The organism is Solwaraspora sp. WMMA2065, assembly GCF_030345075.1.
Lineage (GTDB): Bacteria > Actinomycetota > Actinomycetes > Mycobacteriales > Micromonosporaceae > Micromonospora_E.
Genome location: NZ_CP128361.1, coordinates 3,908,105 through 3,964,699 on the forward strand (window position 1 = coordinate 3,908,105; position 56,595 = coordinate 3,964,699).

Annotated in this window: 49 protein-coding genes, 1 pseudogene and 1 riboswitch (1 of these 51 running past the window's edge); of the genes and pseudogenes, 20 read left to right on the forward strand and 30 right to left on the reverse strand. The window is 72.2% G+C overall.

What is annotated here, in order from left to right:
• Positions 1 to 1,386, reverse strand: the 5' portion of a protein-coding gene (gene groL / locus O7610_RS17750) for a chaperonin GroEL (RefSeq protein ID WP_281551837.1). The gene continues 258 nt to the left of window position 1, outside the view; the window shows 1,386 of its 1,644 coding nt (coding positions 1-1,386); its start codon is at positions 1,384 to 1,386; its stop codon lies beyond the left edge, outside the window.
• Between the two features lie 116 nt (positions 1,387 to 1,502).
• Positions 1,503 to 1,811 carry a co-chaperone GroES gene (gene groES / locus O7610_RS17755; protein ID WP_502959034.1) on the reverse strand — a complete coding sequence of 103 codons (309 nt, stop codon included), beginning with the start codon at positions 1,809 to 1,811 and terminating at the stop codon, positions 1,503 to 1,505.
• A gap of 216 nt (positions 1,812 to 2,027) precedes the next feature.
• Between groES and O7610_RS17760 the strand changes: the two genes are divergently transcribed.
• From O7610_RS17760 to O7610_RS17785, 6 genes are all read left to right on the forward strand, one after another.
• Entirely contained in the window at positions 2,028 to 3,263 is a 1,236-nt protein-coding gene (locus O7610_RS17760) for a class I SAM-dependent methyltransferase (RefSeq protein WP_281551838.1), read from the forward strand.
• A 45-nt stretch (positions 3,264 to 3,308) separates the two neighbouring features.
• A complete protein-coding gene (gene ybaK / locus O7610_RS17765; RefSeq protein WP_281551839.1) occupies positions 3,309 to 3,788 on the forward strand; it encodes a Cys-tRNA(Pro) deacylase in 480 nt (159 codons plus the stop codon).
• A gap of 278 nt (positions 3,789 to 4,066) precedes the next feature.
• Positions 4,067 to 5,164, forward strand: a complete 1,098-nt coding sequence (locus O7610_RS17770; RefSeq protein ID WP_281551840.1) for a sugar ABC transporter substrate-binding protein — start codon at positions 4,067 to 4,069, stop codon at positions 5,162 to 5,164.
• 122 nt (positions 5,165 to 5,286) lie between these two features.
• Positions 5,287 to 6,093, forward strand: a complete 807-nt coding sequence (locus O7610_RS17775) for an ATP-binding cassette domain-containing protein (RefSeq protein WP_282233573.1) — start codon at positions 5,287 to 5,289, stop codon at positions 6,091 to 6,093.
• Entirely contained in the window at positions 6,090 to 7,346 is a 1,257-nt protein-coding gene (locus O7610_RS17780; protein ID WP_281551842.1) for a sugar ABC transporter permease, read from the forward strand. The genes O7610_RS17775 and O7610_RS17780 overlap by 4 nt, the downstream gene beginning before the upstream one ends.
• 19 nt (positions 7,347 to 7,365) lie before the next feature.
• A complete protein-coding gene (locus O7610_RS17785; protein ID WP_281551843.1) occupies positions 7,366 to 8,556 on the forward strand; it encodes an ROK family transcriptional regulator in 1,191 nt (396 codons plus the stop codon).
• 6 nt (positions 8,557 to 8,562) lie between these two features.
• Here the strand turns inward: O7610_RS17785 and O7610_RS17790 are convergent.
• The 6 genes and pseudogenes from O7610_RS17790 to tsaB form a co-directional block, all read right to left on the reverse strand.
• Positions 8,563 to 10,192, reverse strand: a pseudogene (locus O7610_RS17790) (ABC transporter ATP-binding protein).
• A gap of 9 nt (positions 10,193 to 10,201) precedes the next feature.
• Entirely contained in the window at positions 10,202 to 11,731 is a 1,530-nt protein-coding gene (locus O7610_RS17795; RefSeq protein ID WP_353850268.1) for an ABC transporter transmembrane domain-containing protein, read from the reverse strand.
• A 78-nt stretch (positions 11,732 to 11,809) separates the two neighbouring features.
• Positions 11,810 to 12,064, reverse strand: a complete 255-nt coding sequence (locus O7610_RS17800) for a hypothetical protein (protein WP_281555725.1) — start codon at positions 12,062 to 12,064, stop codon at positions 11,810 to 11,812.
• A gap of 11 nt (positions 12,065 to 12,075) precedes the next feature.
• A complete protein-coding gene (gene tsaD, locus O7610_RS17805; RefSeq protein WP_281551844.1) occupies positions 12,076 to 13,122 on the reverse strand; it encodes a tRNA (adenosine(37)-N6)-threonylcarbamoyltransferase complex transferase subunit TsaD in 1,047 nt (348 codons plus the stop codon).
• Entirely contained in the window at positions 13,115 to 13,567 is a 453-nt protein-coding gene (gene rimI, locus O7610_RS17810; protein ID WP_281555726.1) for a ribosomal protein S18-alanine N-acetyltransferase, read from the reverse strand. The genes tsaD and rimI overlap by 8 nt, the downstream gene beginning before the upstream one ends.
• A gap of 17 nt (positions 13,568 to 13,584) precedes the next feature.
• Entirely contained in the window at positions 13,585 to 14,298 is a 714-nt protein-coding gene (gene tsaB / locus O7610_RS17815; RefSeq protein WP_289211375.1) for a tRNA (adenosine(37)-N6)-threonylcarbamoyltransferase complex dimerization subunit type 1 TsaB, read from the reverse strand.
• A gap of 354 nt (positions 14,299 to 14,652) precedes the next feature.
• Here tsaB and O7610_RS17820 point away from each other — a divergent pair, with 354 nt between their 5' ends.
• Positions 14,653 to 15,375, forward strand: a complete 723-nt coding sequence (locus O7610_RS17820; RefSeq protein ID WP_281551846.1) for a helix-turn-helix domain-containing protein — start codon at positions 14,653 to 14,655, stop codon at positions 15,373 to 15,375.
• A 4-nt stretch (positions 15,376 to 15,379) separates the two neighbouring features.
• Here the strand turns inward: O7610_RS17820 and ung are convergent, their stop codons facing one another.
• Positions 15,380 to 16,084: a uracil-DNA glycosylase gene (gene ung, locus O7610_RS17825; RefSeq protein WP_289211376.1), complete on the reverse strand. Its 705-nt coding sequence runs from the start codon at positions 16,082 to 16,084 to the stop codon at positions 15,380 to 15,382.
• A gap of 258 nt (positions 16,085 to 16,342) precedes the next feature.
• On the opposite strand from ung, the gene O7610_RS17830 reads away from it, so the two are divergent.
• Positions 16,343 to 17,575, forward strand: a complete 1,233-nt coding sequence (locus O7610_RS17830; protein WP_281551456.1) for an IS110 family RNA-guided transposase — start codon at positions 16,343 to 16,345, stop codon at positions 17,573 to 17,575.
• Between the two features lie 104 nt (positions 17,576 to 17,679).
• Here the strand turns inward: O7610_RS17830 and tsaE are convergent, their stop codons facing one another.
• The 4 genes from tsaE to O7610_RS17850 all read right to left on the reverse strand — a co-directional run bounded on the left by tsaE (position 17,680) and on the right by O7610_RS17850 (position 22,036).
• Positions 17,680 to 18,186: a tRNA (adenosine(37)-N6)-threonylcarbamoyltransferase complex ATPase subunit type 1 TsaE gene (gene tsaE / locus O7610_RS17835; RefSeq protein WP_281551848.1), complete on the reverse strand. Its 507-nt coding sequence runs from the start codon at positions 18,184 to 18,186 to the stop codon at positions 17,680 to 17,682.
• A complete protein-coding gene (locus O7610_RS17840) occupies positions 18,183 to 19,271 on the reverse strand; it encodes an alpha/beta fold hydrolase (protein ID WP_281551849.1) in 1,089 nt (362 codons plus the stop codon). The genes tsaE and O7610_RS17840 overlap by 4 nt, the downstream gene beginning before the upstream one ends.
• Positions 19,268 to 20,386, reverse strand: coding sequence for an alanine racemase (alr, locus tag O7610_RS17845; protein WP_289211377.1), 1,119 nt, complete (start codon positions 20,384 to 20,386; stop codon positions 19,268 to 19,270). Before alr ends, O7610_RS17840 begins: the two co-directional genes overlap by 4 nt.
• Positions 20,387 to 20,464: 78 nt before the next feature.
• Positions 20,465 to 22,036: an NAD(P)H-hydrate dehydratase gene (locus tag O7610_RS17850; RefSeq protein WP_289211378.1), complete on the reverse strand. Its 1,572-nt coding sequence runs from the start codon at positions 22,034 to 22,036 to the stop codon at positions 20,465 to 20,467.
• Positions 22,037 to 22,258: 222 nt separating this feature from the next.
• Between O7610_RS17850 and O7610_RS17855 the strand changes: the two genes are divergently transcribed.
• Both O7610_RS17855 and O7610_RS17860 read left to right on the forward strand, forming a co-directional pair.
• Entirely contained in the window at positions 22,259 to 22,579 is a 321-nt protein-coding gene (locus O7610_RS17855) for a hypothetical protein (protein WP_281551852.1), read from the forward strand.
• Positions 22,576 to 24,180, forward strand: coding sequence for an alpha/beta hydrolase (locus O7610_RS17860; protein WP_289211379.1), 1,605 nt, complete (start codon positions 22,576 to 22,578; stop codon positions 24,178 to 24,180). The genes O7610_RS17855 and O7610_RS17860 overlap by 4 nt, the downstream gene beginning before the upstream one ends.
• Here O7610_RS17860 and glmS read toward each other — a convergent pair.
• Positions 24,167 to 26,107 carry a glutamine--fructose-6-phosphate transaminase (isomerizing) gene (gene glmS, locus O7610_RS17865; RefSeq protein WP_289211380.1) on the reverse strand — a complete coding sequence of 647 codons (1,941 nt, stop codon included), beginning with the start codon at positions 26,105 to 26,107 and terminating at the stop codon, positions 24,167 to 24,169. The genes O7610_RS17860 and glmS overlap by 14 nt on opposite strands.
• A gap of 151 nt (positions 26,108 to 26,258) precedes the next feature.
• On the opposite strand from glmS, the gene O7610_RS17870 reads away from it, so the two are divergent.
• The gene (locus O7610_RS17870) at positions 26,259 to 27,467 is read left to right on the forward strand and encodes a pyridoxal phosphate-dependent aminotransferase (protein WP_289211381.1); all 1,209 of its coding nucleotides are present in this window, start codon (positions 26,259 to 26,261) and stop codon (positions 27,465 to 27,467) included.
• A gap of 28 nt (positions 27,468 to 27,495) precedes the next feature.
• On the opposite strand, the gene glmM is transcribed toward O7610_RS17870, so the two are convergent.
• The 3 genes from glmM to rplM all read right to left on the reverse strand — a co-directional run bounded on the left by glmM (position 27,496) and on the right by rplM (position 30,016).
• Positions 27,496 to 28,860 carry a phosphoglucosamine mutase gene (glmM, locus tag O7610_RS17875; protein ID WP_281555727.1) on the reverse strand — a complete coding sequence of 455 codons (1,365 nt, stop codon included), beginning with the start codon at positions 28,858 to 28,860 and terminating at the stop codon, positions 27,496 to 27,498.
• Positions 28,861 to 29,069: 209 nt separating this feature from the next.
• Positions 29,070 to 29,552, reverse strand: coding sequence for a 30S ribosomal protein S9 (rpsI, locus tag O7610_RS17880; protein WP_281551856.1), 483 nt, complete (start codon positions 29,550 to 29,552; stop codon positions 29,070 to 29,072).
• A gap of 20 nt (positions 29,553 to 29,572) precedes the next feature.
• Positions 29,573 to 30,016 carry a 50S ribosomal protein L13 gene (gene rplM / locus O7610_RS17885; protein ID WP_123606095.1) on the reverse strand — a complete coding sequence of 148 codons (444 nt, stop codon included), beginning with the start codon at positions 30,014 to 30,016 and terminating at the stop codon, positions 29,573 to 29,575.
• Between the two features lie 420 nt (positions 30,017 to 30,436).
• On the opposite strand from rplM, the gene O7610_RS17890 reads away from it, so the two are divergent.
• The 5 genes from O7610_RS17890 to O7610_RS17910 are packed head-to-tail and all read left to right on the forward strand — an operon-like array spanning position 30,437 to position 38,073.
• A complete protein-coding gene (locus O7610_RS17890) occupies positions 30,437 to 32,584 on the forward strand; it encodes a molybdopterin oxidoreductase family protein (RefSeq protein ID WP_289211382.1) in 2,148 nt (715 codons plus the stop codon).
• On the forward strand, positions 32,581 to 34,038 hold the full coding sequence (locus tag O7610_RS17895; protein ID WP_289211383.1) for an FAD-dependent oxidoreductase: 1,458 nt from the start codon (positions 32,581 to 32,583) through the stop codon (positions 34,036 to 34,038). The genes O7610_RS17890 and O7610_RS17895 overlap by 4 nt, the downstream gene beginning before the upstream one ends.
• Positions 34,035 to 36,626, forward strand: a complete 2,592-nt coding sequence (gene nirB, locus O7610_RS17900) for a nitrite reductase large subunit NirB (protein WP_281551859.1) — start codon at positions 34,035 to 34,037, stop codon at positions 36,624 to 36,626. Before O7610_RS17895 ends, nirB begins: the two co-directional genes overlap by 4 nt.
• Positions 36,623 to 36,985, forward strand: coding sequence for a nitrite reductase small subunit NirD (gene nirD / locus O7610_RS17905; RefSeq protein WP_475053165.1), 363 nt, complete (start codon positions 36,623 to 36,625; stop codon positions 36,983 to 36,985). Before nirB ends, nirD begins: the two co-directional genes overlap by 4 nt.
• Positions 36,985 to 38,073 carry a uroporphyrinogen-III synthase gene (locus O7610_RS17910; protein WP_281551860.1) on the forward strand — a complete coding sequence of 363 codons (1,089 nt, stop codon included), beginning with the start codon at positions 36,985 to 36,987 and terminating at the stop codon, positions 38,071 to 38,073. The genes nirD and O7610_RS17910 overlap by 1 nt, the downstream gene beginning before the upstream one ends.
• A gap of 91 nt (positions 38,074 to 38,164) precedes the next feature.
• Here the strand turns inward: O7610_RS17910 and O7610_RS17915 are convergent, their stop codons facing one another.
• The 4 genes from O7610_RS17915 to O7610_RS17930 all read right to left on the reverse strand — a co-directional run bounded on the left by O7610_RS17915 (position 38,165) and on the right by O7610_RS17930 (position 42,882).
• Entirely contained in the window at positions 38,165 to 38,788 is a 624-nt protein-coding gene (locus O7610_RS17915) for a GTP-binding protein (protein WP_281551861.1), read from the reverse strand.
• Positions 38,769 to 39,140 (reverse strand): DUF742 domain-containing protein, encoded by a 372-nt coding sequence (locus O7610_RS17920; RefSeq protein WP_123606102.1) that lies wholly within the window; start codon positions 39,138 to 39,140, stop codon positions 38,769 to 38,771. Before O7610_RS17920 ends, O7610_RS17915 begins: the two co-directional genes overlap by 20 nt.
• Positions 39,141 to 39,220: 80 nt before the next feature.
• Positions 39,221 to 39,634, reverse strand: a complete 414-nt coding sequence (locus O7610_RS17925) for a roadblock/LC7 domain-containing protein (RefSeq protein ID WP_123606103.1) — start codon at positions 39,632 to 39,634, stop codon at positions 39,221 to 39,223.
• A complete protein-coding gene (locus O7610_RS17930; protein WP_289211384.1) occupies positions 39,631 to 42,882 on the reverse strand; it encodes a sensor histidine kinase in 3,252 nt (1,083 codons plus the stop codon). Before O7610_RS17930 ends, O7610_RS17925 begins: the two co-directional genes overlap by 4 nt.
• 465 nt (positions 42,883 to 43,347) lie before the next feature.
• Between O7610_RS17930 and O7610_RS17935 the strand changes: the two genes are divergently transcribed.
• Positions 43,348 to 44,547: an ABC transporter substrate-binding protein gene (locus O7610_RS17935; RefSeq protein WP_281551863.1), complete on the forward strand. Its 1,200-nt coding sequence runs from the start codon at positions 43,348 to 43,350 to the stop codon at positions 44,545 to 44,547.
• Positions 44,548 to 44,638: 91 nt separating this feature from the next.
• Here the strand turns inward: O7610_RS17935 and O7610_RS17940 are convergent, their stop codons facing one another.
• Together O7610_RS17940 and O7610_RS17945 are read right to left on the reverse strand one after the other, a co-directional pair.
• The gene (locus tag O7610_RS17940) at positions 44,639 to 45,478 is read right to left on the reverse strand and encodes an ABC transporter permease (RefSeq protein WP_281551864.1); all 840 of its coding nucleotides are present in this window, start codon (positions 45,476 to 45,478) and stop codon (positions 44,639 to 44,641) included.
• A gap of 433 nt (positions 45,479 to 45,911) precedes the next feature.
• On the reverse strand, positions 45,912 to 46,946 hold the full coding sequence (locus tag O7610_RS17945) for an ABC transporter substrate-binding protein (protein WP_281551865.1): 1,035 nt from the start codon (positions 46,944 to 46,946) through the stop codon (positions 45,912 to 45,914).
• Between the two features lie 304 nt (positions 46,947 to 47,250).
• On the opposite strand from O7610_RS17945, the gene O7610_RS17950 reads away from it, so the two are divergent.
• The 3 genes from O7610_RS17950 to O7610_RS17960 all read left to right on the forward strand — a co-directional run bounded on the left by O7610_RS17950 (position 47,251) and on the right by O7610_RS17960 (position 50,575).
• Entirely contained in the window at positions 47,251 to 48,036 is a 786-nt protein-coding gene (locus O7610_RS17950; RefSeq protein WP_281551866.1) for an ABC transporter ATP-binding protein, read from the forward strand.
• Between the two features lie 2 nt (positions 48,037 to 48,038).
• Complete coding sequence (locus O7610_RS17955) at positions 48,039 to 48,980, forward strand: LLM class F420-dependent oxidoreductase (protein WP_281551867.1); 942 nt, start codon at positions 48,039 to 48,041, stop codon at positions 48,978 to 48,980.
• 68 nt (positions 48,981 to 49,048) lie between these two features.
• Positions 49,049 to 50,575, forward strand: a complete 1,527-nt coding sequence (locus O7610_RS17960; protein WP_281551868.1) for a hypothetical protein — start codon at positions 49,049 to 49,051, stop codon at positions 50,573 to 50,575.
• Here the strand turns inward: O7610_RS17960 and thiC are convergent.
• The 7 genes from thiC to O7610_RS17995 form a co-directional block, all read right to left on the reverse strand.
• Positions 50,557 to 52,149: a phosphomethylpyrimidine synthase ThiC gene (thiC, locus tag O7610_RS17965; protein WP_281551869.1), complete on the reverse strand. Its 1,593-nt coding sequence runs from the start codon at positions 52,147 to 52,149 to the stop codon at positions 50,557 to 50,559. The two genes, O7610_RS17960 and thiC, sit on opposite strands and share 19 nt — an antisense overlap.
• Positions 52,149 to 53,066 carry a bifunctional hydroxymethylpyrimidine kinase/phosphomethylpyrimidine kinase gene (gene thiD, locus O7610_RS17970; RefSeq protein ID WP_281551870.1) on the reverse strand — a complete coding sequence of 306 codons (918 nt, stop codon included), beginning with the start codon at positions 53,064 to 53,066 and terminating at the stop codon, positions 52,149 to 52,151. The genes thiC and thiD overlap by 1 nt, the downstream gene beginning before the upstream one ends.
• Positions 53,066 to 53,662 (reverse strand): thiamine phosphate synthase, encoded by a 597-nt coding sequence (locus tag O7610_RS17975; protein WP_289211385.1) that lies wholly within the window; start codon positions 53,660 to 53,662, stop codon positions 53,066 to 53,068. Before O7610_RS17975 ends, thiD begins: the two co-directional genes overlap by 1 nt.
• Complete coding sequence (locus tag O7610_RS17980) at positions 53,659 to 54,429, reverse strand: thiazole synthase (protein WP_281551872.1); 771 nt, start codon at positions 54,427 to 54,429, stop codon at positions 53,659 to 53,661. Before O7610_RS17980 ends, O7610_RS17975 begins: the two co-directional genes overlap by 4 nt.
• A gap of 5 nt (positions 54,430 to 54,434) precedes the next feature.
• Complete coding sequence (gene thiS, locus O7610_RS17985; protein ID WP_278173720.1) at positions 54,435 to 54,635, reverse strand: sulfur carrier protein ThiS; 201 nt, start codon at positions 54,633 to 54,635, stop codon at positions 54,435 to 54,437.
• Positions 54,626 to 55,786 (reverse strand): glycine oxidase ThiO, encoded by a 1,161-nt coding sequence (gene thiO, locus O7610_RS17990; RefSeq protein WP_289211386.1) that lies wholly within the window; start codon positions 55,784 to 55,786, stop codon positions 54,626 to 54,628. The genes thiS and thiO overlap by 10 nt, the downstream gene beginning before the upstream one ends.
• A complete protein-coding gene (locus tag O7610_RS17995) occupies positions 55,783 to 56,454 on the reverse strand; it encodes a thiamine phosphate synthase (protein ID WP_281551874.1) in 672 nt (223 codons plus the stop codon). Before O7610_RS17995 ends, thiO begins: the two co-directional genes overlap by 4 nt.
• Positions 56,449 to 56,560: riboswitch (TPP riboswitch) on the reverse strand. Its footprint overlaps the gene before it by 6 nt.
• Positions 56,561 to 56,595: the final 35 nt, after the last annotated feature.

Below are 56,595 nucleotides of genomic sequence, written 5' to 3' on the forward strand. Positions count from 1 at the left end.
GACGTATCCGTCGTAGCCGGCGTTCTGGGCGATCCACCGCAGTGGCTCGTGCAGCGCCTTGCGGACCACCGACACGCCGACCTTCTCGTCGCCGTCGAAGCCGAGGTCGTCGTCGAGCACGGCGGCGATCTGGCTCAGCGCCGCGCCGCCACCGGGGATGGTGCCCTCCTCGACCGCGGCCTTGGTCGCGGCGATGGCGTCCTCGATGCGGTGCTTGCGCTCCTTCATCTCCACCTCGGTGGCGGCCCCGGCCTTGATCACCGCGATGCCGCCGGAGAGCTTCGCCAGCCGCTCGGCGAGCTTCTCGCGGTCCCAGTCCGAGTCGGACGCGTCGATCTCCTTGCGGATCTGGGTGACCCGGTCGGCGACCTCGGAGTCGTTGCCGGCACCGTCGACCACCGTGGTGGTGTCCTTGTCGACCACGATCCGCCGGGCCCGGCCCAGCGACTCCAGCCCGACCGCGTCGAGCTTGTAGCCCAGCTCCGGGGCGATCAGCTCGGCGCCGGTCAGGATCGCCATGTCCTGCAGCATCGCCTTGCGCCGGTCACCGAAGCCGGGGGCCTTGACCGCGCAGATCTTCACGGTCTTGCGTACGGCGTTGACCACCAGGGTGGACAGCGCCTGCCCGTCGACATCCTCGGCGACGATCAGCAGCGGCTTGCTGTCCTGGACGATCTTCTCCAGCAGCGGCAGCAGCTCCTCGATCGAGGAGATCTTCTGGGTGGTGATCAGGATGTACGCGTCCTCGAGGACCGCCTCCTGCGCTTCGGCGTCGGTGACGAAGTGCGGGGAGATGAAGCCCTTGTCGAACTGCAGGCCCTCGGTGACCTCCAGCTCGGTGGCCAGGGTGGAGCCTTCCTCGACGGTGATGACGCCGTCGCGGCCGACCCGCTCCATCGCCTCGGCGATCAGCTCGCCGATCGTGGCGTCCTGGGCCGAGATCGTCGCGACCTGCGCGATCGAGCCCTTGTCGGCCACCTCCGCTGCCTTGGCCAGCAGCGATTCGGAGACCTTCTGTGCGGCCGCGTCGATGCCGCGCTTGAGGCCGGCCGGGTTGGCCCCGGCGGCGACGTTGCGCAGACCTTCACGGACCATCGCCTGGGCGAGCACGGTGGCGGTGGTGGTCCCGTCGCCGGCGACGTCGTTGGTCTTCGTCGCCACCTCCTTGACCAGCTGCGCACCGAGGTTCTCGTACGGGTTGGTGAGCTCGATCTCCTTGGCGATGGTCACGCCATCGTTGGTGATCGTCGGAGCGCCGAACTTCTTGTCCAGCACGACGTTGCGCCCGCGCGGGCCGAGGGTGACCTTGACCGTGTCCGCGAGCGTGTTGACGCCGTGCTCCAAGAGGTGCCGGGCGTCGTCCGAGAAACTCAGGATCTTCGCCATGACATTCCCTTCACAGGCACTAGCCGTCGGCCGGCCGGCGGCTGCCGGCACCGGCCGACGGGCGACGCCCCGAAGCCCCGGGCTGGGGCTTCGGGGCGTTCAGCACTGGCAGTAGGTCACTTCTCGATGACCGCGAGGACGTCGCGGGCGGAGAGCACCAGGTACTCCTCGCCGGCGTACTTGACCTCGGTGCCGCCGTACTTCGAGTAGATGACCGTGTCGCCGACGTTGACGTCAACCGGGATCCGGTTGCCCTTGTCGTCGACGCGGCCGGGGCCGACAGCGAGGACGGTGCCCTCCTGCGGCTTCTCCTTGGCGGTGTCGGGGATCACGATGCCCGACGCCGTGGTGGTCTCAGCCTCGTTCGCCTGGACCAGGATCCGGTCCTCGAGCGGCTTGATCGCAACCTTGGTCGCGGTAGTCACGGGCATACCCTCCTGGGGTATCTGGTTTTGGTGCCGGCCACGTGGGTAACCGGCGTCAATCTGCCTCATGTCCACCGGGCGGATCCGTCGTCGCGGGTGCCGGACCGCCTGGCGTTTCGCTCACCGGCGGGAGCCGGCGGGCTGGCACCCTCGACCCGAGAGTGCTAACCGCAGATTAGCAGTCGCCTGTGCGGAGTGCTAGCCCGATGGCCGAGCATGGACAATGTCGCGGTGCACCCGGACGAACTGGCCGCCCTGCGCGCCCCGGAAGGCGCGGCCGCGCTGGTCACCGCAGCCGAGGTGCTGGCCGCACCGGGCCGGACGGATCCACTCGCGGCGGCGACCGCGCTGCGTACCGCCGGGGTGCCGGCACCGCTGGCGACCGCCGCGCTCACCCAGGCCGCGCTGCGCGCCCGCGCGGTCGGCAAGTTCGGCCCGGCCGCCGCCCGGATGTTCTTCACCCGCGCCGGCCTGGAGCAGGCCACCCGGTCGGTGGTAACCGACCGGCGCGCCGACCGGTTACGCGCCGCCGGGGTACGCCACCTCGCCGACCTGGGCTGCGGTCTCGGCGCGGACACCCTCGCCGCCGCCCGGGCCGGCATCCGGGTGTACGCGGTGGAGGCCGACCCGGGCACCGCCGCGATCGCCGCCGCCAACGCCGAGGCGACCGGGCTGGCCCACCTGGTCGACGTGGTCTGCGCCGACGCCACCGGAGTCGACCTCACCGGCTACGACGCGGTCTTCTGCGACCCGGCCCGCCGGTCCGGCACCGGTCGGCGCACCTTCGACCCGGACAACTACTCCCCGTCCTGGGACTTCGTCCGGACCCTGGTCGCCCGAGTGCCACGGACCGTACTCAAGGTGGCACCGGGCATCGACCACAGGTTGATCCCGCCAGGAGCCGAGGCCGAGTGGGTCAGCGTCGACCGGGAGGTGGTCGAGGCGGCGTTCTGGTGCGGCCCGCTGGCCGACACCCCACGCCGGGCCACCCTGCTGCGGACCGGCCAGCCGGCCACCGACCTGACCGGCGACGGCGGCGAGCCGGTCACCGTCGGCCCGGTCCGGCGTTACCTGTACGACCCGGACGGGGCGGTGGTCCGCTCGCACCTGGTCGCCGCGTTCGCCGCGACCGTCGACGGCACTCTCGCCGACGAGTCGATCGCCTACGTCTACGCCGACACGCCGACCGACACGCCGTACGGCAGGTGTCTGGAGATCACCGACGTGCTGCCGTTCTCGCTGAAGCGGCTGCGGGCGCTGCTGCGCGAACGCGGTGTCACGCGGCTGGAGATCCTCAAACGCGGATCCCCGCTCGACCCCGCCCAGTTGCGCCGCGACCTGCGGCTGCGTACCGCCTCTGGGGCCGGCGTGGCGGCGAGTCTGGTGCTGACCCGGGTGGCCGGCGCCCCGACGGCGCTGCTCGCCCACCCGGTGCCGGCGCCGGGCCGGTGAGCGCGCCAGCCTGATGAGCGCGCGGGGCCGGTAACGTCGCGCGGCATGGCAGGTACCGCGACTCCGGCGACGACGCTGCTGACCAAGCGGCAGATCACCTTCCAACTGCACCCGTACCGGGTCTCGCCGGACACCCCGGACTACGGCGCGGCGGTCGCGGCCGCCCTCGGCGTCGCCGCCGAGCAGGTGTTCAAGACGCTGGTGGCGCAGGTCGACGGGGCACTCGCCGTCGGCGTCGTGCCGGTCACCGGGGAGCTGGACCTGAAGGCTCTGGCGGTGGCGCTCGGTGGTAAGCGCGCGGTGCTGGCCGAGCGGGTGCTCGCCGAACGGACCACCGGGTACGTCCGGGGCGGGATCAGCCCGATCGGGCAGCGTAAACGCCTGCCGACGGTGCTGGACGCCTCGGCGCAGCGGTACGCCGAAATGTACGTCTCGGCCGGCCGCCGCGGGTTGCAGTTGAGTATCACTCCGGTTGACCTCGCAGCGGTGACTGGCGCCCGATTCGCCCCAATCGCTGCTCACTGATCCGGTCAGGCGACGGGCAGGTGTCCGCCGCGTTGCTGAATTGTTATCGCGAGCAACAAAACTGGTGACGTCACCGTCTTGTGCCCGGCGCCACACTCCTAATACGTTGCCGGACACAACAAAAACCGCGATGGCCCAGCTCAGCCCCAGGCCGTTGCCGTCGCCGGCCGGGCCTCCGGAGCTCACCAGCGCCCCGCGAGCCCACGCCCGAGACCGCACGACACACACCAGCACAACCCCTTGTACGCGAAACATCACCCTTCGAAAGGACCCGAGCGATGCGCAAAGGGATCCTCAGCACCGCCGCCGCCGGTGTCCTGCTCGCCGGCGGCCTGACCGCCTGTGGCAGCGACACCGGCACCGACACCGGCAGCGGCGACACGCCGACCCCGAAGATCGGCGTGATCCTGCCGGACAGCGCCTCCTCCGACCGCTGGGAGACCGCCGACCGGCGCTTCCTGCAGGAGGCGTTCGACGCCGCCGGCGTCAACGCCAGCATCCAGAACGCCCAGGGCGACAAGGCCCAGTTCCAGACCCTCGCCGACCAGATGATCACCGACGGGGCCACCGTCCTGATGATCGTCAACCTGGACTCCGGCACCGGCAAGGCCGTGCTGGACAAGGCCAAGCAGCAGGGCGTCGCCACCATCGACTACGACCGGCTCACCCTGGGCGGCTCCGCCGAGTACTACGTCAGCTTCGACAACGAGGCCGTCGGCCAACTGCAGGGCGAGGGCCTGGTCAAGTGCCTGACCGACGCCGGCGTGGAGAAGCCGACCATCGCCACCCTCAACGGCTCGCAGACCGACAACAACGCCACCCTGTTCAAGGCCGGCTACGACGGCGTGCTCGACCCGCTGTACGAGTCCGGCGAGTACGTCAAGGGCCCGGACCAGTGGGTGCCGGACTGGGACAACACCCAGGCCGCCACGCTGTTCGAGCAGATGCTGACCCAGACCGGCGGCGAGGTCGACGGCGTGCTGGCCGCCAACGACGGCCTCGGCAACGCGGCGATCTCGGTGCTCAAGCGCAACGAGCTCAACGGTCAGGTGCCGGTCACCGGGCAGGACGCCACCCCGCAGGGCCTGCAGAACATCCTCGCCGGCGACCAGTGCATGACCGTCTACAAGGCGATCAAGGCCGAGGCGCAGGCCGCCGCCGACCTGGCGGTCGCGCTGGCGAACGGTGAGCGCAAGGAGGTCGCGCAGACCGTCACCGACCCGGAGACCAACCGGGAGGTGCCGTCGGTGCTGCTCACCCCGCAGGCCATCTACAAGGAGAACGTCGCCGACGTGGTCAACGACGGCTACGTCACCGCCGAGGAGCTCTGCACCGACGAGTTCGCCGAGCTCTGCGCCGAGGCCGGCATCAGCTGACCGGCGTACCGCCGACCGACCGGTAGCCCCGCCGCGGGTGTCACCCGGCAGCACCATCGCCCGGTGACACCCGCGGCGGCGGAACCGGCGCCGGCCGGGCACCCTCACGAAGGAGACCACCCGTGTCCGCGACCCCCCTGCTGCAACTGCGCGGGATCGACAAGAACTTCGGCCCCGTCCAGGTGCTGCGCAACGTCGACTTCGCCGTCCACGCCGGCGAGGTGACCGCGCTCGTCGGCGACAACGGCGCCGGCAAGTCCACCCTGGTCAAGTGCATCAGCGGCATCCACCCGATCGACCGCGGCGAGGTCGTCGTCGATGGCCGCCGGGTGCACATCCACAACCCGCGCGACGCCGCCTCGCACGGCATCGAGGTCGTCTACCAGGACCTCGCGCTCTGCGACAACCTCGACATCGTGCAGAACATGTTCCTCGGGCGGGAGAAGCGCTCCGGGATCGTCCTGGACGAGACCACCATGGAGCAGATGGCCGCGGACACCCTCGCCGGGCTCTCCGTCCGGACCGTCAAGTCGCTGCGGCAGCTCGTCGCCAGCCTCTCCGGCGGCCAGCGCCAGACCGTCGCCATCGCCAAGGCTGTGCTGTGGAACAGCAAGGTCGTCATCCTCGACGAACCCACCGCGGCGCTCGGCGTCGCCCAGACCGCCCAGGTGCTCGAACTGGTCCGCCGGCTCGCCGACAACGGCCTCGCCGTCGTACTGATCTCGCACAACATGAACGACGTCTTCGCGGTGTCGGACCGGATCGCCGCGCTGTACCTCGGCCAGATGGTCGCCCAGGTACGGAGCACGGAGATCACCCACGCGCAGATCGTGGAGCTGATCACCGCCGGCCGCAGCGGTGACCTCGGCCTACCGGCCGACAACGGCACCGAGTACGCCGCCACCAACGGACCGGGAGCCGACCGATGAGCACCGCCACCTCCACAGTCCAGCGGCCCGCCGCCCCGGCCGACTCGCCCGGCGTCGGCGAACACCTGCGCAACTACTTCTCCCGGATCCGCGGCGGCGACCTCGGCGCGCTGCCCGCGATCCTCGGCCTCGTCGTGCTCTGCACGGTCTTCTCGATCGTGCGGCCCAACTTCTTCACCGCCGGCAACTTTGCCAACCTGTTCATTCAGGGCGGCGCGGTCACCCTGATCGCGATGGGGCTGATCTTCGTCCTGCTGCTCGGTGAGATCGACCTGTCCGCCGGCTTCGCCAGCGGCGTCTGCGCCGCGATCCTGGCGGTCGTCTCCACCGAGATGGGACTGCCCTGGTACGTGGCGGTGCTGGCAGCCGTGGCCACCGGAACCCTGATCGGCACCGTCCTCGGGTTCCTGGTCGCCAAGGTCGGCATCCCGTCGTTCGTGGTCACCCTGGCCGCGTTCCTCGCCTTCCAGGGCACGGTGCTGCTGCTGATCGAAGGCGGCAAGAACGTCTCGCTGCGCGACGACGTGCTGATCGCGATCGTCAACCGCAACGTCCCGCCGGTGATCGGCTGGGCGATCTTCGGCGTCGGGGTGGCCGGGTTCGCGCTGATCCAGCTGCTGCGCTACCGCACCCGGTCCGCCAAGGGCCTGGTCACCGACCCGATCGTGGTGGTGCTAACCCGCATCGGAGTGCTGATCGCGATCGCCGGTGCCGCCGTCTACATCCTCAACCAGGAGCGCAGCATCAACCCGCTGATCACCTCGCTGCGCGGGGTGCCGATCGTGGTGCCGGTCATCGTGGTACTGCTGATCTTCTGGACCTTCGTGCTGCGGCGCACCGCGTACGGCCGGCACATCTACGCGGTCGGCGGCAACCGGGAAGCCGCCCGCCGGGCCGGCATCAACGTCGACCGGATCCGGATCTCCGCCTTCATGATCTGCTCCTCGATGGCCGCCGTCGGCGGCATCGTGGCCGCCAGCCGCGCCAACTCGGTGGACGCCAACACCGGCGGCAGCAACGTGCTGCTGTTCGCCGTCGGCGCGGCGGTGATCGGCGGCACCAGCCTCTTCGGCGGCAAGGGCCGGGTCCTCGACGCGGTCCTCGGCGGCGCCGTGGTCGCGGTCATCGAGAACGGCATGGGACTGCTGAATGTCAGCTCCGGGGTGAAGTTCGTCTTCACCGGTCTGGTGCTGCTGCTGGCCGCCAGCGTCGACGCGCTGTCCCGCCGTCGCGCCGCCGCCGGGTCCCGATGACTGCGGAGACGACGAACCGATGCGGGCAGGACCCAGCCAGGAGGAGATCCGCCGGCACAACCTCGGCGCGCTGCTGCGGCACGTGCACGTGCACGGCGCCACCTCACGGGCCGAACTGACCACCACGCTGGGGCTCAACCGCAGCACCATCGGCGCGCTCACCGCCGACCTGGCCGCCGCCGGCCTGGTCAGCGAGGGCGGTGCCCGGGAAACCGGCCGGGCCGGACGACCGTCGCTGGTCGTCCGGCCCGCGTCCGAGCGGGTGTACGCGTACGCGCTCAGCATCGAGGTCGACCGGTTACGGGCCGCCCGGGTCGGACTTGGTGGCCGGATCCTCGACACGCGCACCGGCGAGCGACCCCGGGGCACCCTCGCCGCCGAGGCGGTCGGCCCACTCGCCGGCTTCGTCAAGGAGCTGCACCAGGCGGTGCCGGCCGGCGCGGTCTGCGTCGGCAGCGGCGTCGCGGTCTGCGGCATGGTCCGCCGCGACGACGGCATGGTCCGGCTCGGCCCCACCATGGGCTGGGTCGACGAGCCGCTCGGCGCGGCCCTCGCCGAGGCGCTCGGCGACGACCGGGGCGTGCTGGTCGGCAACGTCTCCGACGTGTGCGCGCTGGCCGAACACACCCGGGGCGCGGCGGTCGGCTGCGACCACGTCGTCTACCTGTACGGCGACGTCGGCGTCGGCGCCGGGATCATCGCCGGTGGCCGGCGGGTCACCGGGCACGGCGGGTACGGCGGCGAGGTCGGCCACATGGTGGTGCACCCCGGTGGCCGGCCCTGCCTGTGCGGATCCCGGGGCTGCTGGGAGACCGAGATCGGCGAACACGCGCTGATCCAGGCAGCCGGCCGCAGCGGGGAAGTCGTCGGCCGGGAAGCGGTACTCGCCGTGGTGGACGCGGCCGACCGGGGCGACAGCCAGGCCCAGGCCGCGGTCCGCCAGGTCGGCAACTGGCTCGGCTTCGGCGTGGCCAACCTGGTCAACATCTTCAACCCGGAGACGGTGATCTTCGGCGGTACGCTACGGGACGTCTACCTGGCGGCGGCCGCGCACGTGCGCAGCCGGCTCAACTCCAACGGGCTACCGGCCTGCCGGGAACACGTCCGACTGCGTACCCCGAAACTCGGCGACGACGCGCCGCTGATCGGCGCCGCCGAACTCGCGTTCGAGCAGCTGCTCGCCGACCCGCTCGACGCGGTGGCCGGCTGACCCCGGTCAGCCGACCGCCTGCGCCGACCCGACGCCCTGCCAGGTGCGCCACAGTGCGGCGTACGGGCCATCGGCGGCGACCAGTTCGTGGTGCGAGCCGAACTCGGTGATCAGCCCGTCCTCGACCACGGCGATCCGGTCGGCGTCGTGTGCCGAGTACAGCCGGTGCGCGATCGCGATCACCGTACGCCCGTGCAGCACCGCAGCGAGCGACCGCTCCGTGCGCCGGGCGCTACGCGGGTCGATCAGCGACGTCGCCTCGTCCAGCACCAGGGTCTGCGGATCGGCCAGCACCAGCCGGGCCAGGGCGAGCTGCTGGGCCTGGTCCGGACCGACCGGATGGCCGCCGGCACCGACCACCGTGGCCACCCCGTCCGGCAGGGCGGACACCCAGTCCAATGCGTCGACGGCGGCCAACGCGTCGCGTACCTCGGCGTCGGTGGCGTCCGGCCGGACCAGCGCGACGTTGTCGCGCACCGTACCGATGAAGACGTGATGCTCCTGGGTGACCAGGGCGACCCGGCCGCGGCACCAGGGTGACCCCGCGTAGCACCTCCCGCCCGTCGACGTAGCTGAAGTGGACGTCGACCGCCGCGACCGGGTCGGCGGCGCACGCGCCGTCAGGTGCCGGCGCGCGGGGCACCGCGGTCGCGGACCGGCCCGGCTGGGCGACGCCGAGCAGCCGGGCCAGCGACGCGGCACCGAGCTGCAGTTCGTCCAGCCAGTTCAGCAGCCGGTCCAGCGGAGCGGCCAGCATCTGCACGTAGAGCACTGCCGCGGTGACCTGTCCGAGCGTCACCCAGCCGCGCAGGTAGCACCAGCCGCCGACCGCCAGGGTCGCCGCGACCGGCACCACGTAGCTGATCTCGATCAGCGGGAACCAGACGGTACGCAGCCACAGCGTGTAACGCTCGGCCGCGTACTGCCGGGCGATGTCGGTGTCGGTGCGCCGCCGCCGGTGCTCCTGCCGGCGCAGTGCCTCGACGGTCCGGGCACCGTCGACGGTCTCGCTGAGCCCGTCGGTGATCCGCGAGTACGCGGCGCTCTCGGCCAGGTAGCCGTCCGGCGCCCGGCGCAGATACCAGCGGGTGCCCGCCCACAGCAGCGGCACCACGATCAGGCAGGGCACCGCCAGCACCGGGGCGACCAGCAGCAACGCCCCGAAGATGAAGGTCGCGGTGCTGATCGCGATCAGCGTCTCGGGCACCGCGAACCGCACCGACTTGGACAGCACGGCGACGTCGTGCGAGGTCCGGGTGAGCAGGTCACCGGTGCCGGCCTTCTCCACGGTCGACAGCGGGATGGACAGCACCCAACCGATGAACTCTTCGCGCAACGCGGCCAGCACCCGCTCACCGAGCCGGGCCGATGCCACGTGGGCGTAGCGGGCCAGCACCGCCTGTAAGACCAGGAACCCGGCGATCGCCAGGGCGGTCCGGTCGACGGCGGCGATCGCCGCCGTCGACGTGGTGAGCGTCTCGACCAGGCCACCGAGCAGCCGGGGCGCGGCGAGCCCGGCGACCGCGGCGCCCACGTGCAGCGCGAGAGCACCGGCCAGCATCCGTGGGTGCCGGCGGACCAGGACACGGGCGTACCGGCGGACCTCGGCCCGGTCCGCGACCGGCAACGCCGTCACGACGCCACCTCACTCAACGCCGCCGACTCGGTCGACGCCACCGACTCGGCGCGGGTCACCAGGGCGGCGTACCCGGGTTCGGTGCGCAGCAGATCGGCGTGACTGCCGTCGGCCACCACCCGGCCGGCGTCGACGAACACCACCCGGTCGGCGTGTTCCAGCAGCAGCGGGCTGGTGGTGCAGACGACAGTGGTCCGGCCGGTCCGGGCCGCCCGCAGCCGGGCGGCGATCCGCACCTCGGTGTGCGCGTCGACGGCGCTGGTCGGCTCGACCAGCACCAGGATCGGCGGGCAGCGCGTCGACGATGTCGGTCACCAGGATCCGCTGCCGGACCGTGGCCAGGTCCAGCTCCCGCAGCGGTACGCCGGCCAGGGCGACTTCGGTGTCGCGGTAGCGCCCCAGCCGGTCGGCGAGCCCGACGACGTCCTCCGGCGCGGTGGCCGCGACGGCGGTCAACTGGTACGGGGCCACCCGCAGGCCGGACATGGAGTCGACCAGGTCGCCGGCGCGGTCCGGCAGTCGGCGGGGTCGGGCCGGGTCGGTGAACTCCGGCGTGATGGCGAGCAGGCCCGCGACCCGGCGGGCGGCGACGTGGCCACGGGTCATGGTGTGCAGGAACTCGGTCAACGTCCGGATCGGACCGGTCAGGAACGCGGTGTACGCGTAGGCGGCGACCAGTTGCCCGACGGTCAGCTCGCCGGCGAGAGTGAGCCGCGCCCCGAGCCAGGTCACCAGCACCAGGAACATCCCGGGCAGCAGCAGCTGGTTGGCCTCCAGGAAGGATTCGACCCGGGCCAGCCGGTCGCCGCGCCGCCGCAGCTCCTGCGACTGCTCCCGGTAGCGGTCGGCGAAGGCCGGTTCACCGCCGACGCCGCGCAGGATCCGCAGGCCGGTCACGATGTCGCCGGCCAGGGTCGCCAGGGTGGCCTGCTGTTCCCGGTACGTCTGCTGGCGGCGGTGCAGCGGCCGCAGGCCGAGCCCGACGGCCGCCATCAGCACCGGCACGCCGATCACGATCACCAGCCCGAGCGGGACGGAGGTGGCGACCAGGATCGCGGCGACCACGACGATCGCCACCACCGCACCAACCGCCCGGGCGACGACCTCCACCGCGCCGCCCAGACTGCTCATGTCGGCGGTCCCGATGCTCACCACCTCGCCGGTGGCCAGCCGTTTCGGCAGGGTGGCGCCGAGCCGGTTGGCCTGCCGTACGGTGAGCTGGACCGTGCGGTACGCGGTGGACAGCCAGTTGAACACGCCGAACCAGTGCTGGCTGATGCTGGCCGTCGCCTGGACCAGCCCCAGCCCCAGTAGCACCGCTGACCAGCCGAGCAGCGCCTGCGGATCGCGGGCGGTGAGGCCGACGTCGATGGCATGTCCGACAACCGCCGGCATCAACGCCTGGCTGCCCATCCAGACCACGCTGAGCACCGATCCCCAGGCCACGGACGCCCCGGCACGTCCGGCCAGCCAGCGCAGCAGACGCAGGGCTGACCGGTGATCGGCTACGCCGGGATCGGCGACGGGCAGGGACCACATGACATCGCGACGGTACGGCTACTTTACGTGACCGATCCACCTATTTTCCCATTTCCGCCGGACGATCTGGCAGCGGCTTCAGCGGTCGACCTGGGTGAAGTCCCAGCTGTGCGGTGCACGGGTGACCAGCCGCAGCGGTGGTTCCGGCAACGACAACGGGCTGCTGCGCCACTTCGAGATGACCACCAGCCGGTCATCGGTCGACGAGAAGACCTCACTGGCCAGGTGCAGCGGGCTGTGTTCGATCTCCGGCAGCGCGGTGTCGCAGACCCAGGTGAGCAACTCGGTCAGGCGGGACGGCTCGGCCTTGGCCTCCCACATCCGCACGATCACGTCGCCGGACATTACACGCTCACCGTGGTCAACGGCAGCGCGGAGTCGGCCGGCAGGTCCAGCCGGCTGGCCGGTACCCCGGCGGCGACCAGATGCGAACCGAGCGCGGCGACCATCGCGCCGTTGTCGGTGCACAGTTTCGGCCGGGGCACCCGGACCCGGATCCCGTACCGCTCGCAGCGTTGCTCGGCCATCGCCCGCAGCCGCGAGTTGGCCGCCACCCCGCCACCGATGACCAGGGTCTCGACGCCCCGGTCCCGGCAGGCGTCGACCGCCTTGGCGGTCAGCACGTCGCAGACCGCCTCCTGGAACGACGCGGCGACGTCCGCCACCGGCACCGGTTCACCGGCTCGTTCCCGGGCTTCGACCCAGCGGGCCACCGCGGTCTTCAGTCCGGAGAAGGAGAAGTCGAACCGGTGCGCGGCGAGGTCCTTCGGCGCGGTGAGTCCACGGGGGAATGCGATCGCCGCGGCGTCACCGTCGCGAGCCGACCGGTCGATCGGCGGCCCGCCGGGGAACGGCAGGCCGAGCAGCCGGGCCACCTTGTCGAACGCCTCACCGGCCGCGTCGTCGATGGTGGCGCCGAGCGGGGTGACTCCGGCGGTCAGGTCGTCGACCAGCAGCAGCGACGAATGCCCACCGGAGACCAGCAGGGCGATCGCCGGCTCCGGCAGCGGACCGTGCTCCAGGGTGTCGACGGCCACGTGGGCGGCGAGGTGGTTGACACCGAACACCGGCTTGTCGGTGGCGATCGCGTAGCCCTTGGCCGCCGCGACGCCGACCAGCAAAGCACCGGCCAGACCGGGGCCGGCGGTCACCGCGATCGCGTCGATGTCGGCCAGGGTGACACCGGCGTCGTCGAGCGCCCGGCGCATCGTCGGCACGATCGCTTCCAGGTGGGCCCGGCTGGCCACCTCCGGCACCACGCCGCCGAACCTGGCGTGTTCGGCCACGCTGGAGGCCAGCGCGTCGGCGAGCAGCGTGTGCCCGCGGACGATGCCGACCCCGGTCTCGTCGCAGGAGGTCTCGATCCCGAGGACCAGTGGTTCGTCAGCCATCTCGCATCATCACCAGAGCGTCGGTGTTGCTGGGTTGGTAGTAGCCACGGCGTACACCCACCGGTTCGAAACCGTACGCCGCGTACAGCCGTTGCGCGGGCGCGTTGTCCACCGCGACCTCCAGGTAGGTCCGGCCGGCCCCGCGTCGGGTGGCTTCGTCGAGCAGCCCGGCCAGCAGGGTCCGGCCCACGCCGCGCCGTTGGTGGTCCCGGCGTACCGCGACGTTCTGCACCCACGCCTCGTCGGGTGTCGCCGGATCGCCGGCCAGTGCCAGCCCGGCGTACCCGGCCAGCTGGTCGGTGCCGTCGACGACGGCCAGGTAGTGGTGTCCGTTGGCCAGCTCGTTCCAGAACATCTCGGCCGACCACTGTTCGGCACCGAACAGGTCGGCTTCGATCGGTACCGCCTGTTCGATGTGCCACCAGCGGAACCGGACGGTCCGCAGCTGCCCACTGACCTGGGTCACTGGAGCACCGGTTTGCGTCCGGCCGCCGCGACGGCGTCGGGCCGGCGCAGGTAGCAAGGGGTCAACGGCTCGGTGAGCGCGGCGGTGCGGACCCGGTCGGCCGCCAACCGCGCCAGCGGCAGCGCGTCCGGGTAGCGGGGCTCGGGTCGCACCGGTACGCCGAGCAGTTCGGCGTAGCGCAGGGCGCCGTCGCCGACTGCCGTGGTGACGCCGAGACCCGCCAGGGCCTCGGCGACGGCGGCCGGCGCGTCGACCGCCGGGTCGGTGAGCCGCTGACCGTCGGCGGCGTACACCGCCCAGTAGATCTCCCGGCGCCGCGCGTCGGTAGCAGCCAGCACCCGGCCGGTCGCGGCGTCGCTGCCGGCGAGGTCGGTGCCGGCGAGGTCGGTGCCGGCGGCATAGCCGAGCGCGTCGAGCGAGTTGACGCCGTACGTCGGGATGTCGAGGGCATGCGCCACGCTGGCGGCGGTGACCAGACCGACCCGCAGTCCGGTGAACGGCCCGGGGCCGAGCCCGGCCACCACTGCGGTCAGGTCCGCCGCCGCCGCGCCGGACTCGGCCAGGCAGGCGGCGATCTGCGGGGAGAGCAGTTCGCCGTGCGCCCGCGCGTCGACCGTACGTCGGCTGGCCAGCAGACGTACGTCGTCGGTGATCTCGGCCAGCGCGGCGGTCACCGCGGGAGTCGACGAATCCAGCACCAGTACCAGCACGGTATGCACCCTAACCGGACACCGCGGCCGGCTCCTGGCTGCCCTCGGCGCGCCCGTGGTCGGGTCGCCCCACACCCCCCACACCCCCCGCGACCCCCCGTGTCGCGCGTGTCGCGCGTGTCGCCCGCCACTCATACTCTCCGGACCTGATGCCACACGTGCATCTTGATGCCACAGGTGCATCAAGCCTGGAGAGAGACCATGTCCCCCGCGCCGAACCTGGCCCGGTCCGGTCCGAGTCCGGTCCAAGTCCGGCCGCCCGGGAGTCCAACCAGCCGGTCACGCGCCGCCGGTCGGGAACCGGACATCCGTCGAGGATGGACATTATCGGTACCGGACAGGGAGCATCAGCGAATGGAATCGTCGACCCGGCTCGGCGGGGAGGTCGGCCGGCTGCTGCGGCAGGAACGCGAACTCCGCCGGCTGACCCAGCGGGATCTGGCCACGGCCACCGGAATCGCGCAAACCACCGTAGCCAGGGTCGAGTCCGGTCACCGGGGCGCGGCGCTGCCACTGGTCGAGCGGTTGTTCGCGGCGCTGGGCCGGCAACTCGTGGTCGGAGTCGAGGACCTCGACGAGGACGTGGACCAGCAGATAGCGCAACTCGCCGACCGCGGGATCGATGACCGGCTCCTGGACACCGACGTCGAGCGGTTCCGCCGCCACGTCGACGGAATCAGCTACGTCTTCGACGGTCCGACCGCCGCACTGCTGCAGGGCGCGCCGGTGCCGGCACCCGGGGTGCACGTGGCCCTGCTCTGGTCCGAGGCGGACGCCATCACCGAATGGCTAACCGGCCGGTACGCGAGCCGGTGGATGGACCGCTGGCAGGAGTACCGGCACATTCCGGTCGATCCACGCGAGCCGCATCCACTCCGGTGGCAGACGATAGCCGGTGAGATCCACGCCCGGATGTGCGACAAACTCCCCGAGTCGATCGACGTACGGCACGGCGAGCGGCACTACCCGGTGGTGCCGCTGGCCGAGCTGGCGATCGCCGATCCGGGCGTCGCCCGGCTACTGGACCGGCACCGGGCGGGCCGCAGTGGTCAGCCGGTACCGGGGCGCGGCGGTTGACCGGTCAGCCGGCCACCGGCTGATCGGCACCGCCGGTCCGGCTCCAGTCGATGCCGGGCAGGCCGGCGTCGGCCAGCGCCTTGTCGGTGGCGCTGAACGGCCGGCTGCCGAGAAAACCCCGCGGGTTCATCGGGCTGGGGTGGCCGGCCTCCAGCACGACGTGCCCCGGGTTGGTGATCAGCCCGCGCTTCTTGCGCGCGTAGCCGCCCCACAGCAGGAAGACGACCCGCTGGTCGCGGGCGTCGAGCGCGGCGATCGTGGCGTCGGTGAACTCCTCCCAGCCCTTGCCGGCGTGTGAGCCGGGCCGGCCCTGCCGCACGGTGAGCACCGCGTTGAGCAGCAGCACGCCCTGGGCCGCCCAGCCGGTCAGGTCACCGCTGCGCGGCATCGGCACCCCGACATCGGTGCCCAGCTCCTTGAATACGTTGCGCAGCGACGGCGGCACCGATACCCCGTCGCGGACGCTGAAGCTGAGCCCGTGGGCCTGCACGGCCCGGTGGTACGGGTCCTGGCCGAGGATAAGCACCCGGCACTGCTCCGGCTGACACAGCCGGTAAGCGGTGAAGAGGTCCGCCACCGGCGGGTACACCGTCTGGTCGGCGTACTCGTCGGCGACGTACCGGCCGAGCGCGGTGGTGCCGGCCGGGTCCAGGTGCGGGGTGAGCGCGGTGGCCCAGGCAGGAGGCAACATGGCCAGCAGGTCGAGCATCTCGGGAGCCTAATGAGTTCTGGGAGTGAGCCATCCGGCAAACTCCTGGTGGGTAGGTAGCCGCCAGCCGGTGAGCACTCCGGGTTCCTGGACGTCGAGTCCTGACGAAAGATCGTGCCCCGGCTGGTCGGTGTGGAGAGTTGATCGCTGATGGGATGTCGTGCCCGCCCGGTCGCGGCGTGAGCACTGCTTCATTAGGTCGCTGATGGTTCTCCTCCTGGCTACCAGCGGTGATCGACTCAATAGGCGGGAGAGACGTTGCTGTTCATAGGAGATGACTGGGCGGAGGACCACCACGACGTCGAGCTCATGGACGCCTCCGGCCGCAGGCTGGCCAAGGCGAGGCTGCCCGAGGGCATCGCCGGCATCACCAGGCTCCACGCGATGATCGGCACGGCGCTCGGCGACGACATCGACGCCGACGCTGCTGCTGCTCAGGTGAAGATCGGTATCGAGACCGATCGGGGCCCGTGGGTGCAGGCGCTGGTCGCCGCCGGGTACACGGTGTACCCGGTCAACCCGTTGCAGGCGGCCCGCTACCGGGAACGTCTGGCGGTGTCCCGGGCCAAGAGCGACGCCGCCGACGCGCACATGCTGGCCGACATGGTGCGCACCGACTCGCACCAACTGAGCCCGATGGCCGGAGACTCGGCGGACGCCGAGGCGGTCAAGGTCGTCACCCGGATGCACAAGACGCTGATCTGGGAACGCACCCGTGCTGTGCAGCGGCTGCGGCACGCGCTGCGGGAGTACTTCCCTGCGGCGTTGGAGGCGTTCGAGGACCTCGACGCCGCTGACACCCTGCAACTCCTCGCGAAGGCCCCTGATCCGGCCAGCGCCGCCCGGCTGAGTATCAGCCAGATCAGCGCCGCTCTCAAACGGGCCCGGCGCCGTGACGTCGCGGCCAAGGCCGCGTCGATCCAGGCGGTGCTGCGTGCCGAGCACCTCGGCCAGCCGGCCGTGGTCACCACCGCCTACGCCGCGTCGGTGCGCGCCCTGGTCGCCCTGCTGGTCACTCTCAACGAGCAGGTCAAGGCCCTGCAAGGGCAGGTGGAGGACCATTTTGGCCGGCACCCGGACGCTGAGATCATCCTGTCCCAGCCCGGACTGGGTGCCGTCCTCGGCGCCCGGGTGCTCGCCGAGTTCGGTGACGACCACGACCGCTACGCCACCGCGAAGGCCCGGAAGAACTACGCCGCGACCAGCCCGATCACCCGCGCGTCCGGGAAGAAGAGGACCGTCGCGGCCCGGTTCGTCCACAACGACCGGCTCATCGACGCCCTGATGACCCAGGCGTTCTCCGCGTTGAAGGCCTCGCCGGGTGCCCGCGCCTACTACGACCGGCAACGTGCCCGCGGCGCCAGCTACAACGCCGCGCTGCGCCAACTCGCCAACCGGCTCGTCGGCATCCTGCACGGATGCCTGAAGACCGGCACCGTCTACGACGAGGCGACCGCGTGGTCGCATCACCTCAGCAAGGCTGCTGCTTGACATTCAAGCTCCTGGGATGTCTTTCGTCACGCCTCGGTGGTGGCCGCCGCCCGTCCTCATGGACAGCTGCGCGCCGTCCGGCACTCTACGGGTGGCCTACGACATCACCGTCCAGCATGGCCGGCCGGCTGGTCCAGCCCGGCGAGCCGACCCGACCAGCCGGGGCCCCGTCCAATCAACTCGGCGGTCCGGGAGTCGTCCTCGGCCCGGTGCATGCGGACCAGCAGGTGCGCCTCGGCCAGCTGCTCGACCATCCCCTCGCCCCACTCGACGACGGTGACCGCCCGGTCCATGTCGGCGTCCAGGTCGAGGTCGTCGATCTCAACCCGCGGGTCGGGCGCGTCGCCGAGCCGGTACGCGTCGGCGTGCACCAGGGTGAGCGAGCCGCCCCGGGACGGATCCGGTTGGTGTACCCGGGCGATGACGAAGGTCGGCGAGGTGACGTCGCCGCGTACCCCGAGGCCGTCGCCGATCCCCTGCACCAGCGCGGTCTTGCCGGCGCCGAGCGGACCGGTCAGCACCACCAGGTCGCCTTGGCGCAGCAGCCGGCCGAGGCGGCGGCCGAGGTCGTGGGTGTCGGCCAGTTCGGGTAGCGGGATCCGGACAGTCATCGGGCGATTTTCGCAAGGAACGCGACCAGCACCGCGTTGACCCGGTCGGCGTGTTCCAGCATCACCACGTGCCCGCCGTCGGGGATCCTCACGTAGTCGGCGTCGGGCAGCCGGCGCAGGATCTCCTCCGAGTGGGTCACCGGGGTGATCATGTCCTTGTCGCCGACGATGACCAGCGTGGGGCTGCTCTCCAGGACCGCGAGCGCCGGGTACCGGGAGTGGGTCAGCAGGGTACGCACGTACCGGGTGACGGTCTCCGCCGAGGTCCGCGAGTTCATCCGCTCCACGTAGCTGACCAGCGCCGGGCTGGGCCGGTCGGTGCCGAAGCCGTACTGGCGGGTCAGCAGCCAGGCGAGGTCGGCGGTGGCCACCCGCAGCCGGTCGATCACTGGACCGGTCAGCCGGGTGGCGTTGTTGACCAGCATCAGCAGCGGCGAGCCGGCCCGGCTGAGGATCGCCGGCAGACCGAGCCGGGCCTCGTCGACCAGGCTGCCCGAGGTCGCCATCAGTACGGTGCCGACCACCCGGTCGCGGAACAGCTCCGGATGCCGTTGGGCCAGGGCCATGATGGTCATGCCGCCCATCGAATGTCCGACCAGGATCAACGGGCCGTCGCCGGCGGCCTGCTCGATGACCGCCCGCAGCGTCTCACCGAGCGCGTCGATCTCGTAGTCGCCGGACTCCAGCCGGCCGGAGCGGCCGTGGCCGGGCTGGTCGTAGCAGACCAACCGGTACTCTCCCTGCCGGGTCAGCTCCCGGCGTTGGAAGTGGAAGGTCCCCATGTCCAGGCAGTAGCCGTGCACGAAGACGATGGTCGGCCGCAGCGGTGCCGCGTCGTCCGGCTCGACGATCTCCACGTAGACGTCGGTGCCGTCGGCCGCGGTGACCACCCGGGTCTCGTCGTAGGGCAGCTCGCCGAAGGGTTCGTCGGCGTACCGGTCCGCCACCTCCCGCTTGAGCCGGCGCACCAGGGCGCGTTCGACGGTGACCGTCGCGGTCACCCCGGCAGCCGCGACGCCGATGACCGCGCCGACGATGCCGGCGGTCCGGGCCACCTTCTGCGCACCGGCCCGCTGCCCGCTCATGGCCGGCTGTCCTGGTAGATCCGGGGCACCCGGGGGCTACCGAACCGGGTGACGATCTCGTAGTTGATGGTGCCGACCGCGTCGGCCCAGTCGTCGGCGGTCGGGCCGCCGTCGCGTCCGTCACCGAACAATGTGGCCACCTCCCCAGCGTTGATCTCGTCGTCGCCGCAGTCGAGCACGATCTGGTCCATGCACACCCGGCCGGCGATCCGGCGCGTCCGGCCACCGAGGCGCACCGGCCCGGTGTTGGACGCGTGCCGGGGCACCCCGTCGGCGTAGCCGAGCGGCACCACGGCCAGAGTGCTCTCCCGTTTGGTGTGGTAGGTGTGCCCGTAGGAGACGCCCTGCCCGGCGGGGATCCGCTTGACCAGCATCACCCGGGCGCGGACGGTCATCGCCGGCCGTAGACCGAAGCCTTCGCCCGGCACCGGGGACAGCCCGTAGCAGGCGATACCGGGCCGGACCAGGTCGAAGTGGGTGTCCGGCCGGGTCAGGGTGGCCGCGGAGTTGGCCAGGTGCCGGTAGCGGGGGCGCAGCCCGTACCGGCTGGCCACGGCGAGCCCGTCGTGGTACGCCGCCAGCTGCCGGTCGATGGTGGCGTGCCCGGGCGCGTCGGCGAAGACGAAGTGGCTCCACACCCCGACCACCTCGACGGTGCCGTCGGACTGCGCTTTGGCGGCCGTCTCGACCAGCTCGGGCCAGTCGTCGCCGGTGGCCCCACCCCGGGACAACCCGGTGTCGATCTTGAGATGCAACCGGGCCGGCCGGCCGGCGAGTCGGGCCGCGGCGACGGCCTCGGACAGCAGGGCGCGGCTGCCGACGCCGAGGTCGACGTCGGCGGCGACCGCCTCGTGCAGGGGCAGTCCGGGGCTGAGCAGCCAGGCCAGCACCGGCCCGGTCAGTCCGGCACCGCGCAGCTCCAGCGCCTCACCGAGGGTGCAGACGCCCAGCCAGTCCGCTCCGGCGTCGAGTGCGGCCCGGGCCGCCGGCACCATGCCGTGGCCGTACCCGTCGCCCTTCACCACCGCCATCAGCTCGGCGCTGGTGCCGGCCCGCAGCCGGGCCACGTTCTCCCGGATCGCGTCCAGGTCGACCCGCACCTCTGCCTGCCACATGAGGCCAGCCTACTGACCGGTCACCTGATCGGGCAGGTTCCCGGCCGGTCAGGTCGGCGGCCGGCCGTCAGATCATCGTCACCCACCGACAGACCGCTGGCACCCGCCGGTCAGGTCGGCCACCACCGGGCGCAGCGCGGCGGCCACCTCGACCGCGGTGACCGGCCCGGTGCGGGCGGCGGCCCGGCCGGCCAGGCCGTGCACGTACGCGGCGGCCAGCGCCGCCCGCTGCGGATCCAGCCCGGCGGCGAGCAGCGAGCCGAGCAGGCCGGCCAGTACGTCGCCGGTGCCGCCGGTGGCCAGCGCCGGGGTGCCGGTGGCGTTCACGTACGCCCGTCCGTCCGGTCCGGCGACCACCGTACGGTCGCCTTTGAGCAGGACGGTCGCCCGCATCCAGGCGGCCAGCCGCAGCGCGGCCCCGACCCGGTCGTCGCCGGGTGGCTGGCCGGCGAGCCGGGCGAACTCCCGATCGTGCGGGGTGATCACGGTGGGTGCCTGCCGGCCGCGCAACTGCTCCGCCCAGCTGCCGTCGACCAGCATGGTCAACGCGTCGGCGTCCAGCACCACCGGCACCGGCGCGGCCAGCACCGACCGCAGCTCGGTCACGGCGTGTTCCCCGCCGCCCAGCCCGGAGCCGCACACCCAGGCCTGCACCCGGCCGGCGTCTGCGACCCGACCGGTGGCGATCACCGAGGGGTACCGGTCCAGCACCTGGGCGGCGGCGCTGCCGGCGTACCGGACCAGGCCGGTCGGCCCGGCGACCGCCCCGCCCACGGAGAGCACCGCCGCACCCGGATAGGTCGCCGAGCCGGTCGCCACCCCGACCACTCCCCGGGTGTACTTCTCGGCGGCCGGGACCAGCGTCGGCCACCACGCCGAGACGTCGTCGCGGCCGGGCACCTCGAACGCGGGTGTGCCGCGCAGCCACGGTCGCAGGCCGATGTCGACCAGCTCTACGTGACCGGCGCGGACGGCGGCCGGTCCCACCATCAGCGCCGGCTTCAGGCAACCGAAGGTGACGGTGACGTCGGCTCGTACGGTGTCCCTCCCGACCGCGGCGGCTCCGGACCCGGTAGCTCCGGACCTGGCGGGGCCAGCTCCGGTCGACGGCACCGCGGCACCGTCGGGCACCCCGCCGGTGTCGACCGCAACGCCGCTGGGCACGTCCACCGCGACCAGCACCGGCCGGCCGCCACGTGCCGAAGTGAGCTCGCCGGCCCGGGCGAGCGCACCGGCGGCCGGCTCCCGCAGCCCGCCGGTGCCGCCGATGCCGACGATCCCGTCCATGATCAGGTCCGCGTGCCGGCCGGCACCGTCGGCGGTCCGACCGTCGGCCACCCGGCCGCCCGCGGACCGTAGCGCGGCGAGCCCGCCACAGTGGGCCCGGTCCGGTCGCAGCAGCCAGGCGGTGACCCGGGCGCCCCGGCGGGCCAGTCGGGCTCCGGCGTACAGCGTGTCGCCGCCGTTGTCGCCCGAGCCGACCAGCAGCAGCACCTCGGCACCGTAGACCCCGCCGCGCTCGGCGAGCAGGGTGGCGCACCGGCGGGCCAGGCCGGCGGCGGCCCGGTGCATCAGTGTCCCCGGTGCAACGGTCGCCATCAGCGCCTGCTCGGCGCTGCGGACGTCGGACACCCGCCACACCTGGATCATTCGCTTACCTCCGCCGCGCCGCTTCGTCGCTCACCGCCCACGGTCACCCTACCGGCGGTGGTGACCGGTGGGACGGTAACCGCTGCGCCGATTGTCCACAGGGTCCCCCGCCACGCTGTCGGTTCCGGATAGCGTCTGCCCATCGACGCATGCCGACGGAGGCGACACGGTGACCGGAGCCGACATGGGTGAACGGAGGCGACATGGGTGAACGGAGGCGACATGGGTGAACTGCCCGGCAACGACGTGGGCCCGGCCGGCGGCGGGCCGCTGCGGGTGCGGCCGGCCGTGCTGCACGACGCCGCCGACCGGTTGACCGGGCTGGCCTACCGGCTGGCGCACGGGCTGGCCGGCCAGCCGGAGCTGACCGTCGCCGCACCGGGCTGGGCAGCGGCCGACCTGCTGGTCACGGTGGAGGCCGCAGTGCACCGGCAGGTGAGCCGGGCCGGCGCGGACGCGGCCGCCACCGGGCAGGCGCTGGCCAGGGCCGCCGATGAGTACGACGCCGCCGACTGGCGGGCGGTCCACCGGCTGGCCAAATGATCACGTACCGGCAGCTGTGGCGGGCCGACCCGGCGGCCTGGCAACAGGCCGCGTACGGCTGGCGGCGCCGGCAACCAGCGGTCGAACGGCGGGCCGCCGAGGTGGCCGGGGCGGCCGGGGCACTGCGCGCCGGCTGGTCCGGGCCGGCGGCGACCGCCGCCGACACCCGGTTGGCCGGCCTGGGTGACCGGCTAGACGCCGTCGGCCCGGCGCTGTGCGTCGTCGACCAGATCCTCAGCCGGTACGCCGAGCAGCTGGCCCGGGCCAAGGCGGTGCTCGCCGACTGGGTCGCCACGGCGGGGGTGCTCGGTCTGTCGATCGACCGGGACGGCCGAGTCGGCGTGGACCCGGCGGTGACCCGCCCGGACGGGCCGACCCTGGCCGGTGCCCGCCGGGTAGCCGCCGGCGTCGCCGACGCGCTCGCCCTGGCCACCGAGGCGGACGTCGACGCGGCCCGCCGGCTCGACGCGGCCGCCACCGCCGCCAGCCAGGGCTGGCCGGCGCGGCCGCCGGCGACGCGCCCACCGCCGTCGGCCGCGCCGGCTGCGGTGCGGGCCTGGTGGGCCGGGCTGGACGATGCGCAGCGACGCTGGCTGATCCGGCACGAGCCGGCCCGGGTCGGCCGGTGGGACGGTCTGCCGGCGGCTGCTCGGGACCAGGCGAACCGGCTGCTGCTGGGTCGGCAGCGGGCGGCGTTGCTGGCCGAACGGGCGGCGCTGCTGGACAGCACGGACCCGACGGCGGTGCCGCGGTTGCGCCGGCTGGACCGGCTGATCGACGGCCTGGACACGGTCGACGACCGGCTCACGTCCGCGTCCGGCCCTCGGGCCTACCTGCTGGCGCTGGACGGCGGCGCCGGCCGGCCGGGTGATCCGTCGGCTCCCGCCTCGACCGGCCGGGTGATCCTCGCGCTGGGCGATCCCGATCAGGCCCGACGCGTGCTGACCCACGTCCCGGGGATGGGCAGCGGTCTCGACCGGGTCGGCGGCGAGTTGGCCCGCACCGAGCAGGTGCTGCAACGTTGCCAGCAGTTGGCTCCACAGGAGTCGACCGCAGCCGTGTTGTGGCTGGACTACGCGGCACCGGCGTTCGTCGACGAGGCGGCCAGCACCGCCCCGGCGCGGGCCGGGGCCGCCGACCTGCGCCGGTTCCAGGATGGTCTGGGCGTCAACCGCGCCGGCGACCCGGGCGGGCTGACCGTGCTCGGACACAGCTACGGCTCGCTGGTGGTGGGTACGGCGGCGCAGGCACCCGGCCTGGCCGCCGACAACCTGATCTTCGTCGGTTCGCCCGGGGTGGGGGTGGACCGGGTGGACGAGTTGGCGGTGCCGGCCGACCGGGTGTGGGCCACCACCGCCGAGAACGATGTCATCCGCCGGGCGACCTGGCCGCAGCTGTGGCCGGGCGACCGGCTGTGGCACGGCGAGGACCCGAGCGGCGAGGACTTCGGTGCCCGGGTCTTCACCGGTGACGCGTCGGGGCATCTGGGCTACTGGGCCGGAGACAATCCGGCGCTGGACTCGATGGCCCGGATCGTGCTCGGCGTCGACCACCCGGCTGGCAGCCGGCCCGGCACGGGCGCGGCGGTCACTCCACGGTGACCGACTTCGCCAGGTTCCGGGGCTGGTCGACGTCGTGGCCCCGGGCGGCGGCGATCTCGCAGGCGAGCACCTGCAGCGGTACCGTGGTCAACAGCGGGGCCAGCAGCGTCGGGGTGCGCGGTACGTAGATCAGGTCGTCGGCGTACGGCGCCACGGCGGTGTCGCCCTCCTCGGCGATCACCACGGTCCGGGCGCCCCGGGCCCGTACCTCCTGGATGTTCGACACGATCTTGTCGTGCAGCATGCCCCGGCCGGCCGGTGAGGGCACCACGCAGACCACCGGGGTGCCCTGGTCGATCAGCGCGATCGGGCCGTGCTTGAGCTCGCCGGCGGCGAAGCCCTCGGCGTGCATGTAGGCGAGCTCCTTGAGCTTGAGCGCGCCTTCGAGGGCGACCGGGTAGCCGACGTGCCGGCCGATGAACAGCACCTGGTTGGCGGTGGCGAGGTCCCGGGCGAGCTGGCGGACCGGTTCCATCGAGTCCAGCACCTGCCGCAGCTTGTCGGGCATCTCCTGCAGCTGACTGACCACGGCGGCCACCTCGTCGGCGTACTTGATGCCGCGCACCTGGGCCAGGTGCAGGCCGATCAGGTAGCAGGCCACCAGCTGGGTGAGGAACGCCTTGGTGGAGGCGACCGCGATCTCCGGGCCGCTGTGGGTGTAGAGCACCGCGTCGGACTCGCGCGGAATGGTGGAGCCGTTGGTGTTGCAGATCGCCAGCACCCTGGCCTTCTGCTCCTTGGCGTGGCGCAGCGCCATCAGGGTGTCCATCGTCTCGCCGGACTGGGAGATCGCCACCACCAGGGTGGACCGGTCCAGCACCGGGTCCCGGTAGCGGAACTCGCTGGCCAGCTCCACCTCGCACGGGATCCGGGTCCAGTGTTCGATGGCGTACTTGGCGACCATGCCGGAGTGGTACGCCGTACCGCAGGCGACGATGAAGATCTTGTCGGCGTCGCGCAGGTCCTGGTCGGTAAGGCGGACCTCGTCCAGCATGATCTCGCCGGTCTCGGTGAGCCGGCCGAGCAGCGTGTCGGCGACCGCCTGCGGCTGCTCGGCGATCTCCTTGAGCATGAAGTAGTCGTAGCCGCCCTTCTCGGCGGCGGAGGCGTCCCAGTCGATATGAAAGTCGCGGCCGAGCGCCGGCGCGCCGGAGAAGTCGGTGATCTCGATGCTGTCCGGGGTGATCAGGACGACCTGGTCCTGACCGAGCTCGACGGCGTCGCGGGTGTGCTCGATGAACGCGGAGACGTCGCTGGCCAGGTAGTGCTCGCCTGGGCCGCGACCGACCACCAGCGGGGAGTTGCGCCGCGCTCCGACCACCGCGTCCGGGATGCTGGCGTCCACCGCGAGCAGGGTGAACGCGCCTTCGAGGCGTTGACACACCCGACGCATCGCGGCGGCCAGCAGCCGCGGCCCCTCCGGCTCGCCGGCGGCCCGCAGGTCGGCCAGCGCGGCGGCGAGCAGGTGGGCGGCGCATTCGGTGTCGGTGTCGCTGACGAACTCGACCCCGTCGGCTTCGAGCTCGGCGACCAGCTTGGCGAAGTTCTCGATGATCCCGTTGTGAATCACCGCGACCCGGCCGTCCCGGGACACGTGCGGGTGGGCGTTGCGGTCGGTCGGTCCGCCATGGGTGGCCCACCGGGTGTGGCCGATTCCGGCGGTGCCGTCGCCGATGCCGATCGGGGCCGGGCAGCCGGAGCCGTCGACCGGCGTGGTGTCACCGGCCGTGGCGGTGCCGAACCGCTCGTCGCCGAGCGCCTTCTCCAGGTTGGCGAGTTTGCCGGCCCGCTTCTCGGTGCGCAGTTCGTCGTCACAGACGATCGCCACGCCGGCCGAGTCGTAGCCCCGGTATTCGAGCCGCCGGAGCCCGTCCAGCACGATGCCCAGCGCCGGCCGCGTGCCGACGTACCCCACGATTCCACACATGGGTCGTAGCCTAGCCCACGATCGCTCATCGGCTGTGCGCATAACCCCAGCAATCAATCAAGCACGCTGAGCAGTAACCGACCAAACCCGCCTTATGGGCGCAAGGTATGGGTGCCGTCATCTGTTTCGATGGACCGCATAAAGTGGCGAGGTGGTCACCTCCCCCGGCGCCCCCGCCGACATCGACCCCCTGGTCCGCCGCATGCGCCCGTTCGGCACGACGATTTTCGCCGAGATGTCCGCTCTTGCCGTCCGCACCGACGCGGTCAACCTCGGCCAGGGCTTCCCGGACACCGAAGGGCCCACCGTGATGCTGACCGCCGCCACCGAGGCGCTGCGCAGCGGCCACAACCAGTACCCGCCCGGTCCCGGCATCCCGGCGCTGCGCACCGCCGTCGCCCGCAACCAGCAGCGCTTCTGGGGTCTCGACTACGACCCGGAGACCGAGGTCCTGATCACCGCTGGCGCGACAGAGGCGATCACCGCCGCCATCCTCGCCCTGTGCGAGCCGGGCGACGAAGTGGTCTGCTTCGAGCCCTACTACGACTCGTACGCGGCCGCGATCGCGCTCGCCGGAGCGGTACGCCGGCCGGTCACCCTACGTCCCGACGGGGACGGCCGGTACGCCTTCGACCCCGCCGCGCTGCGCGCCGCAGTCGGGCCGCAGACCCGCCTGGTGCTGCTCAACTCCCCGCACAACCCGACCGGCAAGGTCTTCACCGTCGCCGAGCTCACCGCGATCGCCGCGATCTGCCAGGAGCACGACATCTGGGCGGTCACCGACGAGGTGTACGAGCACCTCGTCTTCACCGACGCCGACACCCCGCACGTCCCGCTCGCCACCCTGCCCGGGATGCGAGACCGGACGTTGCGCGTCTCGTCGGCCGGCAAGACCTTCTCCTGTACGGGCTGGAAGATCGGCTGGGTCAGTGGGCCGGCCGCGTTGGTCACCGCCATCGCACGGGTCAAGCAGTTCCTCACCTACGTCAACGGCGGGCCGCTGCAGCCGGCCGTCGCGGTGGCGCTGGACCTGCCGGACAGCTACTTCACCGGGCTTCGGCAGAACCTGCAGGCGCAGCGCGACCAACTGGTGGCCGGGCTGTCCGAGGCCGGATTCCGGGTGCTGGTGCCGGAGGGCACCTACTTCGCCACCGCCGACATCAGCGCACTGGGCGACACCGACGGAATCGAATTCTGCCTGTCCCTACCGGAACGCTGCGGAGTGGTCGCCGTACCGACCCAGGTGTTCTACGACGAGCCGGACGCCGGCCGGCTGCTGGTGCGGTTCGCCTTCTGCAAACGTCCCGAGGTCCTCGCCGAAGCGAGCCGACGACTGGCCGGCCTGCGACCGGCTGGCTGATCAGGCGGGCCGGCGGACCGGGGCGGAGTCAGGCCGGGCTGGCTGCTCGGACGGCTGCGGCGATCCGCTCGGCGACCGAACGGGCAGTCTCCACCGTCGCCGCCTCGACCATCACCCGGACCAGCGGCTCGGTGCCGGACGGTCGCAGCAGCACCCGACCGGTGCCGCCCAGCTCGGCCTCGGCCCGCTCGGCAGCCGCCCGTACCGCCGGGTCGCCGGCGCCGGCGGCCCGGTCGCCGACCGGTACGTTGACCAGCACCTGGGGCAGCTTGGTGACGGCGGCCGCCAGGCCGGCCAACGAAGATCCGGTGGCCGCCATCCGGGACATCAGCTGTAGTCCGGTGAGCACCCCGTCCCCGGTGGTGGCGTAGCTGGGCATCACGATGTGCCCACTCTGCTCGCCGCCCAGTGCAAGCCCGCTGGCCCGCAGCTCCTCCAGCACGTACCGGTCGCCGACCTTGGTCTCGACCAGCTTGATGCCCTCCCGGGACATGGCCAGCCGCAGACCGAGGTTGCTCATCACCGTGGCCACCAGGGTGTCGGCGGTCAACGTGCCAGCGTCGCGCATGGCCAGCGCCAGGATCGCCATGATCTCGTCGCCGTCCACCTCGGTACCGTCGGCGGTCACCGCCAGGCACCGGTCGGCGTCGCCATCGTGGGCCAGCCCCAGGTCGGCGCCGTGTTCGAGGACGGCGGCCCGGACCACGTCGAGGTGGGTCGACCCGCAACCGTCGTTGATGTTGAGCCCGTTCGGCTCGGCGTTGATCGCGATGACCTCCGCGCCGGCCTCCCGGTAGGCGACCGGGCCGACCTCGGCCGCCGCGCCGTTGGCGCAGTCGACCACCACCCGCAGCCCGTCGAGCCGGTGGTTGACCGTGCCGACCAGATGACCGACGTAGTGCTCGGCCCCGTCCAGCAGATCACTCACCCGACCGATACCGGCCCCGGTGGGCCGCCGTCGGCCGGTGGACCCGTCGCCCTCGATCGCCGCGCCGATCGCGGCCTCGATCTTCATCTCGAGGTCGTCCGGCAGTTTGTGCCCACCGGCGGCGAACAGCTTGATGCCGTTGTCCGGCATCGGGTTGTGCGACGCGGAGAGCATCACCCCGAAGTCGGCCTTGGTCTCGCCGACCAGGAACGCGACGCCGGGGGTCGGCAACACGCCGACCCGTAGCACGTTCGCGCCGGCGCTGGTCAGCCCGGCCACCACGGCGGCCTCCAGCATCTCGCCGCTGGCCCGTGGATCGCGGCCGACCACGGCCAGCGGCTGGCGGCTCGGATCCCGCTCGGCCAGGGTGTGCGCGGCGGCCACCGCGACCGCCAGCGCCAACTCCGGGGTGAGATCGGCGTTGGCCCGCCCGCGTACGCCATCGGTGCCGAACAGCCGCGCCATACCAGTCATCCTCCGATGGTCCCGCTAACGGTGCCGCTCCGCCTCCCCGTCGGGGGTATGGATCCGCCCGCTGCGATGGCGAGCGAGCCGGCAACCGATGAAGATACTGCCGATGAACGAAAGAATCCGCATCAACTAGACAAAAAAGCACGGACGGCCGAGAAACCCCACGAAGGAGGTGTCCCGGCCGCCCGTTCAGCCGTGTCGGACTAGCGCTTCGAGTACTGCGGGGCCTTGCGGGCCTTCTTCAGGCCGTACTTCTTGCTTTCCTTGACCCGGTCGTCGCGGGTGAGGAAACCTGCCTTCTTCAGCGCCGGGCGGTCGTCGCCGTCGTTGGCGCACAGCGCCCGTGCGATGCCCAGCCGCAGCGCACCGGCCTGGCCGGTGATGCCGCCGCCGCGCAGGTTGGCGATCACGTCGAACGCCTCGGCCTTCTCGGCCGTCACCAGCGGCTCCCGGATCAACTGCTGGTGCACCTTGCTCGGGAAGTACTCCTCGAGCTCGCGACCGTTGCAGGTGATCTTGCCGGAGCCGGGGACGATCCGCACCCGGACGATGGCTTCCTTGCGCCGCCCGACGGTCTGGATCGGGCGCTCGCCGCGCGGCGTACGCACCACTGGCGCGGGCGTCACGGCGGGGGCCGGCTCGATGTCGGCAACGGCGACCGGGCTGGCCTCGGTGGTGTCGGTCATGCTGGTTCCTTCGCCCGCGCTCACTGCGCGATCTGCTTGATCTCGAACGGCACCGGCTGCTGAGCACCGTGCGGGTGCTCGGCGCCGGCGTAGACCTTGAGCTTGCGGATCAGCTTGGCACCGAGCTTGTTGTGCGGGAGCATGCCCTTGACGGCTAGCTCGATCGCCCGCTCGGGGCGCTTGGCCAGCAGCTCGTCGTAGCCGACCTGCTTCAGCCCGCCGGGGTAACCGGAGTGCCGGTAGGCCACCTTGGTGTGCCGCTTGTTGCCGGTCAACGCCACCTTGCCGGCGTTGACGACGATGACGAAGTCACCGGTGTCGACATGCGGCGCGAAAGTCGGCTTGTGCTTGCCGCGCAGCAGCGTGGCGGCGTGGGTGGCCAGGCGGCCCAGCACGACGTCAGAGGCGTCGATCACATGCCACTGACGCTCGATCTCACCCGGCTTCGGGCTGTACGTACGCACAGGTCTACCTTGTCTCGTCGTCGGTCTGGGGTCGCGCGTCGGTCGTCAGGTAACGCGCGGGCCGTCGGGGCGACCCGGAACCGGGGCGACCTGGCAGAGAACGCGCGCGAACGACAAGCATACCCCGGCTGACCTGGCACCATCGGACGGGGCCTCCCGCAGACGGTGAGCTGCATCCACGGACGGTGACCTGAGACGGTGACGGGTCTGGCGAGGGACGCCCCTCGATTGTCGCACAACAGCAGGCGACGATACCCGCTGCCCGGCACGCCGGTCAAAACGGCTGGTCGGCACCGGTACGCCGGAGGTCCCACCAAGTGGGCCGGCTAACCCTCTGACAACAGCCCGTGTGAGCTGCTCTTAGCAGGCTGGAAACAATCGGGACGTCGCGGCGAAATCGCCCCCCGGCACGCTTCGCACATGCCAGGCAGCGTGCAGTTGACCATCGGTCCGACCGGCGAATCCGCCGACCGGACCGTGGCCACCCACTGCCCGTACTGCGCACTGCAGTGCGGGATGCGACTGCGTGCCACGACCGACGGCGGTGTGCAGGTGCTGCCCCGGCAGTTTCCCACCAACCAGGGCGGGCTCTGTCAAAAGGGCTGGACCGCTGCGGAACTGCTCGACCACCCGCAGCGGCTGACCACCCCGCTGGTCCGCGACCGACCCGGCACCGAACTGCGGCCGGCCAGCTGGGACGAGGCCCTGACCCGGATCGTCGACGGTGTCCGGCGGATCCAGCAACGGCACGGCCGCGACGCGGTCGCGATGTTCGGCGGCGGCGGCCTCACCAACGAGAAGGCGTACGCGCTGGGCAAGTTCGCCCGGGTCGCGCTGCGCACCCGCAACATCGACTACAACGGCCGATTCTGCATGTCCTCGGCGGCCGCCGCCGGGATCCGGGCCTTCGGCGTCGACCGTGGCCTGCCGTTCCCGATGGCCGACGTCGGCACCGCCGACACCCTGCTGCTGGTCGGCGCGAACGTGGCCGAGACGATGCCGCCGTTCGCCCGCTACCTGACCGAGATGAAACAGCGCGGCGGCACGCTGATCGTGATCGACCCGCGCCGCACGGCCACCGCCCGCCTGGCCGACCTGCACCTGCAACCCACCCCCGGCACCGACCTCGCGGTGGCCAACGCGCTGCTGCACGTCGCGGTGCGGGAGGGCTGGGTGGACCACACCTACGTCGCCGAGCGGACCACCGGCTTCGACACTGTCCGGGCCACCGTCGCCGGCTACTGGCCGGCCCGGGTGGAACGGATCACCGGCGTGCCGATCGCCGATCTGGAGGCGGCGGCGCGCGCTCTGGCCGGCGGCGACCGCCGCGCGACCGACGCCCCGCCCGCCAAGGTCGTCATCCTCACCGCGCGCGGCGCCGAACAGCACGCCAAGGGAGTCGACACGGTCAGCGCCTACGTCAACCTGGCGCTCGCCCTCGGGTTGCCCGGCCGGACCGGCTCCGGTTACGGCTGCCTGACCGGCCAGGGCAACGGTCAGGGCGGCCGGGAGCACGGCCAGAAGGCCGACCAGCTGCCCGGCTACCGACGCATCGACGACCCGGCGGCGCGGGCGCACGTGGCCGGGGTGTGGGGCGTCGACCCGGCGGACCTGCCCGGGCCGGGGGTTTCCGCGTACGAACTGCTGGACGCGCTCGGCACCCCGGCCGGGCCGAAGGCGTTGCTGGTCTTCGGCTCCAACCCGGTGGTATCCGCACCCCGCGCCGGCCGGGTCCAGCGCCGACTGGCCGATCTGGACCTGCTGGTCGTCGCCGACTTCGTGCTGTCCGAGACGGCGGCGATGGCCGACGTGGTACTGCCCACCGCCCAGTGGGCCGAAGAGGACGGCACGATGACCAACCTGGAGGGACGGGTGCTACGCCGGCACGCGCTGCGGCCACCCCCGCCCGGTGCCCGCACCGACCTGGCCGTCCTGGCCGACCTCGCGCAGCGGCTCGGCTGCCCGGCCGGGCAGTTCCCGGCCGACCCCGCCGAGGTCTTCACCGAACTGCGCCGGGCCTCGGCCGGTGGCGTCGCCGACTACGCCGGGGTCAGCTGGGAGCGGATCGACGCCTCCGACGGGGTCTTCTGGCCCTGCCCGGACCCGGACCGACCGGACACCCCGCGGATGTTCACCGAACGGTTCGCCACCCCGGACGGGCGGGCCCGGTTCGTGCCGGTGGAGCACCGGGCCGCCGCCGAGGAGGTCTGCGCCGACTATCCGCTCTACCTGACCACCGGCCGGGTGCTGGCCCAGTACCAGTCAGGTGCACAGACCCGCCGGATCGCGCCGCTGCGCGGCGCCGCGCCGGAGGCCTTCGTGGAGCTGCACCCGGACCTGGCCGCCCGGCTCGGCGTCGCCGACGGCGAGCCGGTCCGGGTGACCAGCCGGCGCGGCGAGATGCGCGCCCCGGCCCGACTGACCGAGTCGATCCGCCCGGACACCGTGTTCGCCCCGTTCCACTGGGGCGGCGCGGGGCGGATCAACTCGGTGACCAACGACGCGTTGGACCCGACGTCCCGGATGCCCGAGTTCAAGATCTGTGCGGTCAGGGTGGAGCGAGCGTGAACCGTATCGTCATCGTCGGCCACGGCATGGCCGGTGCCCGGCTCACCGCCGAGCTGCACGCCCGGCGTGGGGATTACAAGATCACCGTGTACGGGGCGGAGCGGCACCGGGCGTACAACCGGATCATGCTGTCGAACCTGCTCGCCGGCCGGGCCGACGAGCTGGACGTGACGCTCACCGAGGCCGCCGGGCACGGCATCGACGTGCGGGCCGGGTTGGCGGTGACCGCGATCGAGCCGGCCACCCGGACGGTGCGCACCGCCGACGGCACCGCCACCGAGTACGACCACCTGGTGCTCGCCACCGGCAGCCGGGCTGTGGTCCCCAACCTGCCCGGCCTGACCGGTGCCGACAGCCCGGCAGGGCTGCCGGAGCGCGTCGCGCTGTTCCGGACCCTGGACGACTGCCGGCGGATCCTCGCCGCCGCAGCCGGTGCCCGCACCGCGCTGGTGCTCGGCGGCGGCCTGCTCGGCCTGGAGGCCGCCCGTGGGCTCGCCGCACGTGGACTGGACGTACGGGTGGTACACAAGGTCGGTCAGCTGATGGAGCGCCAACTCGACGCCACCGCCAGCGCGGTGCTCGCCCGTACCCTGGCCGGCCTCGGCGTCGGCACCGAGCTGGCCGCCGCCGCCGAGTCGGTCACCGCCACCACCGACGGGGTACGGCTGCGGCTCGGCGACGGCCGGGAGCTGGACGCCGACCTGCTGGTGCTGGCCTGCGGGGTCCGGCCGGACACCGACCTGGCCCGCCGGGCCGGGCTACGGGTCGGGCGCGGTGTGATGGTCGACGACCGGATGGCCACCAGCGACCCACGGATCTGGGCGATCGGGGACTGCGCCGAACACGACGGCGTCGTCACCGGGCTGGTCGCCCCCGCCTGGGAACAGGCCCGGGTGCTGGCCCGGGTGCTGGCCGGCGACGACCCGGGTGCCCGCTACCGGCCACTGCCGACGGTGACCCGGCTCAAGGCCGCCGGCATCGACCTCGCCGCGATGGGCGACACCCGGCCGGGCGCCGACGGGCAGACCGAGGAGCTCAGCTTCGCCGACCCGGCCCGGGGCACGTACGCGCGGCTGCTGATCCGCGACGACCGGCTGACCGGGGCGATCATGCTCGGCGACAACCCGGCCGTCGGCACCGTCATCCAGCTGTTCGACCGGGGTGGTCCGGTGCCGACCGACCGGCGGGCGCTGCTGCTCGGCCGGGCGGTCGGCGGCACCGTCGCGGCCCCGGCGACCAGCCCGGCCCTGATGCCGGACGCGGCGACCGTCTGCCAGTGCAACACGGTCAGCAAGGGAGCGCTGGTCCGCTGCTGGCGCGCCGGGGCCCGGTCGGTCGCCGAGATGGTCGCCGCCACCCGGGCCACCACCGGCTGCGGCAGCTGCACCGACGCGGTCACCGGCATCGTCGACTGGCTCTCATCTGTGGATTCCGACGTGGAGGTACCAGCATGAACCGGTTGGTCGTCATCGGCAACGGCATGGTCGGGCAGCGCCTGGTCGAAGCGGTCCGGTCCCGGGACACCGACGGTGGATGGCAGGTCACGGTGCTCGCCGAGGAGTCGCGGCCGGCGTACGACCGGGTCCGGTTGTCGGCCTTCTTCGACGGTGTCGGGCCGGACGAGTTGAGCGTGCACACCCCGGACGACGGGGTGGACCTGCGGCTGGCCGAGCCGGCCCGGCGCATCGACCGGGACCGCCGGGTGGTCGTCACCGACCACCGCGAGTACGGCTACGACGCGCTGGTGCTGGCCACCGGCTCGTACCCGTTCGTCCCGCCGATCGACGGCGCCCACCGACCTGCCGACCCCGGTACCGGTGGCGGGACCGTCGGCGGCCTGCGCGACGGGGTGTTCGTCTACCGCACGCTGGACGACCTGGTCGCCATCCGCGACTTCGCCACCGATCCGGCCGCCGGCCGGCGGGTCGGCACGGTGATCGGCGGCGGACTGCTCGGCCTGGAGGCCGCCAACGCACTGCGGCTGCTCGGTCTGCGTACCCACGTGGTGGAGTTCGCGCCCCGGCTGATGCCGGTCCAGATCGACGAGGCCGGCGGGGCGATGCTGCGCCGCTACGTCGAGGACCTCGGCGTCGAGGTACACCTGGGGACCGCGACGTCGGCGATCCGCACCGGACCGGACGGTACGCCGCACGGCGTGGCCCTCACCGACGGCACCGAACTGCGGTCCGACCTGGTGGTGGTGGCCGCCGGCATCCGGCCCCGCGACGACCTGGCCCGCGCCGCCGGGCTGGCCGTCGGCGAACGCGGCGGGGTGACCGTCGACGCCACCTGCCGGACCAGCGACCCGCACATCTGGGCGGTCGGTGAATGCGCCGCGGTCAGCGTCGACGGCGAACCGGGCCGCTGCTACGGCCTGGTCGCCCCCGGCTACGCGATGGCCGAGGTGGTCGCCGACCGGCTGCTCGGCGGCACCGCCGCCTTCCCCGGCGCGGACACCTCCACGAAGCTCAAACTGCTCGGGGTGGACGTGGCGTCGTTCGGCGACGCGCACGGTGCCACCCCCGACTGCCTGGACGTCACCTTCACCGACCCGGCCACCCGCGTCTACGCCAAGCTGGTGCTCTCCGACGACGCGCGGACCCTGCTCGGCGGGGTGCTGGTCGGCGACGCGACGGCGTACCCGACGCTGCGGGCCAGCGTCGGCGGGCCGCTGCCGGGCCCGCCGCTGGCGCTGCTCGCCCCGGCCGGCTCCGACGGGGCCGCTGGCGGCGCCGGCATCGACGCGCTGCCCGGCAGCGCCCAGGTCTGCTCCTGCAACGCGGTCACCAAGGATCAGATCCTCGGCGCGATCGGCGACGGTTGCACCGACGTCGCCGGGATCAAGGCGTGCACCCGGGCCGGCACCAGCTGCGGGTCCTGCGTACCGATGCTCAAGCAGTTGCTGTCCGTCGCCGGGGTGGCCCAGTCGACCGCACTGTGCGAACACTTCGACCACAGCCGCCAGGAGCTGTTCGACATCGTCCGGGTACGCGGCATCCGGACCTTCTCCCAGCTGGTCGCCGAACACGGGCGGGGGCGGGGCTGCGACATCTGCAAGCCGGTGGTCGCCTCGATCCTCGCCTCGCTGGGCAACGGCTACGTGCTCGACGGCGAACAGGCCACCCTGCAGGACACCAACGACCACTTCCTGGCCAACATCCAGCGCGACGGCACCTACTCGGTGGTGCCGCGGATCCCCGGTGGGGAGATCACCCCGGAGAAGCTGATCGTCATCGGCGAGGTAGCCCGGGACTTCAACCTCTACACCAAGATCACCGGCGGGCAGCGGATCGACCTGTTCGGCGCCCGGGTGGAGCAGTTGCCGAAGATCTGGCGGCGGCTGGTCGACGCCGGCTTCGAGTCCGGCCACGCCTACGGCAAGGCGCTGCGGACGGTGAAGTCCTGTGTCGGCTCCACCTGGTGCCGCTACGGGGTGCAGGACTCGGTCGGCCTGGCGGTCGCCCTGGAGCTGCGTTACCGGGGTCTGCGTGCCCCCCACAAGATCAAGTCTGCGGTCTCCGGCTGCGCCCGGGAGTGCGCCGAGGCCCGCAGCAAGGACTTCGGCATCATCGCGACCGACGTCGGCTGGAACCTCTACGTCGGCGGCAACGGCGGTTTCCGGCCCCGGCACGCCGACCTGTTCGCCAGCGATCTGTCCACCGACGACCTCGTCCGCACCATCGACCGGTTCCTGATGTTCTACATCCGCACCGCCGACCGGCTGCAACGCACCGCAGCCTGGATCGAGGCCATGGACGGCGGCCTGGACCACCTGCGATCGGTGATCGTCGACGACTCGCTCGGGCTGGCGGCCGAGCTGGACGAGGCGATGGCCCGGCACGTCGAGTCCTACTCGGACGAGTGGCGGGACACGATCGACGACCCGGAGCGGCTGGGCCGCTTCGCCTCCTTCGTCAACGCGCCCGACACCCCGGACCCGTCGATCACCTTCGAGGTCGAGCGGGGCCAGCCGGTGCCGGCCCTGGGCGAGCGCCGGCCCGTCGCGCTCGGTCTCCCGACAACCCTGGAGGTACGCCGATGAGTGTGCAGACAGTCAACGTCACCGCCCGATGGACACCGGTGTGCCCCTACTCCCGAGTGGAGCCGGAGCGGGGCGTGGCCGCACTGGTCGACGGCGAGCAGGTGGCAGTCTTCCGGACCTACGACGGGACGTTGTACGCGATCGGCAACCAGGACCCGGTGGCCGGTGCCCACGTCATGTCCCGGGGCATCGTCGGCACCCGAGGGGACCTCCCGACCGTGGCGTCACCACTGCACAAGCAGGTTTACGACCTGCGTACCGGCGAGTGTCTGGACCTGCCGGGCGTCGCCGTGCCGACCTACCGGGTGCGCTGTCGGGACGGGCTGATCGAGGTGCTCGGCCGGCGGCAGGACCAGTGATGTCCGACGAGCTGTCCGGGTTCACCATCGGGGTCACCGCCGACCGGCGGCGCGACGAGTTGGCCGCGTTGCTGGAGCGGCGGGGTGCCCGGGTGGTGCTCGCCCCGGCGCTGCGGATCGTGCCACTCGCCGACGACACCGAGCTGCGCGCGTCCACCCGGGCCTGCCTGGACAGTCCGCCGGACGTGCTGATCGCCAACACCGGCATCGGCATGCGTGGCTGGCTGGAGGCCGCGGAAGGGTGGGGCTTGGCCGAGCCGCTGCGGGCGGTGCTCGGCGGCGCCTACATCGTGGCCCGCGGTCCCAAGGCCCGGGGCGCGATCCGCGCCGCCGGCCTGCACGACCAGTGGTCGCCCGCGTCGGAGAGCTGTGACGAAGTGACCGACCATCTGCGGGCCCGCGGCGTGGCCGGTCAGGTGATCGCGATGCAGCTACACGGGGAACGGCAACCGGAGTGTTCGGCGGCGCTCGAGGCGGCCGGCGCCACCGTGATCGAGGTGCCGGTGTACCGGTGGGCACCACCGTCCGACCCGGCACCGCTGCACCGGCTGGTCGATCTGGTCGCCAGCCGGCTCGTCGACGCGGTCACCTTCACCTCCGCGCCAGCGGTCGGAGCGCTGCTGCGCGCCGCCGGGCCAAACGCCGACGCGGTGCTCGAGGCGATGCGGACCGACGTGCTGGCCGCCTGCGTCGGGCCGGTCACCGCGGCGCCGCTGCGCCGGCACGGAGTGCCGGTGACCGCACCGGCTCGCGCCCGGCTCGGGGCGCTGGTCCGGACGATCGTCGACGAACTGCCCCGCCGGGCGGTCAACCTGAAGGTCGGCGGACACCTGCTCACCCTGCGCGGACACGCCGCAGTCATCGACGGTGAGCTGCGTCCGTTGGCGCCGGCGCCGATGGCGGTGCTGCGTGCGTTGGCGCAGACCCCGGGACGGGTGCTGTCCCGGGCCGCGCTGCTGCGCACCCTGCCCCGAGGTGCCGACGAGCACGCCGTCGAGATGGCGGTGGCCCGGCTCCGGGCCGGGCTGGGCGCGCCCGGGGTGGTCCAGACCGTGGTCAAACGCGGCTATCGGCTGCCGATCGACTGAGGCAGCCGAGCCGGCCGACAGCGGAAACTGCCGACCGGCGGAGGCCGTGCCGGCCGGCGGCGCGCTGCGCCGCCGGCCGTTGCCGTACAGGTCAGCCGACCGGGGTCGGATACCCCCGGCCGTGCTCGGCGCGCAGCGTCGCCATGGCGTGTTCGACGACATTGACCAAGACATTCTTCGTCGAGTCCCGGCTGCGGGCGTCGCACATCACCAGCGGCACGTGCGGCGCGATGGCCAGCGCCTCCCGCACCTCCTCCGGCTCGTACTGTGCCGCGCCGTCGAAGCAGTTCAACGCCACGAGGTACGGCAGCTGCCGGTTCTCGAAGTAGTCCAGCGGGGCGAAGGCGTCGGTGATCCGGCGGGTGTCCACCAGGACCGCGGCACCGACCGCACCGCGGATGATCTCGTCCCACATGAACCAGAACCGGGTCTGTCCGGGTGTGCCGAACAGGTAGAGGATCAGGTCGTCGGCCATGGTGATCCGGCCGAAGTCCATCGCCACCGTGGTGGTCTCCTTGCCGGGGACCTTTGACGGATCGTCGATGCCGACACCGGCCGAGGTCATCAGCGCCTCGGTGGTCAGCGGCGTGATCTCGGAGACCGCGCCGACCATGGTGGTCTTGCCGACCCCGAATCCACCGGCGATGACGATCTTCGCCGAGGTGATCCCCTTGTCCTGGCGGAAACCGGGACGGTCATAGCCTGCGAAGTCCACTTAGCACCCTCTCAAGAAGTTCCATCCGCTCCTCGTAGCCCTCTGTTTCGGTCGGAGCGGTGCTGTGCAACGCCAGCAGGCCGTCGGCGACCATGTCGGCGACGAGGACCCGTGCGACGCCCAGTGGAAGCCGGGTGTACGCGGCGATCTCCGCCAGTGACTGGGCACGGTTGTCGCAGATCGTTGCGATTCGATGCTTGTCGTGCCCGGCGAAACGAGACTCGGTGACCGCTGCCGCCGAGGCCACCAGCACCGCTTCCAGCGCGATGTGCTGCCGTGGCTCGGTACGCCCGCGGGTGACCGCATAGGGACGGACCAGCGCTCCGCGCGGGTCCTGTCGTGGTTGGCCCATTGAGCGGTCACCTCCTCGTGGGTCTGCTGGCACGTCATCGGTGACGGTCCCTTGTGTCGCTGCGGAACTTCAGCCTCGGATCAGGGTCGGCCGCCCACGGCCTCCCGTGGTGCCGGGACCAGCGCGGCTCCGACCCGCTCGACCAGCAATGCCATCTCGTACCCGACCTGACCGACGTCGCAGCTACGGGCGGCGAGCACCGCCATCGACGATCCGTCACTGATGGACATCAGGAACAGGTACCCGCTGTCCATCTCGATCACCGTCTGCAGCACCCCGCCCGCGCTGAACATCCGCGACGCCCCGTCAGTGAGGCTGACCACACCGGAGGTGATCGCCGCCAACTGGTCGGCCCGGTCCGCCGGCAGGTCACGCGAGGAGGCGAGCAGCAGTCCGTCTGCCGAGACAGCCACGACGTGGGCGATCCCCGCCACGCTGTCGGCAAAGTTGCTGAGCAGCCAACCCATGTCCTGAATAGCTGCTGGCCTGTTCATTCGCTGGTCTCCTTGGTTGAGGTGGCGCGGTACTGCTCGCTGCCGACGGTCCGGCCGCGTTGCACGCCACGGTGATATGCCGACAGCAGGCCACGGACCTCGTCCGGGGTCCGCCGGGTCGGCTCGCGGCCCTGCTTTGCCTCCACGCCACCCGGCACCAGCTGTGCCTGGGGCTGGCGCTTCGGCAGACCAGAGCGGGTGGTGCCGGCGGTCGCCGGCTCAGCTGCCTGGCTGGCCCGGGCCCAGCCCTCGTCAGCGGCGGTACGCCAACTGCCGGAGTCGCCCGTCCGTTGCCGGGGGATGGCACCCAGCGCCGACGTCGCCGCGCCGGCCGGAGTGGACGGTGCGGGCGCCGGTGGCGCGGCCGGGGGTGGTGGTGCGGCGTTCGGCTGCACCGGGGCAGAGTACGCCGTCGGCTGTGGAGTCGACTGTCCCGGGTTGCGGGCCGGCAGCGGTGTCCTGGTCGGAGCGGGTGCCGGCGGGTACGCCGGTGCGGGCGCACCGGCAGCAGGCGGACGACCGGCGGTCGGCAGCGGCAGGACGGTGGTCTCGGCCGAGCCGTGTGACCGGAACCAGACCGCCTCCATCTCCCGGAAGATGGGCATCTCGGCGGCGTCCTCGGGCCGGGCACCGGGCTTGGCGGCCGCTGCGGAGTTGGCGGCCGCTGCGGGCGCTCCGCCGCCGGCGGAGCCGCCAGCCATCGGGCCATGCGGCAGCTGGCCGCCGGTGCGTACCGCCGGCGCCATCGGGTGCATGGTGGCCGGGATGACCGACTGGTCCGGGTAGCCGACGGTGCCCGTCGGTCGCACCGTCGGGTAGGCCACCGTCGGCGTACCGACGTTGGCCACCGGCGGTGCCGCGGCGGGCGGGGCGGCGGATGCCGCCGGACGGTACGCCGGCAGCCCCGGGTTGTACGTCGGCGCGGCCGGGCCGACGGCCGGAGCCGCTGGCGGCCCGGACATCGGAGAGCCGGACATCGGAGAGCCGGACATCGGAGAGCCGGACATCGGCGACGCTGAGATCGGGGCGGCGGAGACCGGCGTCGACTGCCCACCGGTGGTCACCGGGAAGGCGGCGGTAGGAGCACCGGCCACCGCGTTCCACTGTGACGACCGGGCGTTCTGCCACTGGTCGGTGAGGGTCGCCGTACGGCCGGGCGCCGCAGCCGGCGGACTCGAGATCGGCGACCAGGTCCCGCCCGACGTGGGCGCGGCGGAGATCGGCTCGGCCGCCATGGCCGGGCGTCCCCGCGTCACCACCGGCTCCCGGGTGCGCTGCGGCAGTACCAGGATGCTGCTCGGCAGCGTGGCCTGGGCGATGGTGCCGCCCTCCGGGTTGGGCCGCAGCTCGACCCGGATGCCGTACCGGCCGGCCAGCCGGCTGACCACGGCGAGACCCATCAGCCGGAAGGCTGAGACGTCGACCGCGGACGACTCGGCGAGCCTGCGGTTGAGATTGTCCAACTGCTCCTCGGACAGACCCAGGCCGCGGTCCTCCACCTGGACCAGCACGTAGTCGCGCAGCCGCCGAGCGTCGGCGACGACAGTCGTGGTCGGCGGCGAGAACCGGGTCGCGTTGTCGAGCAACTCGGCGACGAGACGTACCACGTCGTTGACCGCATGCGCGGAGATCAGGATGTCGGTGTCGACGGTGCCGAACTCGATCCGGTTGTAGAGCTCGACCTCGGACTGCGCGGCCCGCATCGCGTCAACCAGCAACGCGTCCTCGCGGCGTGGCGCCGTCGAGTCGGCACCGGCCAGGACCAGCAGGTTCTCGTCGTTGCGGCGCATCCGGGTGGCGAGGTGGTCGAGCTGGAACAGCTGGGCGAGCCGCTTCGGGTCCTCCTCGCCGCGCTCGATCGCGTCAAGCTCGCCGATCATCCGGTCGACCAGCGTCTGGCTCCGACGGGCCAGGGAGAGGAACATCGCCGACACGCTCGCCCGCAGTGCCGCCTGCTCGGCCGCGATCCGGACCGCCTCCCGGTGCACCACGTTGAACGCCTGTCCGACCTGGCCGACCTCGTCGCGGTTGGGCAGGCGGATCGGGTCACGTAGGTTGCGGACAATCTCCTCCGGACCCCGGTCGTTGAGGTCGTTGACGTCGCGGAGCTTGGCCACCGCCTCCGGCAGGTCCCGGCTGGCCACCGACATGGCGCCTTCCCGCAGCCGTCGCAGCGAGTCGTTCAACGAGCGGGCCAGGACCACCGCGAGGGCGATTGCCAGCACCAGGGCGATCAGGACCGCGATCGACTCGATGATCGCCTGCCGGGTGACGTTGGTGCTGACCTGGGTGGCCCGTTCGAGCAGCCGGCTCTCCAGCTGGATCTCTGCCCACCGCATCAGGTCGTTGACCGCGCCCATGGCCCGGGCGGCCTCCGCCGCGCTCAGCGGAGCCTGCTGGCCGACCGAGCGGGTGATCTCGGTGGCGACCCGGTCGGCTAGGAAGACGGCGTCACCGGTGACGCTGCTGTCGACCAGCTCCTGCTCCCACGGCGACGCAGCCAGCGAGAACGACAGCAGAGCCTCCTGCTGGCTGGTCAACGTCGCCAGGTACGACGAGAACTGCTCCTCGTCGAGCCGGCCGGTGGACAGCGCCGCGAAGACGATCGCCTCCTCCTCGGCCGTGGCCAGCTTGGCCCGGGCGAAGGCGGAGACGGCACGCAGACTGTCCGGCACCTCGCCGTCGCCGGAGACCTGACCGAGCACCTCACCGTAGGAGGCCAGGTCAGACAGGATGACGCCGTACCGCAGCACCGCCTCCGGCACCGGCATCTGCCGCCGGTCGAGCACCTCCTGACGGGTGGCGTTCAAGGTGTCCAGGTGGTCGTCGATGGCGACCAGCTGCCGCTCGACCGCCTCCGGCACGTTCCCGACCCGGTCGCGTTCGGCGGCGTACGCCGCGATCCGCTCGTCGGTGCTGCGCACCCTGATGTTGTAGGCCTCGGCGTCGGCGTCGCGGGCGGCGAGGAAGGTCACCGCAGCCATCCGCTCCTTGTGGACGTCCTGAGCCAGGGCCGAGACGTCGACGGAGAGTTCGGCCATCGACCGCACCATCCGTGCGTCGATTGCGCCCTGTCCCACGTCGACCAGCCGTACCGTGGCCAGAGCGGCGACCGCGGCCAGCGGAACGACCAGGATCAGGGCCAGTTTGGACCTGATCCGCGCATCCCTCAGTCGCGGCACCCAACGCAATGGCGCGCGGCGCTTCCGCGGGCCGTTGTCGGGCAGGGTCGTCGGTCCGGTCCTCACGACATCGCCTCCGTCGCTATCTCCACACGCGGACTGCCGACCGATGCCTGCTGCAGCGGTGAGCGCCGCATGCGGCACGGCCGCGATTTCATCAGAAGTGGACCCGCTTGGGAAGCCTCAGTGGGGCAGGAATCGGTCGGACGACCTGTAATCACCCTAGTACTACCGGAGAGTATCTTCATCACACCGCCCTGATCAGCGCGGATAGAACTTCCACCGTCAGTTGTCCCGCCAAAGTCAACGCTCGCAACATGTACTCGTTGCCAACATGTGGGACGACAGTCCCGGAGACGCCCCGACCGGCGCGCTTGACCAGAACGCCGCCCATTGGCATGGTTTCCCAAGTTTGCAGGCTCCGCGCACACCGTACGGCATGCCGCCGGCGCGACTTCTACTGAGGACGTGCTCAGCCGCGCCGCCGCCCACCGACCGGGTGCGCATCCGCCGCGTACCTGGAGGACTGACTTGAGGCCCACCCGTTCCGCCCTACTCACGGCGCTCGCATCCACATTGCTGGCCTCTTCGCTCACCGGCTGCCAGTTCGCCAGCGACTCGGCCGCCGAGGACGGCGGCGAGATCGTCATCGCCGCCGACCTGGAACTGTCCGGTGCCGCCGCGACCGTCGGCAAGGGCTTCCAACGAGCCCTCGAGCTGAAGGTCGAGCAGATCAACGAATCGGGTCTGCTGGGCAACCGGACGATCCGGCTGGACGTCCGGGACAACCGTTCCGACCCGAGCGAGTCGCTGCGCAACATCGGCGACTTCACCGGCGACTCCGCGGTGACCGCGATCGTCATGGGCAGTTGCAGTGACTGCGCGGTCGGCGCCGCCCGGACGATCAACGACAAGCGGGTGCCGACGATCTCGCTGGCCCCGGCCACCGCGGTCGCCACCCCGGTCACTGAGCGTCGCTATCTGTTCAAGCTCGGCCCAAACGCGGCGGACAGCGCCGCCGCAGTCGCCAACGAGCTGCGCCGCCGCAACATCAGGCGGGCCAGTCTGCTGCACACCGACGACGAGTACGGCCGGGACGGTCTGCGGGTGATCACCGCCGAACTGGACAAGCTTGGTATCAACCTGGTCGGCACCGAGCAGGTGCGTACCACGGACACCGACGTGAGCCAGGCCGTCGCCACCCTGGCGCAGCCGGTGACCGGCGAGAATCCGGGCGCGCTGCTGGTCTGGACCTCGGCCGAGCAGGCGGCGCTGGCGGCGGACAGCGCCGCGCAGGCCGACTACCCGGGCCCCCTGTTCTTCGACGCCGCCGCTGCCGGGGACCTGTTCCTGTCCGGTGGCTCGGCCACCGGCACCAAGGGCGTCAATCTGGTCTTCACCCAGACCATGGTGATCGACGACGTGATCGCCAACACCCCGGCGAAGGCAGCCCGCAAGCAGTGGTTCCGCGACTACACGGCCAGGTTCGGCAGCTACTACGGGTTCTCTTCGTTCGCGGCCGACGCGGTCCAGCTGATCGCCGACGCGGTGGCCAGGTCGACCGGCGACGGCGACGTCGACCGGGAGGCCATCCGTGAGGTGCTGGAAACCACCCAGTTCGACGGGCTGTCCGGGCCGATCCGGATGACTCCGGACAACCACTCTGGACTGATGCCCCAGGCACTGACCATGCTGGTCTCCCGGGGTGGCCGCTGGCGACTGGCCAGCTGACGACCCCGGCACGGTCCGGTCTCGTGCGCCCGCCAGGAACAACTCCTGGCGGGCGCACGACGTCCGGGGCGGGCGCGACATGGTGGTGACGTCAGCGGGCCGACGTCGTCTCCCGCACCCACGGCAGCAGCAACCGTTCGAAGGCGACCAGCGCGAAGTAGAGCAGGATGCTCATCAGCCCGATCAACACGATCGCCGCCCAGGCGGCGGAGTTCTCGCCCATCCCGCTGAACTGCAGGGTCATGTAGCCCAGCCCTTCCTCACCGGCCTGGAACTCGCCGATCACGGCACCGATCGCCGCCAACGGCATCGCGACCTTCAGGCCGACGAAGATCTGCGGCAACGCCGCCGGGAAGCGGATCTTGCGGAAGGTCTGCCAGCGGGACGCGTCCAGTGACCGGGCCAGCTCGGCCAGGTCGGCCGGGGTCGAGGTCAGACCGGTCACCGTGGAGAGCACGATCGGAAAGAAGCAGAGCAGGAAGACCATGGTGAGAATCGACTGCTGACCCCAGCCGAGGGTGACCACGAGCAGTGGGGCAAGCACGATCTTCGGTACGGCGTTGAGCGCCACCAGCAGCGGAGCGAACATCCGCTCGGCCACCTGGGAGCCGGCCAGCGCCAGTCCGATCAGCACCCCGATGACGGTGGAGATCGCAAACCCGACGACGGTCGAGGTGGTGGTCGCCAGGGAATGTTCCAGCAGTCGTGGCATCCGCAGGGAGAACGCCGCGTACACGTCCTGCGGGGGTGGCAGCACCACCGAGTGCACCAGGTTGAACACGCTGGTGGCGAGCCACCACGCGGTCACCGTCACCGCCACGCCGAGCAGCGGTAGTCCGACTGCGGCGACCCGGCCGCCGGCGGGGCGGCGGACCGGAGCGGTGGTCGCGGCGCGTACCGGTGGCGCCTGCGCCGGTTTGAGTACGGTCATCAGATGCCTTCCGTGGATACTCCGGCCTTCCGGCCGGGAAGGAAACGGACACCTGCGGAGCACGGCAGGGAAGGTCGACTCGCCGCCGAGGCGGATCGACGTCCACTACTCACACACCGGGAGATCCGGCGTGCGAACAGGTGTGCCAACGTGGCGTAGTCCTTCCGGTGACAGCCAGGCTGGTCGGGCCTACCGCCGGGCTGGTGGGAAGTGACGTCTGTGGAGACCGTGTAGGACCGATGGGCGGTACTCCGTCCCTCGCCGTTGATTCGGGTCGGCAGTGGTCGGTCAAGCAGAAAGCTCGACCCGTGAGGGTCGAATCTCCCTACTTCAGCAGGGGGAGATGTCAACGACACTCCTCAGGCTCGCCGAGCCGCCGGGTGCGGGCGGGTGGGTCACCGGACGGTGGCCCACCCACCCGCACCCGGGTCGGTCAGGATTCGGCGTTCGGGGCCAGGTCGAAGTTGACGACCTGCTCCGGCTCCAGGCCCGGCGGGATCGCTCCGGCGCCCTGCAGGATCGCGATGCTGCGGGCGATCCGCTGGCTGTCCAGCGCACCGACCGGCACACCGGAGCTGGTCGACTTCACGAAGGCGGCCATCAGTTCCAGTTCGGCGGCGGCGGCGGCCGGGTTGGCCTCCTCCACGTTCTCGGCCAGGATCTCGCCGGCCTCCTCCGGGTTGGTGATGCTGTACTCCAGGCCCTTGAGCAGTGCCGCGCTGAAGCGCTTCACCATCTCCGGGTCCTCCTCGGCGATCGCCGTCGAGGTGATCAGCACGTTGCCGTACAGGTCGGTCATGATGTCGCTGTACGGCAGCACCACGGCGGTCTTGCCCTGCGCGACGGTCTCCACAGTGGGCTTACCGACCACGAACTGGCCGATGCCGTCCACCGACCCGGAGGCCAGGGTGCCCATCAGGGTCTGCGGAGCGCCGTTGACCCACTCGACCTTGGTCTCGTCGATGCCGGCCAGCGAGGCGTACGTCGGGAACAGGTTGCGCACCACCGAGCCGGGGGCGTCGGCGAGCGTCTTGCCCTCCAGGTCCTTGGGGGTGGTGATGCCGCTGCCGTCGAGCGCGATGATCGCCGCCATGGTGCGCTGCTGGATGCCGGCGACCACGACGAAGTCCTTCGCCTCGCCGTTGCCGTACTGCAGCAGCCCGCCGGTCATGTCGATCGGGGTGAAGTGCGCCTGTCCAGCGACGACGGTCTTGATGTTGTCGCCGGTGCCGGCACCTGCTTTGACCTCTACGTCGAACCCGGCCTCCTCGAAGAAGCCCTTGTCCTTGGCGACCCAGGCGTAGGAGTCCCGGCCGAAGTTACCGAAGGAAGTGAGATACGTCACTTTCTTCAATTCCTCGGTGCCACCGGCATTCGCCTCGCCACCGTCGTCCGCGCTGCAGCCGGCAGTGACCGCGAGCGCCGCCGCGAGGGCCGTGGCGGCGATCGTACGGGTGAGCCTTGTCATGAACGTGTGTCCTTTCCAACCCGACGGCCCCTCGACGAACCCGCAGGTCGTCGAGGCGACCGGAGGGGGTAGTTGGTCCGGCGCGGCAGCCGCTCGGTGGGGGCCGGACCGGTGCCGCGGTCGCGTTGGGAAACTTCGCGGGCAACAGAGTACGAGGGAAACCTGACCAATGCGACAGCCGGGCATCGTGGACCCTGCATCGCAATCAAAAGTGTTTACCGCGCGGGTGGTGCGTGGCCGGCACGATCCGGATACTCTGTCCCCCGCTTGTTGATCGACTCAGGACGAGGGAACTGTCGGCCCCATGATCCAGCTCAGCGGAGTCGGACGGACGTTCGCCGGTCGCTCCGGCACAGTAGAGGCACTGCGCGGCATCGACCTCTCGGTGACCGCCGGTGAGTTCGTCGCGGTCGTCGGTCGTTCCGGCTGTGGCAAGTCCACCCTGCTCAGGCTCATCGCCGGACTGCTTCCGACGACGGCCGGCGAGATCACTGTCGGTGGTCAGCAGGTGGTCAAACCACGTCGGGACATTGCGATGCTCTTCCAACGCCCGGCCCTGCTGCCCTGGCGGTCAGTGCTGGACAATGTTCTGCTGCCGGCGGAGATCTTCGGGTTGCGCCGCAGGCAGCACCGGGCAAAGGCCTTGGAACTGCTGGAGATGGTCGGGCTGGCCGGCTTCGACAAGCGGCTGCCGCACGAGCTGTCCGGCGGCATGCAGCAGCGGGTGTCGCTGTGCCGCTCGTTGCTCGCCGAACCACAGGTGCTGCTGATGGACGAGCCGTTCTCGGCGCTGGACGCGCTGACCCGGGAGGAGCTCTCCGTCGAGCTGCAACGGATCCACATGGAGCGCGCGGCGACCATCGTCTTCGTCACCCACTCGATCGACGAAGCCGTCCTGCTCGCCGACCGGGTCGTGGTGCTGAGCCCTCGACCAGGGCGAATCCGCAAGATCGTACCGATCGACATTCCCCGCCCCCGCAGCCTGGGGCGCAACGCGCACACCGAGGACGTAGCCCGGTGCAGTGCGGAGCTGCACGAGGTGCTGATGGAACGCGACGCACCGGCGACGGCCGGGATCGGAGGGTACTGACCATGCGGGTCAGCGTGTTCACCGAGCCGCACCGCGGCGCCAGCTACGACGACCAGCTCCGGCTGGCCCGGCTCGCCGAGGAGTCCGGGTTCGAGGGCTACCTGCGGGCCGACCACTACCAGTCGATGGGCGAGGAACTGGCGCTGCCGGGGCCGACCGACGCCTGGCTGACCCTGGCCGCGCTGGCCCGGGAGACCTCCCGGATCCGGCTCGGCACGCTGGTCACCTCGGCGACCTTCCGGCTGCCCGGGCCACTCGCCGTGATGGTCGCTCAGGTCGACCAGATGAGCGGCGGCCGGGTCGACCTCGGCATCGGGGCCGGCTGGTACGCCCGGGAGCACACCGCCTACGGGCTGCCGTTCCCGTCCGTCGGGGAACGCTTCGACCGGTTGGCCGAGCAGCTCGAGGTGATCACCGGGCTGTGGCGTACTCCGGTCGGTGACAGGTTCAGCTTCCACGGCGACCACTACCAGCTGGTCGACGCTCCGGCGCTACCGAAGCCGGCGCAGCCGGCCGGCCCGCCGATCATCATCGGCGGACGAGGGCCGAAGCGGACCCCGGAGCTCGCTGCCCAGTTTGCCGACGAGTTCAACATGCCGTTCAAGTCGGTCGCCGAGACCGCGGCGGCTTACGAGCGGGTGACCGAGGCCTGTCACCGGACCGGGCGCACCGAGCAGGGCCGACCGCCGCTGACCATGTCGGCCGGCATCGTCATCGCGATCGGGCGTACCGACGCCGAGGCGCAGCGCCGCGCCGCGCCGCTGCACGAGAAGAGCGCCCTGCCGCCGGAGGACCCGGTGATCGGTTCGCCGGCCCAACTGGTGGACCGGATCGGGGAGTTCTCGGCGGTCGGTACCAGCCGGGTACACCTGCGGTTCATCGACCTCGCCGATTTGGACCACCTGGAGCTGGTCGCTGCCGAGGTGCTGCCTCAGCTGGGCTGACCCACCGGCCCGGCGGCGGTCGCCCGGTCCAGGTCGACAGTGCGGGCGGCCGGCCGTAACCTCCCGGCATGGCCTTGCGGACCTGGCTCAGAGCGATCACAACGGCATTCGGTGTGGCGGCGTTCGCCGGTGCCGTCCAGCTTGGTGCCGCTTACGGTCTCCAACTGGTACGCCTGCGCCGCGACTTCGCCGGGCCGACCGCTGATCTCTGGCCGACGCAGCTGACCTGGCTCGCCTGGTTCGCGATCGTCGCTGCCGTCGTCGGCGCGTGCGTGGCGCAACGGGTCGCCGAGCAGCGTCGGGCCCGGCACCTGCGCGTGTCGGCGGTCCGTACGGCGGTCCGCCGGGTCGTCCTGGCGCTGATCGCCACGATCGGTGCGGCGCTCGCCGTGGTCGGGTTGTCGGTGCTGCCGGCGCAGGCGTCGACCGGGGTCGCCGATCCGGTGACGGTCGCCGCCCTGATCGGCGGGATCGGGGCGGTGGTAGGTCTGCCTGCGGCACTGGCCGCGCTGGCCCATCCGGCGATGCGCTGGAACTTGCTGGTGTTCAGCGGTGCGCTCTGGCTGCTGGCGGTCGGGTCCGCTGCCCCAGACCTGTGGGCGGGTGACGCCGTCGGCGGGATCCGACCCGGGGTACTCGAACCGGTCGCGCTCGACCCGGGTGACCCCGGCTGGCAACTGTTCGTGCTGCTACCGGCGCTGGCGCTGGTGCTCGGCGCGGCGGTGAGCGGGCTGGCCCGGAGGCGGGCGGTGCCGACGGTTGCGACGGCGGTGTCCGGAATGGCCGGACCGGCGGTCCTCAACGCCGCGTACCTGGTCGCCGGGGCCGGCCGGGCTGGGTCCTACCAGGACGACCCCTACCGGGCGGCGCTGCTGGCGGTGGCCGCCGGAGTCGTCGGTTCGATCACTGTGGCTGCCGTGCGCCAGCCCGGTCGGCCGGCCGGAACCGCAACCGGAAGGCCCGCAACCGCTGTCGGAACCCCCGCCGGACCCGCCGACGGCTCGACCGGGAGCCGCGAATCGGTAGCGGAAACTGCCCTATCTGAAAAGACCTCCGCCGATCCGGCACCCCTCGGGCGGGTGTCACCCGGTCCTGCAGCGCCGCCGGTACCTGGCCCGCCGATGCCCACCCGACCCGCGCCCGGCCGACCCGCACCGGACCCGACCGGGACAGACCCGACCGCAGCATCACCAGCGCCGATCGCCGCTCAGGCGCACCCGGGTGATCGTCCGCCGCCGACACCCGCGGCGGTCATCCCCCGTGTCGACCCGACGCCGATCTCGCCAGAGGGACCGCCGACTCCGGCTCCGGTGCCGGTGACCGGTGCCGTCGACCGGCCGACGCCGCAACCGGTCGCCCCACCGCCGGTCGCGCCGCAACCGGTCGCCCCACCACCCACCGCGCCGACCGCCGCACCTGCGGCCGGCCGAATCCCCCGGCCACGGTTCATGCGGCAGCGGCGGCCGGCACCCACCCCGACACTGACCGACGAGGACGCCGAACATGTCGACTGGGTCAGCGAGCTGCGCCGGCAACCCCGCCGCGCCGACGGGCGGAGCCGTAGTGGCGCCGACGATCAGGCCAACGGCAGGTAGACCCGACCACCGGATGCGACGAATTCATCTGATTTGTCCTTCATACCCTGTTGGGCGTACTCCTTCAGATCCTGCGTGATTTTCATCGAGCAGAACTTCGGGCCGCACATCGAGCAGAAGTGGGCCGACTTCGCCGGCTCGGCCGGCAGCGTCGCGTCGTGGTAGGACCGTGCCGTCTCCGGATCCAGCGACAGGTTGAACTGGTCCTCCCAGCGGAACTCGAACCGCGCCTTGGACAACGCGTCGTCCCAGGCCTGCGCTCCCGGATGTCCCTTGGCCAGGTCGGCCGCGTGCGCCGCGATCTTGTACGCGATCACCCCGGCCTTGACGTCGTCGCGGTCCGGCAGCCCCAGGTGCTCCTTCGGGGTGACGTAACAGAGCATCGCGGTGCCGAACATGCCGATCATGGCAGCCCCGATCGCCGAGGTGATGTGGTCGTACGCTGGGGCGATGTCGGTGGTCAGCGGGCCGAGGGTGTAGAACGGCGCCTGGTGGCACAGCTCCTGCTGCAGGTCCACGTTCTCCTTGATCTTGTGCATCGGCACGTGGCCGGGGCCCTCGATCATCACCTGCACGTCGTGCTCCCACGCGATGCTGGTCAACTCGCCCAACGTCCGCAGCTCGGCGAACTGGGCGGCGTCGTTGGCGTCGGCGATCGACCCCGGCCGCAGCCCGTCGCCCAGTGAGAAGGTCACGTCGTAGCGGGCCAGGATCTCGCACAACTCGGCGAAGTTCGTGTAGAGGAAGTTCTCCTGGTGGTGCGCCAGGCACCAGGCAGCCATGATCGACCCGCCCCGGGAGACGATCCCGGTGACCCGGTCGACCGCCAACGGCACGTACGGCAGCAGCACCCCGGCATGCACCGTCATGTAGTCGACGCCCTGCTCGGCCTGCTCGATCACGGTCTCCCGGAACACGTCCCAGCTCAGCTTGACCGGATCCCCACCGACCTTCTCCAACGCCTGGTAGATCGGGACCGTACCGATCGGCACCGCCGAGTTGCGCACGATCGCCTCGCGGGTCTCGTGGATCCGCTTGCCGGTGGACAGGTCCATCACCGTGTCCGCACCCCACCGGGTGGCCCAGGTCAGCTTCTCCACCTCCTCGGCCACCGACGACGAGACCGCCGAGGTGCCGATGTTGGCGTTCACCTTCACCAGGAACCGACCACCGATGATCATCGGCTCGGACTCCGGGTGGTTGACGTTGGCCGGCAGCACCGCACGTCCGGCGGCGATCTCCTCCCGTACCACCTCGGCCGGCAGGTTCTCCCGCAACGCGACGAACTCCATCTCCGGGGTGACGGTCCCGGCCCGGGCGTACGCCAACTGGGTCGGCCGACGCCCGTGGGCCCCAGCCAGCGGGGTGCCCGCACCGCGCACCGGGGCGACATCGCCACGCTCGGCGATCCACCGCCCGCGCAGCGCGGCCAGCCCGACCTGCGGGTCCGACCCCGGACCCGACGTGTCGTAGAGGCGCACCGGCGGATTGTCGCCGGTCAGCGTCACCTCGGCGAACGGCACCTGGATGTCCGGTCGCGGTCCTTGCACGTACACCTTGCGCCGAGCCTGCATCAGTGGGCCTCCTTCAGGTAGTTGCCGAACAACCGGTGCTGAGCCACCTGGTGCGACCATCCAAAGTGGTCGATCGGGCCGTGGCCGGAGCCCAACCGCCAGTGCCGGGCACCAGCGAGCGCCCGCGCGACGTACTCCTTGGCGAAGACCAACGCCGCCGGCACGTCGTCGCCGAGCGCCAACCGGGCTGCCACCGCCGCCGCGAAGCTGCACCCGGTGCCGTGTGTGTTGCGGGTGTCCATCCGTTCGCCGGCCAGCCGCCAGCCGGCGACAGCGGTTCCGGCGACGTCGACCGCCGGGTTCGCGGTCGCGACCACGTCGACCGCCGCCGGGTCGGTCGACGTACCGTCCGGGTCGCCACCGGTCACCACCACGAACCTCGGTCCGCCGGCGGCCAGCTCGACGGCGGCTCGGGCCATCTCGTCGACGGTCCGCACCGGCCAGCCGACCAACGCCGAGGCCTCCGCCCGATTCGGCGTCGCGACCAGCGCGTACGGCAGCAGCCGCTCGACCGCGCCGACCACACCGAGCCGGTGCCCGCTGGTCGAGACCAGCACCGGATCGACCACCAGGTTCGGCAGCTCCCCGGCCCGGGCCAGCGCGGCGACCGCCCCGGCGATCCGGGCCGTACCGAGCATGCCGGTTTTCACCGCGCGCACCGGAAGGTCGGCGCGGACCGCCTCGATCTGGGCCCGTACCTGACCGGCCGGCAGCTGATGGACGCTGGTGACGCCGGTGGTGTTCTGCGCGGTCACCGCAGTGATCGCGCTGGTGCCGTAGACGCCGAGCGCGGCGAAGACCTTCAGGTCCGCCTGGATGCCGGCCCCGCCGCCGGAATCGGAGCCGGCGATCGTCATCGCCACCACCGGAGTGGTTCGGTCGCCGGCCATCAGCAGCTCACCTCGGTCGCTGGCCATCAACTGCTCACCTCGGCCGGTGACGCAGCCGCGACCAGCTCCGCCGCGACCGCCGCCGGGTCGGCGGCGCGCATCACCGCGCCCATCACCGCCGCCCCGACGGCACCGGCCGCCCGACAGGTGGCGACCTGCTCCGCTGTGGTCACCCCGGCGAGCGCGACCACCGGCCGGCCGGCGGCCACTCGGACCAGACGGGCCAGCCCGGCCGGCCCCAGCGGCGGACCGTACCCGGGTTTGGACGCGGTCGCGAAGACCGGCGACACCGTCACGTAGTCCTCCGTGGTCAGTCGACCGAGCTCGGTCTCGTCGTGACAGGAGCGGCCGACCAGTCCGAACACCGGTGGCGGGTACGGCCCGGCGGCGCGCAGGTGCACCGCGTCACCGCCCAGCGGGTCCGGCCCGGCGACGATCAGCGTCCCGCCGACCGGGGCGAGGATGCCGCGCAACCGGTCGGCCAACGCGGCACGTTGTGCCCGGGGCAGGTCCCGTTCCCGCAGCACCACCTGCCGGAGCCCGCCGGCCACCGCCGCCGCGACCACCTCCGGCAGCGGCCGGGCGGTCTGCCGGCGGTCGGTGAGCAGGATGATCCCGTTCACAGCTCGGGCCGCCCATCGTCGGGAGTGGATGCCAGGGCGTGGTAGCGACGGGGGATCCGCCCGGCCCGGCCGGCCAACCGGCCCGCTTCGATGGCGTGCCGCATGGCGGTGGCCATCGCGACCGGGTCGGCGGCCCGGGTCACCGCGCTGGCCAGCAGCACCGCGTCGCAGCCGAGTTCCATCGCGAGCGCGGCGTCGGAGGCAGTGCCGACCCCCGCGTCCAGCACCACGGGAATGTCCACCGACTGTCGGATCAGTCGGATGTGGTGCGGGTTGAGGATGCCAAGCCCGGAGCCGATCGGTGCACCGGCCGGCATCACCGCCGCGCAGCCGGCGTCGGCCAGCCGGCGGGCCAGCACCGGATCGTCGGTGGTGTACGGCAGCACGGTGAAACCGTCGTCGACCAGCTGCTCGGCGGCGCGCAGCAGCTCGGCGCCGTCCGGCAGCAGGGTCCGTTCGTCGCCGACGACCTCCAGCTTCACCCAGTCGGTGTCGAACGCCTCGCGGGCCAGGTGGGCCACCTTGACCGCCTCGGTGGCGGTGTAGCAGCCGGCGGTGTTCGGCAGCAGCCGTACGCCGCAGCGCTCCAGCAGGTCGAGCAGGCCGCCGTGCATCGTGGCGGCGCTGTCCACCCGGCGCAGCGCGACCGTGACCAGACCGGTGCCACTGGCCGCAATCGCCTGCTCCAGGATGTGCAGGTTGGCGGCGCCGCCGGTGCCGAGGATCAGCCGGGAGTCGAAGCTGTGCCCGGCGACGGTGAACGGCATCCGGCTCACCCGCCCTGCGCCGCGATCAGCACTTCGACCCGGTCACCGTCGCACAGCTGCTCGGCCGACCAGCCGCTGCGCGGCACCACTTCACCGTTGACGGCGACGGCGACGCCGCGTGCCCGGTCGGTGACCGCCCGGACGACGTCGACCAGCAAGGTCCCGGTCGGCGCGGTCATCGGTGCCCCGTTGACGATCAACTCCACGGCTGCTCCTCCCCTGCGAGTTCCCTGTTCGCGGCGGTGAACCGGCCGGGCCGAAACGGTGCCAGCGCCGGATCCGGATCGTCCCCGGCCGCCATGTCGGCGATCAGGTCGGCGGTCACCGGGGTCAGCACGATGCCGTGCCGGTGATGCCCGGTCGCCACCAGCACTTCCCGGCCTGCGGTGCCGCCGCCGCCTCTGCCTGCGGAGCCGACGCCGGGCTGCTGGTGCCAGCCGAGCAGCGGCGCGTTGTCCGGCGTGCCGGGCCGGGCCGCCGCCTGCGCCTCGACCAGCTCGTGCTCGGCGATCTCCGGCAGCAGGTCGGCGGCGGCGCGCAGCAGTTCCAGCACCGCTCCGGCGGTGACGATGGTGTCGCCCCGTTCCTCGACGGTGGCGCCGACGACAACCTCACCGTCGGCGCGGGGCACCAGGTAGACGTGCCGGCCGTCGGCGTACCCCCGGATCACGTGCCGGAACCCGACGGCGCCGCCGGGGGCCCGCAGCCGCAGGATCTGGCCTTTTACCGGGCGGACCGGCAGCCCGGTCAGCGCCGCCGATCCGCAGCCGGCGGCGACCACGACGACCCGCGCGTCCAGTGCGGAAACATCGGTGACCGGCTGCGGGACGACGGTCACCCCGGCCCGGTCCAGCGCGGTGTCCAACGCCCCGACCAGCCGACGCGGGTCGACCTGGTGGTCGTCGGGCATCAGCGCACCGCCGCGCACCCTCGGCGCCAACGCCGGTTCGCGCTCGCGCAGCGCCGTGCCGCGCAGCAGCGTGATCGGCAGGTCCAGACTCCGCTGGTACGCCCAGAGCCGCTCCGCCTCGCGCCGGTCGTCGCCGGTGAGCGTGACGACCAGCGTGCCGTCGGTGCGGTAGCCGATGTCCTGGCCGGTGACGGCGGTCAGCTCGGCGGCGAACGCCGGCCAGCGGGCCGCCGAGTCGACCAGCAGCCGGGTCAGCTCGGCCTCGCCGAAGTGCGACTCGGCGACCGGGGCGAGCATCCCGGCGGCCACCGAGGACGCCCCGGACCCGGGTGCCGGGTCGTGGAGCGCGGTACGCAGCCCGCGCCGGGCGCACCGCCAGGCGATACTCATCCCGATCGGCCCGCCGCCGACCACCGCCACATCCGCGCCCTCGGCCGGCCCGGTCATCGTGTCGCGCCCGTCCCGGCGGCGGGCCGCTGCCGTACCGCGGTCAGCAGGTCAGCAGTGGCCCGGCCCGGATCGGCGGCTCCGGCGATCGCGCCGACCACCGCGACCCCGTGCGCCCCGGCGGCCAGCAGCTGCACAACCCGGTCCACAGTGACCCCGGCGATCGCGATCACCGGCACGTCGACCGTAGCGGCGACGGCGGCCAGCCCGGCCGGCCCGATCGGGTCGGGCAGCCCGGTCTTCGTGCCGGTGGCGTAGCACGGCCCGACCCCCAGGTACGTCGCCCCGGCCGCGACCGCCGCCCGCCCGGTGGCCGGCTCGCGGGCGGTGGCACCGAGGATCGCGGCCGGCCCGAGCACCCGGCGGGCGGCGTCGACCGGGAGGTCCAGCGCGCCGACGTGCGCGCCGGCCGCACCGGTCGCGAGCGCGACGTGCAACCGGTCGTTGACCAGGCAGGTCACCTGGTACGCGGCACATTCGGCGACCGCGCGCACGGTCAGGTCGTACGCGTCCCGGTCGGACATGTCGTCCTCGACGCGGACCTGCACGACCAGGTCGGCGGCGGCGCCGGCGGCGCGGGCGGCGGCCAGCGCGGCCCGCAGTACGCCGAGCGGGTCGCACCCGGGTCGGGTGTCGGTGATCAGATGCAGTCGCCCAAGGGACGGCACGGCAACGCTCCTCCCTGCGCCGGCATTACCCGGATCAGGTTCGACGGTCGGAGGCCGCGTCAGCCTCCCTCTCAGCCCGGTGCACCGGGCTCCCGTGGGTTACTTGCCTGTTACCGTACGACGGTCTCGTCGATCCGCCAA

Excerpts from the sequence above, each read along its gene's own strand:
- O7610_RS17760 (WP_281551838.1), top strand. The coding sequence starts at position 2,028 with ATGGACAATGTCGCGGTGCACCCGGACGAACTGGCCGCCCTGCGCGCC.
- ybaK (WP_281551839.1), top strand. The coding sequence starts at position 3,309 with ATGGCAGGTACCGCGACTCCGGCGACGACGCTGCTGACCAAGCGGCAG.
- O7610_RS17770 (WP_281551840.1), top strand. The coding sequence starts at position 4,067 with ATGCGCAAAGGGATCCTCAGCACCGCCGCCGCCGGTGTCCTGCTCGCC.
- O7610_RS17780 (WP_281551842.1), top strand. The coding sequence starts at position 6,090 with ATGAGCACCGCCACCTCCACAGTCCAGCGGCCCGCCGCCCCGGCCGAC.
- O7610_RS17785 (WP_281551843.1), top strand. The coding sequence starts at position 7,366 with ATGCGGGCAGGACCCAGCCAGGAGGAGATCCGCCGGCACAACCTCGGC.
- O7610_RS17795 (WP_353850268.1), bottom strand. The coding sequence starts at position 11,731 with ATGTGGTCCCTGCCCGTCGCCGATCCCGGCGTAGCCGATCACCGGTCA.
- tsaD (WP_281551844.1), bottom strand. The coding sequence starts at position 13,122 with ATGGCTGACGAACCACTGGTCCTCGGGATCGAGACCTCCTGCGACGAG.
- O7610_RS17820 (WP_281551846.1), top strand. The coding sequence starts at position 14,653 with ATGGAATCGTCGACCCGGCTCGGCGGGGAGGTCGGCCGGCTGCTGCGG.
- ung (WP_289211376.1), bottom strand. The coding sequence starts at position 16,084 with ATGCTCGACCTGCTGGCCATGTTGCCTCCTGCCTGGGCCACCGCGCTC.
- tsaE (WP_281551848.1), bottom strand. The coding sequence starts at position 18,186 with ATGACTGTCCGGATCCCGCTACCCGAACTGGCCGACACCCACGACCTC.
- O7610_RS17840 (WP_281551849.1), bottom strand. The coding sequence starts at position 19,271 with ATGAGCGGGCAGCGGGCCGGTGCGCAGAAGGTGGCCCGGACCGCCGGC.
- alr (WP_289211377.1), bottom strand. The coding sequence starts at position 20,386 with ATGTGGCAGGCAGAGGTGCGGGTCGACCTGGACGCGATCCGGGAGAAC.
- O7610_RS17850 (WP_289211378.1), bottom strand. The coding sequence starts at position 22,036 with ATGATCCAGGTGTGGCGGGTGTCCGACGTCCGCAGCGCCGAGCAGGCG.
- O7610_RS17855 (WP_281551852.1), top strand. The coding sequence starts at position 22,259 with ATGGGTGAACTGCCCGGCAACGACGTGGGCCCGGCCGGCGGCGGGCCG.
- O7610_RS17860 (WP_289211379.1), top strand. The coding sequence starts at position 22,576 with ATGATCACGTACCGGCAGCTGTGGCGGGCCGACCCGGCGGCCTGGCAA.
- glmS (WP_289211380.1), bottom strand. The coding sequence starts at position 26,107 with ATGTGTGGAATCGTGGGGTACGTCGGCACGCGGCCGGCGCTGGGCATC.
- glmM (WP_281555727.1), bottom strand. The coding sequence starts at position 28,860 with ATGGCGCGGCTGTTCGGCACCGATGGCGTACGCGGGCGGGCCAACGCC.
- rpsI (WP_281551856.1), bottom strand. The coding sequence starts at position 29,552 with ATGACCGACACCACCGAGGCCAGCCCGGTCGCCGTTGCCGACATCGAG.
- O7610_RS17890 (WP_289211382.1), top strand. The coding sequence starts at position 30,437 with ATGCCAGGCAGCGTGCAGTTGACCATCGGTCCGACCGGCGAATCCGCC.
- nirB (WP_281551859.1), top strand. The coding sequence starts at position 34,035 with ATGAACCGGTTGGTCGTCATCGGCAACGGCATGGTCGGGCAGCGCCTG.
- nirD (WP_475053165.1), top strand. The coding sequence starts at position 36,623 with ATGAGTGTGCAGACAGTCAACGTCACCGCCCGATGGACACCGGTGTGC.
- O7610_RS17910 (WP_281551860.1), top strand. The coding sequence starts at position 36,985 with ATGTCCGACGAGCTGTCCGGGTTCACCATCGGGGTCACCGCCGACCGG.
- O7610_RS17920 (WP_123606102.1), bottom strand. The coding sequence starts at position 39,140 with ATGGGCCAACCACGACAGGACCCGCGCGGAGCGCTGGTCCGTCCCTAT.
- O7610_RS17925 (WP_123606103.1), bottom strand. The coding sequence starts at position 39,634 with ATGAACAGGCCAGCAGCTATTCAGGACATGGGTTGGCTGCTCAGCAAC.
- O7610_RS17940 (WP_281551864.1), bottom strand. The coding sequence starts at position 45,478 with ATGACCGTACTCAAACCGGCGCAGGCGCCACCGGTACGCGCCGCGACC.
- O7610_RS17945 (WP_281551865.1), bottom strand. The coding sequence starts at position 46,946 with ATGACAAGGCTCACCCGTACGATCGCCGCCACGGCCCTCGCGGCGGCG.
- O7610_RS17950 (WP_281551866.1), top strand. The coding sequence starts at position 47,251 with ATGATCCAGCTCAGCGGAGTCGGACGGACGTTCGCCGGTCGCTCCGGC.
- O7610_RS17955 (WP_281551867.1), top strand. The coding sequence starts at position 48,039 with ATGCGGGTCAGCGTGTTCACCGAGCCGCACCGCGGCGCCAGCTACGAC.
- O7610_RS17960 (WP_281551868.1), top strand. The coding sequence starts at position 49,049 with ATGGCCTTGCGGACCTGGCTCAGAGCGATCACAACGGCATTCGGTGTG.
- thiC (WP_281551869.1), bottom strand. The coding sequence starts at position 52,149 with ATGCAGGCTCGGCGCAAGGTGTACGTGCAAGGACCGCGACCGGACATC.
- thiD (WP_281551870.1), bottom strand. The coding sequence starts at position 53,066 with ATGGCCAGCGACCGAGGTGAGCTGCTGATGGCCGGCGACCGAACCACT.
- O7610_RS17980 (WP_281551872.1), bottom strand. The coding sequence starts at position 54,429 with ATGCCGTTCACCGTCGCCGGGCACAGCTTCGACTCCCGGCTGATCCTC.
- thiO (WP_289211386.1), bottom strand. The coding sequence starts at position 55,786 with ATGACCGGGCCGGCCGAGGGCGCGGATGTGGCGGTGGTCGGCGGCGGG.